At 60.8% G+C, this 57,671-nt stretch carries 44 protein-coding genes (1 of these 44 only partly in view); 22 read left to right on the top strand and 22 right to left on the bottom strand.

What is annotated here, in order from left to right:
- The first annotated feature begins 727 nt into the window (after positions 1-727).
- Positions 728-1,600 carry a hypothetical protein gene (locus ACTG2U_RS07545; protein WP_005338512.1) on the top strand — a complete coding sequence of 291 codons (873 nt, stop codon included), beginning with the start codon at positions 728-730 and terminating at the stop codon, positions 1,598-1,600.
- 22 nt (positions 1,601-1,622) lie between these two features.
- Here the strand turns inward: ACTG2U_RS07545 and ACTG2U_RS07540 are convergent, their stop codons facing one another.
- Both ACTG2U_RS07540 and ACTG2U_RS07535 read right to left on the bottom strand, forming a co-directional pair.
- The gene (locus tag ACTG2U_RS07540; RefSeq protein ID WP_439974309.1) at positions 1,623-2,744 is read right to left on the bottom strand and encodes an anhydro-N-acetylmuramic acid kinase; all 1,122 of its coding nucleotides are present in this window, start codon (positions 2,742-2,744) and stop codon (positions 1,623-1,625) included.
- A gap of 313 nt (positions 2,745-3,057) precedes the next feature.
- Positions 3,058-4,383, bottom strand: a complete 1,326-nt coding sequence (locus ACTG2U_RS07535; protein ID WP_013724009.1) for a peptidoglycan DD-metalloendopeptidase family protein — start codon at positions 4,381-4,383, stop codon at positions 3,058-3,060.
- Positions 4,384-4,492: 109 nt separating this feature from the next.
- Here ACTG2U_RS07535 and tyrS point away from each other — a divergent pair, with 109 nt between their 5' ends.
- Positions 4,493-5,692, top strand: a complete 1,200-nt coding sequence (gene tyrS, locus ACTG2U_RS07530) for a tyrosine--tRNA ligase (protein ID WP_019445249.1) — start codon at positions 4,493-4,495, stop codon at positions 5,690-5,692.
- A gap of 42 nt (positions 5,693-5,734) precedes the next feature.
- Here tyrS and ACTG2U_RS07525 read toward each other — a convergent pair whose 3' ends face one another.
- On the bottom strand, positions 5,735-6,670 hold the full coding sequence (locus ACTG2U_RS07525) for a LysR family transcriptional regulator (RefSeq protein ID WP_439974308.1): 936 nt from the start codon (positions 6,668-6,670) through the stop codon (positions 5,735-5,737).
- A 108-nt stretch (positions 6,671-6,778) separates the two neighbouring features.
- On the opposite strand from ACTG2U_RS07525, the gene budA reads away from it, so the two are divergent.
- Together budA and alsS are read left to right on the top strand one after the other, a co-directional pair.
- A complete protein-coding gene (gene budA, locus ACTG2U_RS07520; RefSeq protein WP_005338506.1) occupies positions 6,779-7,573 on the top strand; it encodes an acetolactate decarboxylase in 795 nt (264 codons plus the stop codon).
- An 18-nt stretch (positions 7,574-7,591) separates the two neighbouring features.
- On the top strand, positions 7,592-9,262 hold the full coding sequence (alsS, locus tag ACTG2U_RS07515) for an acetolactate synthase AlsS (protein ID WP_005338504.1): 1,671 nt from the start codon (positions 7,592-7,594) through the stop codon (positions 9,260-9,262).
- Between the two features lie 116 nt (positions 9,263-9,378).
- Here alsS and ACTG2U_RS07510 read toward each other — a convergent pair whose 3' ends face one another.
- Positions 9,379-10,791 carry an MATE family efflux transporter gene (locus tag ACTG2U_RS07510; RefSeq protein WP_157161225.1) on the bottom strand — a complete coding sequence of 471 codons (1,413 nt, stop codon included), beginning with the start codon at positions 10,789-10,791 and terminating at the stop codon, positions 9,379-9,381.
- A gap of 73 nt (positions 10,792-10,864) precedes the next feature.
- The gene (locus ACTG2U_RS07505) at positions 10,865-11,803 is read right to left on the bottom strand and encodes a LysR family transcriptional regulator (RefSeq protein ID WP_042055187.1); all 939 of its coding nucleotides are present in this window, start codon (positions 11,801-11,803) and stop codon (positions 10,865-10,867) included.
- Positions 11,804-12,301: 498 nt separating this feature from the next.
- Here ACTG2U_RS07505 and ACTG2U_RS07500 point away from each other — a divergent pair, with 498 nt between their 5' ends.
- On the top strand, positions 12,302-13,594 hold the full coding sequence (locus ACTG2U_RS07500; protein WP_005338498.1) for an HAAAP family serine/threonine permease: 1,293 nt from the start codon (positions 12,302-12,304) through the stop codon (positions 13,592-13,594).
- A gap of 91 nt (positions 13,595-13,685) precedes the next feature.
- Here the strand turns inward: ACTG2U_RS07500 and ACTG2U_RS07495 are convergent, their stop codons facing one another.
- Both ACTG2U_RS07495 and ACTG2U_RS07490 read right to left on the bottom strand, forming a co-directional pair.
- On the bottom strand, positions 13,686-14,405 hold the full coding sequence (locus tag ACTG2U_RS07495) for a substrate-binding periplasmic protein (RefSeq protein WP_021229181.1): 720 nt from the start codon (positions 14,403-14,405) through the stop codon (positions 13,686-13,688).
- A 91-nt stretch (positions 14,406-14,496) separates the two neighbouring features.
- A complete protein-coding gene (locus ACTG2U_RS07490; RefSeq protein WP_439974307.1) occupies positions 14,497-15,519 on the bottom strand; it encodes an MBL fold metallo-hydrolase in 1,023 nt (340 codons plus the stop codon).
- 155 nt (positions 15,520-15,674) lie between these two features.
- Between ACTG2U_RS07490 and ACTG2U_RS07485 the strand changes: the two genes are divergently transcribed.
- The 6 genes from ACTG2U_RS07485 to pdxY all read left to right on the top strand — a co-directional run bounded on the left by ACTG2U_RS07485 (position 15,675) and on the right by pdxY (position 25,157).
- Entirely contained in the window at positions 15,675-16,574 is a 900-nt protein-coding gene (locus ACTG2U_RS07485; RefSeq protein WP_439974306.1) for a LysR family transcriptional regulator, read from the top strand.
- A gap of 101 nt (positions 16,575-16,675) precedes the next feature.
- Complete coding sequence (gene yjeH / locus ACTG2U_RS07480; RefSeq protein WP_439974305.1) at positions 16,676-17,956, top strand: L-methionine/branched-chain amino acid transporter; 1,281 nt, start codon at positions 16,676-16,678, stop codon at positions 17,954-17,956.
- A 392-nt stretch (positions 17,957-18,348) separates the two neighbouring features.
- Positions 18,349-19,902 (top strand): lysine decarboxylation/transport transcriptional activator CadC, encoded by a 1,554-nt coding sequence (cadC, locus tag ACTG2U_RS07475; RefSeq protein WP_042079863.1) that lies wholly within the window; start codon positions 18,349-18,351, stop codon positions 19,900-19,902.
- Between the two features lie 756 nt (positions 19,903-20,658).
- The gene (cadB, locus tag ACTG2U_RS07470) at positions 20,659-21,993 is read left to right on the top strand and encodes a cadaverine/lysine antiporter (RefSeq protein ID WP_100646560.1); all 1,335 of its coding nucleotides are present in this window, start codon (positions 20,659-20,661) and stop codon (positions 21,991-21,993) included.
- A 77-nt stretch (positions 21,994-22,070) separates the two neighbouring features.
- The gene (locus ACTG2U_RS07465) at positions 22,071-24,203 is read left to right on the top strand and encodes a lysine decarboxylase CadA (RefSeq protein WP_042079860.1); all 2,133 of its coding nucleotides are present in this window, start codon (positions 22,071-22,073) and stop codon (positions 24,201-24,203) included.
- A 93-nt stretch (positions 24,204-24,296) separates the two neighbouring features.
- Positions 24,297-25,157, top strand: a complete 861-nt coding sequence (gene pdxY / locus ACTG2U_RS07460) for a pyridoxal kinase PdxY (RefSeq protein WP_439974304.1) — start codon at positions 24,297-24,299, stop codon at positions 25,155-25,157.
- Between the two features lie 76 nt (positions 25,158-25,233).
- Here the strand turns inward: pdxY and ACTG2U_RS07455 are convergent, their stop codons facing one another.
- Entirely contained in the window at positions 25,234-25,671 is a 438-nt protein-coding gene (locus tag ACTG2U_RS07455; RefSeq protein ID WP_144714705.1) for a PliI family lysozyme inhibitor of I-type lysozyme, read from the bottom strand.
- 58 nt (positions 25,672-25,729) lie between these two features.
- Positions 25,730-27,763, bottom strand: a complete 2,034-nt coding sequence (locus ACTG2U_RS07450) for a M13 family metallopeptidase (RefSeq protein ID WP_439974303.1) — start codon at positions 27,761-27,763, stop codon at positions 25,730-25,732.
- 180 nt (positions 27,764-27,943) lie between these two features.
- Between ACTG2U_RS07450 and tilS the strand changes: the two genes are divergently transcribed.
- Positions 27,944-29,302, top strand: a complete 1,359-nt coding sequence (gene tilS, locus ACTG2U_RS07445) for a tRNA lysidine(34) synthetase TilS (RefSeq protein ID WP_439974302.1) — start codon at positions 27,944-27,946, stop codon at positions 29,300-29,302.
- A gap of 78 nt (positions 29,303-29,380) precedes the next feature.
- On the opposite strand, the gene ACTG2U_RS07440 is transcribed toward tilS, so the two are convergent.
- Entirely contained in the window at positions 29,381-30,283 is a 903-nt protein-coding gene (locus tag ACTG2U_RS07440) for a GGDEF domain-containing protein (RefSeq protein ID WP_005347848.1), read from the bottom strand.
- A 118-nt stretch (positions 30,284-30,401) separates the two neighbouring features.
- Between ACTG2U_RS07440 and ACTG2U_RS07435 the strand changes: the two genes are divergently transcribed.
- Positions 30,402-32,354: a cation:proton antiporter domain-containing protein gene (locus ACTG2U_RS07435; protein WP_439974301.1), complete on the top strand. Its 1,953-nt coding sequence runs from the start codon at positions 30,402-30,404 to the stop codon at positions 32,352-32,354.
- Positions 32,355-32,381: 27 nt separating this feature from the next.
- Here the strand turns inward: ACTG2U_RS07435 and ACTG2U_RS07430 are convergent, their stop codons facing one another.
- From ACTG2U_RS07430 to ACTG2U_RS07415, 4 genes are all read right to left on the bottom strand, one after another.
- The gene (locus tag ACTG2U_RS07430) at positions 32,382-33,530 is read right to left on the bottom strand and encodes a patatin-like phospholipase family protein (protein WP_439974300.1); all 1,149 of its coding nucleotides are present in this window, start codon (positions 33,528-33,530) and stop codon (positions 32,382-32,384) included.
- A gap of 112 nt (positions 33,531-33,642) precedes the next feature.
- Positions 33,643-34,521, bottom strand: coding sequence for an alpha/beta hydrolase (locus ACTG2U_RS07425; RefSeq protein ID WP_439974299.1), 879 nt, complete (start codon positions 34,519-34,521; stop codon positions 33,643-33,645).
- An 82-nt stretch (positions 34,522-34,603) separates the two neighbouring features.
- Positions 34,604-35,200 carry a TetR/AcrR family transcriptional regulator gene (locus ACTG2U_RS07420; RefSeq protein WP_439974298.1) on the bottom strand — a complete coding sequence of 199 codons (597 nt, stop codon included), beginning with the start codon at positions 35,198-35,200 and terminating at the stop codon, positions 34,604-34,606.
- Positions 35,201-35,313: 113 nt separating this feature from the next.
- Positions 35,314-35,958 carry a response regulator gene (locus tag ACTG2U_RS07415; protein WP_076492859.1) on the bottom strand — a complete coding sequence of 215 codons (645 nt, stop codon included), beginning with the start codon at positions 35,956-35,958 and terminating at the stop codon, positions 35,314-35,316.
- Between the two features lie 170 nt (positions 35,959-36,128).
- Between ACTG2U_RS07415 and ACTG2U_RS07410 the strand changes: the two genes are divergently transcribed.
- Positions 36,129-36,728 carry a glutathione S-transferase gene (locus ACTG2U_RS07410; RefSeq protein ID WP_439974297.1) on the top strand — a complete coding sequence of 200 codons (600 nt, stop codon included), beginning with the start codon at positions 36,129-36,131 and terminating at the stop codon, positions 36,726-36,728.
- A 102-nt stretch (positions 36,729-36,830) separates the two neighbouring features.
- On the opposite strand, the gene ACTG2U_RS07405 is transcribed toward ACTG2U_RS07410, so the two are convergent.
- From ACTG2U_RS07405 to ACTG2U_RS07385, 5 genes are all read right to left on the bottom strand, one after another.
- Positions 36,831-38,942, bottom strand: coding sequence for an alpha-amylase (locus ACTG2U_RS07405; protein WP_439974296.1), 2,112 nt, complete (start codon positions 38,940-38,942; stop codon positions 36,831-36,833).
- A gap of 229 nt (positions 38,943-39,171) precedes the next feature.
- On the bottom strand, positions 39,172-40,338 hold the full coding sequence (locus ACTG2U_RS07400; RefSeq protein ID WP_439974295.1) for a hypothetical protein: 1,167 nt from the start codon (positions 40,336-40,338) through the stop codon (positions 39,172-39,174).
- On the bottom strand, positions 40,338-40,709 hold the full coding sequence (locus tag ACTG2U_RS07395) for a GtrA family protein (protein WP_005338463.1): 372 nt from the start codon (positions 40,707-40,709) through the stop codon (positions 40,338-40,340). The genes ACTG2U_RS07400 and ACTG2U_RS07395 overlap by 1 nt, the downstream gene beginning before the upstream one ends.
- Positions 40,706-41,725 carry a glycosyltransferase family 2 protein gene (locus tag ACTG2U_RS07390; protein WP_058056731.1) on the bottom strand — a complete coding sequence of 340 codons (1,020 nt, stop codon included), beginning with the start codon at positions 41,723-41,725 and terminating at the stop codon, positions 40,706-40,708. Before ACTG2U_RS07390 ends, ACTG2U_RS07395 begins: the two co-directional genes overlap by 4 nt.
- A gap of 55 nt (positions 41,726-41,780) precedes the next feature.
- Positions 41,781-42,326 carry a hypothetical protein gene (locus ACTG2U_RS07385; protein WP_041202288.1) on the bottom strand — a complete coding sequence of 182 codons (546 nt, stop codon included), beginning with the start codon at positions 42,324-42,326 and terminating at the stop codon, positions 41,781-41,783.
- A gap of 316 nt (positions 42,327-42,642) precedes the next feature.
- Here ACTG2U_RS07385 and ACTG2U_RS07380 point away from each other — a divergent pair, with 316 nt between their 5' ends.
- The 4 genes from ACTG2U_RS07380 (at position 42,643) to ACTG2U_RS07365 (ending at position 45,993) form a co-directional block, all read left to right on the top strand.
- Positions 42,643-43,407 carry a substrate-binding periplasmic protein gene (locus ACTG2U_RS07380; RefSeq protein ID WP_439974294.1) on the top strand — a complete coding sequence of 255 codons (765 nt, stop codon included), beginning with the start codon at positions 42,643-42,645 and terminating at the stop codon, positions 43,405-43,407.
- A 92-nt stretch (positions 43,408-43,499) separates the two neighbouring features.
- On the top strand, positions 43,500-44,984 hold the full coding sequence (locus tag ACTG2U_RS07375; protein WP_042079849.1) for a L,D-transpeptidase family protein: 1,485 nt from the start codon (positions 43,500-43,502) through the stop codon (positions 44,982-44,984).
- Between the two features lie 164 nt (positions 44,985-45,148).
- Positions 45,149-45,694 (top strand): DUF882 domain-containing protein, encoded by a 546-nt coding sequence (locus ACTG2U_RS07370; RefSeq protein WP_005338458.1) that lies wholly within the window; start codon positions 45,149-45,151, stop codon positions 45,692-45,694.
- Positions 45,695-45,741: 47 nt separating this feature from the next.
- Positions 45,742-45,993, top strand: coding sequence for a lipoprotein (locus ACTG2U_RS07365; protein ID WP_005338457.1), 252 nt, complete (start codon positions 45,742-45,744; stop codon positions 45,991-45,993).
- 85 nt (positions 45,994-46,078) lie between these two features.
- Here ACTG2U_RS07365 and ACTG2U_RS07360 read toward each other — a convergent pair whose 3' ends face one another.
- Positions 46,079-46,693 carry a trimeric intracellular cation channel family protein gene (locus tag ACTG2U_RS07360; protein ID WP_005338456.1) on the bottom strand — a complete coding sequence of 205 codons (615 nt, stop codon included), beginning with the start codon at positions 46,691-46,693 and terminating at the stop codon, positions 46,079-46,081.
- Between the two features lie 146 nt (positions 46,694-46,839).
- The gene (gene cysZ, locus ACTG2U_RS07355; protein WP_005338455.1) at positions 46,840-47,604 is read right to left on the bottom strand and encodes a sulfate transporter CysZ; all 765 of its coding nucleotides are present in this window, start codon (positions 47,602-47,604) and stop codon (positions 46,840-46,842) included.
- A gap of 213 nt (positions 47,605-47,817) precedes the next feature.
- Between cysZ and ACTG2U_RS07350 the strand changes: the two genes are divergently transcribed.
- From ACTG2U_RS07350 to ligA, 3 genes are all read left to right on the top strand, one after another.
- Positions 47,818-51,192, top strand: coding sequence for an AAA family ATPase (locus ACTG2U_RS07350; protein WP_439974293.1), 3,375 nt, complete (start codon positions 47,818-47,820; stop codon positions 51,190-51,192).
- A 15-nt stretch (positions 51,193-51,207) separates the two neighbouring features.
- On the top strand, positions 51,208-52,377 hold the full coding sequence (gene zipA / locus ACTG2U_RS07345) for a cell division protein ZipA (protein ID WP_236272511.1): 1,170 nt from the start codon (positions 51,208-51,210) through the stop codon (positions 52,375-52,377).
- Between the two features lie 99 nt (positions 52,378-52,476).
- Positions 52,477-54,483 carry an NAD-dependent DNA ligase LigA gene (gene ligA, locus ACTG2U_RS07340; protein ID WP_279485943.1) on the top strand — a complete coding sequence of 669 codons (2,007 nt, stop codon included), beginning with the start codon at positions 52,477-52,479 and terminating at the stop codon, positions 54,481-54,483.
- 81 nt (positions 54,484-54,564) lie between these two features.
- Here ligA and ACTG2U_RS07335 read toward each other — a convergent pair whose 3' ends face one another.
- Positions 54,565-55,539 carry an ABC transporter substrate-binding protein gene (locus ACTG2U_RS07335; protein WP_021229152.1) on the bottom strand — a complete coding sequence of 325 codons (975 nt, stop codon included), beginning with the start codon at positions 55,537-55,539 and terminating at the stop codon, positions 54,565-54,567.
- A gap of 444 nt (positions 55,540-55,983) precedes the next feature.
- Between ACTG2U_RS07335 and nrdD the strand changes: the two genes are divergently transcribed.
- Positions 55,984-57,671, top strand: partial view of an anaerobic ribonucleoside-triphosphate reductase gene (nrdD, locus tag ACTG2U_RS07330; RefSeq protein WP_439974292.1) — the 5' portion only. Its footprint extends 430 nt past the window's final position; only the first 1,688 of its 2,118 coding nucleotides appear in the window; its start codon is at positions 55,984-55,986; the stop codon falls past the right edge of the window.

The raw sequence follows: 57,671 nt of genomic DNA, 5'->3' as shown, positions 1-57,671 counted from the left end.
TTTTAAGGGGCTATGAAAATTCCCGTGAATATGCATGTCCACCTTATTAAAGATACCTCTGGAATATAATTCACGGCTTTTGCATTCCTCTCTGTTAATGCTGATTCCGGCATACTCGATGACACCTTGCTGGCAGCCGGGATCTGTTATTAACGCCATAAAATGCTATGCCATGAATTTGCACGGCGGATCTGCCCCTGCTGCACAGGAGTGGGGAGCATGGCGTTGGCGTGACGGTGTGCGGGAGCTGTGGTGCTGGATGAGAGGTGGCGCTGGATGAGGAAGGGGAGGTGCTGGCAATTCGCTTATCTTCACGCCGGTTGCATCCCTAGATGGGTGGTGTTGCCCCGCCTCATCGTTTTTTCCACTTTTTTTGCGGCTTTGTCTGATCTCCCCCTTATCTGTGGCTGGTTGTGATGATTGGGATGGTTTTCAGAGCTCGGGAACAGCTCAGGTGATTTCGCAGGCACAAAGTTCAATATATTGTTTTTAAAGGTAAATCCGTCAATAAATGGATTTATCGACCGCTTTTTATGGTTTCTTGATGAAACTGTTAATTAGTGGCGTGATTGCGAGTCAGGTCGCTTTTTTCACTCACTATTAATCGTATGATTAATAAGGTGATCAAGGAGTCCTGACGGAGAGCATCGAAGCACCGGCAGGCCATTGCCCAGGATTGGCAAGCGAGATCGCATCGCGATCATCATTACCTGACAGTGGAGGATTTATGCTGGGTTTCGTTCTGGGCGATATGTATTGTCAAACATCTGGGCAGCGGTTACCTCCTCGCCTGGGAAAGAGTTTTCCCATTCCTGCCGATTACCGACTGCGCGGCCGGGTATCCGCCGCCATCATGACCATCGAGAGCCTGCTCGATACCCCTTATCCGCAAAAGCAGTTTCGTGATCTGGTCTTTGGCGCCTTTATCGAGCGCCAGCGTCGGCTGTTTGGCGAGCATGTGATTGTGGCCCGCATGGAAGGGGAGGAGGGGCTGGAGCTGTCGATTGACCTCTCGTTTGTCAGCACCGCCGTACCTGTGGGCCTCTTGGCCATCTCTGAAGAGCTGGCCCTCGCCACGGCGCCGCGTCCCAAGAAGAGCCATCCCCACTACGAGGCGCTGTGCAAGGCGATCGACTGCATGGTGATGCTGATGTTTTATGGCAAGGTGATCCGCCAGCGGAATACGGTGTTGGAAAATATCGGCCATCAGTTTGGTTATCAGCCTGCGGCGACCCTGACGGCGCGCGTTGGCAAGGGTGGGGAGGATGATTACGACGCCTTCATGGTCAATATCATGACCTGTATTGCTCACTCCAACTCGCTCAAGGAGGCGCTGGAGAACGCCAGCCGGATGGGAATTCAGGAGCCCGCTTTCTTCTGCATCGTCGGGGCTATTGCCAGCACCCTGTGGGGCGTGCCCAGACAGTGGGCGTATCAGGCCTCACAGCTGATCCATCGTTCCCACCATCACTACATCCAGAATCTGCTTCGCTGTGAAACCCGTGCCGGGCGGCGCCATATCAATCTGGAGCCGCCAAAGCCCCCGCTGTTTGCACCGATCCGGCAACAGGTTGTGCGTCTGTTCAAGGGGGCACACTGATCCGCAGCCCCCTTGTCATCACTCAGGCGGGATAAAGCGCCCCCAGCACAGCCGGACGGCTGGCGCCGGTGACGGCGGGCAGGTTACCCGGCTTGCGGTGAACAAAACACATGGCCAGCCAGGCAAAGGCAGCGCCTTCCACCCAGTCGGGGGCAAGGCCCAGCTCGGCAGTGCTGGCGATGCGCCATGCAGGCAGCAGGCTGGCCAGCTCCTTCAGCAAGGGTGCGTTATGGGCGCCGCCACCGCAGACAAACAGCTCGGCTTTCGGCTGGCTAGCACCGACTGATTCGGGCCGGGCGGGCAGTTGGCGGGCGATGCTGTGGCAGGTGAGCGCATGCAGGGTGCGCTGCACATCCACGGGGGCGTATGAAGTGCCTGCCAGCTCCCCATCGAGCCAATCGAGGGTGAACATCTCCCGTCCGGTGCTCTTGGGGGAGGGGGCGGCGAAGTAGGGGTGAGCCAGCAGCTTCTCCAGCAGGGCCGGGATGGGCTTGCCACTAGCGGCCCATTTGCCACCGGCGTCATAGCTGCCGCCGTGGGGCTGATGGCGGCGATACCAGCCATCGAGCAGGGTGTTGGCCGGGCCGGTATCAAAACCATATACCCCGCCCGGATTGCCCGGCAGCACCGAGATATTGGCGATGCCGCCGAGGTTCAGTACCACCCGCAGGGCGCCGGGCTTGGCAAACAGTGCCTGATGGAAGGCGGGCACCAGCGGCGCCCCCTGACCGCCGAGGGCCATATCCATGGTGCGAAAATCGGCGATAACGTCGATGCCGGTCAGGGCGGCCAGCAGGGCGGCGTTGCCGATCTGCAGGGTAAAGCCGAGCTGGGGGCGATGGCGGATGGTCTGGCCGTGGCTGCCGATGGCGCGAATATCTTTGGGCTCAAGCTTCGCCTTGGCCAGCAGCGCGTGGGTGGCGGCGGCAAACTCTCGCGCCACCAGATTATCGGCCACCCCCATGCGGTCGATTTCATTGTCGCCCGGGGTGCAGAGGGCATGCAGCGTGCGGGCGGTCTCTTGCGGCCAGGGGTGACAAAGCGCCGCTTCGACCCGCAGTTCATCCCCGGCGATCATCACCAGCACGGCATCAATGCCGTCCATGCTGGTTCCCGACATCAGACCGATATAGCGCTCAGCCATGGTGTCTCCTTACATTGCTGTTCGAAAATACGGTGTGCAGAGAGGGTGAAGAGGGGAACGGCTTTCATCCCATGCCACATGGCGTGATCTTTGACATCAGACCGATATAACGCTCAACCATGTTGCATCCTCAATGCGGACCGGAAAAAGAGTGAGAGAGACAGGATAGATAAGCCTTTGCTTCCGTGCCACATGCCGCTCCCGGTGTTCCATCTCATCTTATGTCCGAAAGCGGACTCATTTCAATCTGATTGCCTGGCGCGGGTTCAATAAAAGGGGCTGGCAGGGCCTTCACCCTGCCAGCCCTGATGACTTAGTTGCCGCGACTATCCCGCTTGTTCTGGGCCAGCTGCAGCTCGGGGTTGTCGAGCTTGGCCAGTTGCGGCATCGCCAGCTTTTTGAAGTTGGCCAGCTCGCGTCCGCTCAGGGTCTCTGCCTGCGGCAGGGTGAGGGTGCGCGGGTTCTTGTGAATGCCGCCCACCACGAATTCGTAGTGCAGGTGCGGGCCGGTGACGCGACCTGTGCCACCCAGAGTGCCGATGGTCTGCCCCTGCTTCACCCGCTGTCCCTTGTTGACGGTGCGCTTGGAGAGGTGCAGGTACTTGGTCACATAGTTGCCGGCATGCTTGATAAAGACGTAGTTGCCGTTGAACTGGTTGTAACCGGCGGCCACCACGCTGCCGGAGCCCGCTGCCATGATGGGGGTGCCCACCGGCGCCACATAGTCGATGCCGTTGTGGGGGCGGATCTTGCCGGTCACCGGATGGAGGCGGCGCGGGTTGAAGTTGGAGCTGATGTATTTGAAGTTGACCGGCGCGCGCAGGAAGCTCTTGCGCATCGCCTTCCCTTCCGGGGTGTAGTAGTTGCCATCTTCATTGAGCACGGCGCGGTAGGCGGTGCCCTGGTTGACGAACTCGGCCGCCAGAATATCGCCGGAGGCGACCCGCTCGTCGTCGCGGAACTTGTCTTCATAGACCACCCGGAAGCTGTCTCCCGGCTGCAAATCCTGGGCAAAGTCGATATCCCAGCCGAAGATGGCGGCCAAGTCCATGATCTGATCTTCGGTCATTCCCGCATCCACCGCGGCGCCCCAGAAGCTGGAGCGGATCTCGCCTTTGCTCACCTGTTCGCGGGTGTCGAGGGCGATCTTGACGTTGCGGGCGACAAAGGTCTCCTCCTTGCGGCTCACCTTGAGCGCCTGCTCCAGACTGTGGGGGTAATAGAGGCTGTGCAGCTCGCCGTTCTCGGTGAGCTTGAAGGTGAGCTCCTGCCCCGGTTGCAGCATCCGCAGGGGATCGCTGCCCTCGAGCTGATCGATCAGGTGCAGATCCGTGGTGCTCAGGCCAATGCGCTGGAAGATGACTCCCATGTTGTCGCCACGGCGTACCTTCACCTGCTTGGTGATATAGCGTGGCTTGGGCGGGGTAACGGGCTGGGCGGCCTCGGCCGGCAGCTCGTCGTTCAGCGCGTTATCGTTAGCCGGTTCCCGCAGGGCAATTTCGTTGCCGTTTTCATCGACCCGTGTTGCTACTGCCTGTTCGCTTGGCCAGGCAGCCAGCATCATGATCATGATGCTCAAGATCAGCACCATCTTGCGGTGCCAGTGGGGGAGTGCGTTGAAGGCGTGCCAAATAACCATGAGAAGCAGATGAAGTCGGGCAGAATGGACGGATTTTACAGCCTTTCCAATTGGCCCGCCATTCCAGTAATATGTTTGGCCCTGTGGAATCGTGATGGAGAGTCAAAAAATGTCCCAGCTCGAGGTGGCGCTAGCCGAGATCAAGCGCGGAGCGGAAGAAATTCTGGTTGAAGAAGAACTTGTCGCCAAGTTGAAGGAAGGGCGCCCGCTGCGCATCAAGTTGGGCATGGACCCGACCGCCCCTGACATTCACCTGGGTCATACCGTGATCCTCAACAAGCTGAAGACCTTCCAGGATCTGGGCCATGAAGTGATCCTGCTGATCGGTGACTTCACTGCCATGGTGGGAGATCCCTCCGGCAAGAACGCCACCCGTCCGCCGCTCTCCGAAGAGGCCATCAAGCACAACGCCCTCACCTATGCCGAGCAAGCGTTCAAGATCCTCGACCCGGCCAAGACCCGCATCGAGTACAACTCGACCTGGCTGAGCGAGCTGGGTGCGACCGGCATGATCAAGCTGGCGGCCAAGCAGACCGTGGCCCGCATGATGGAGCGCGACGACTTCAAAAAGCGCTACACCGGCGGCCAATCCATCGCGATTCACGAATTCCTCTATCCGCTGCTGCAAGGCTATGACTCGGTCGCGCTGAAGGCGGACGTTGAGCTCGGCGGTACCGACCAGAAGTTCAACCTGCTGATGGGCCGCGAGCTGCAAAAAGATGCCGGCATGGCGACCCAGTGCGTGCTGATGATGCCGCTGCTGGTGGGTCTGGATGGCGTCAAGAAGATGTCCAAATCCGCAGGCAACTACATCGGCGTCCACGACGCTCCGGGCGAGATGTTCGGCAAGATCATGTCCATCACCGACGATCTGATGTGGAACTACTACGAGCTGCTCTCCTTCCGTCCGCTGGCTGAAATCGAAGAGTTCAAGGCAGGCATCGCTGCCGGTACCCTCAACCCGCGCGACGTGAAGATCTGGCTGGCCAAAGAGATCATCGCCCGTTATCACGACGAAGCGGCGGCCGAAGCGGCCCACGAAGATTTCACCCAGCGCTTCTCCAAGAACGCCATTCCGGACGAAATGCCGGAAGTCGAGCTGGCACTGGAAGGCGAAGGGCTGGCCATTGCCAATCTGCTGAAAGAGGCCGATCTGGTGGCCACCACCTCCGAAGCGCTGCGGATGATCAAGCAGGGCGCGGTCAAGGTGGATGGCGAGAAGCTGGAAGATGGCAAGGCACTCATCGGTGCCGGTACCGCCGTCTATCAGGTCGGCAAGCGCAAGTTTGCCCGAGTGACTGTCAAATAAGCAGCACCGTCAAATAAGCCGTCGCATCAGGCAAGCTGGCCATCAAACCGGTTCAAGCTTGTTCAACAGGGCCTCCTTCGGGAGGCCCTGTCGTATCTGGGCGGCACGGATCTGGGCGATAAAGTGCCGCAGCACGGCACTGCTTGGGTGTGGCCGTGTCGCCAGACTGATACTGGTCATCATGCCATTGCCCTCAATGGGGTGATAACTGACCCCTAGCGGGCGCAGCGCCGCCACCGAGCTTGGCACTAGAGTCACGCCAAAGCCCGCCTGCACCATGCCGACGGTGGAGATCACCTGCGGGCATTCGGGCCCCAATATCGGCTCGAACCCCGCCTCCCGACAGAGGCCCACGATGCCGTCATAGAGCCCGGGCCCGATGGCGTGGGGAAACAGAATAAAACTCTCGTCCTTCAGGCTGGCCAGTGGCAAGGGGCCCGGCTTGGCCTTGGGATGGCTGGTCGGCAGGGCGATCAGCAGCGGCTCCTGCTCGATAAGGTGATGGGCAAAGCCCTCGCTACCCCGGCATGGCAGCCGCAAGATGGCGGCATCCAGCCGATCGTTGCGCAGCGCCTCCACCAGTGCCGGCATGGTGCCCTCCTGCGGGCTGAGGGCCACCTCGGGGTAGCGCTCCCGATAGTCGTGCAGCAGGGTCAGCACCGTGGGGTGGAGCACGGTGGAACCGGCAAAGCCGATCCGCAGTGCCCCCTGCTCGCCCCGGGCAATCCGCTTTACCTTCAGTTTTGCCGCATCGGCCAGCGCCAGGATCTGCGCCGCATCCCGATAGAGGCTCTCGCCCGCCTCGGTCAGCTCGACACTGCGGGTCAAACGGCGCAGCAGCGGGGTGCCCAGGGTCTCTTCCAGCTTGCGGATCTGCTGGCTCAGCGGCGGCTGGGCCATGTTGAGTGATTCGGCTGCGCGGGTGAAATTCTGCTTTTCAACAACGGCCATGAAGTAGCGGAGCGTACGAAGTTCCATATCGATTGAGTCTCAAAGTCATGGGATCAGCGTATTGGTGTTGAAATGTGAACCAAGTCACCATTGGATCCGAACGCTAACAGGATTCACGGTGGAGGTGAAACCCGAATGGAACATATTGCAACATCTGACAGTGCCGGGTGCAGCTGTGCCCTTGAAGTGAGCCAGCAGTTTTCCCGCTGGCGCAGGCAGCATGACGGTGGCGAGATCTACCAGAGTTCCCTGATGAGCGCCCTGCTGGCGGGGGTCTACGAAGGGGAGACCACCATGAGCGAGCTGCTGCGCCACGGCGACTTTGGCCTCGGCACCTTCAACCACCTCGATGGTGAGCTGATCGCCTTCGAGCGCCAGATCCACCAGTTGCGCTCCGATGGCTCGGCCCGGCCCGCCCGCGCCGATCAGAAGACCCCCTTTGCGGTGATGACCCATTTTCGCCCCTGTCTGGAGCGTCGCTTCGATCACCCCTTGAGCCGTGACGAGATCCACCAGTGGGTGGATCGGCTGGTGGGCTCCGACAACGTCTTTGTCGCCCTGCGTCTCGACGGCCAGTTTGAAACGGCCAAGGTACGAACCGTGCCGCGTCAGGAGCCCCCCTATCGCCCCATGCTGGAAGCCATCGAACAGCAGCCGCTGTTCCGCTTTGCCGCGGTGGCGGGAACCCTGGTGGGCTTTCGCTGCCCGCCGTTCGTGCAGGGGGTCAATGTGGCGGGTTTTCACGAACACATGATCACCGCCGATCGCAAGGGGGGCGGCCATCTGCTCGACTACACCATGGCTCACGGCACCCTGCGGCTTTCTGTGGTGCGTCACCTCAATCTGGCCCTGCCATCGGATCCCGCTTTCCGGCAGGCCGACCTCAACCCCGCCGATCTCGATCGCGCCATTCAGGCCGCCGAAGGCTGATAGACAAGGAGCAATATCATGGAAAACAGACAGTGGAAGTGCGGTGCCGAGCTGGTGGTTCGTCATCTGGAGGCACAAGGGGTCAAGCAGGTGTTCGGGATCCCGGGGGCCAAGATTGACCGGGTGTTCGATGCGCTGGAAGACTCCCCCATCGAGACTATAGTGGTGCGCCACGAGGCGAACGCCGCCTTTATGGCTGCCGCCGTGGGGCGTCTCACCGGCAAGGCGGGGGTGGCGCTGGTCACTTCGGGCCCCGGCTGCTCCAACCTTATTACCGGGTTGGCGACTGCCACCTCGGAAGGGGACCCCATGGTGGCGCTGGGCGGTGCGGTGCGCCGTGCCGATGGTCTCAAGCTCACCCACCAGAGCATGGATACGGTCAATCTCTGCCGTCCGGTCACCAAGTTCAGTGCTCAGGTCAACAGCGGGGCGGCAATTTCGGAAGTGATGGCCAACGCCTTTCGCGCTGCCGAGCTGGGACGGCCGGGGGCGGCGTTTGTCAGCCTGCCGATGGACATCATCAACAAGCCGGTGCAGGGCAATGTGCTGGTGCCCCGTGAAGTGCCGGAGCCGGGCTGCGCCGATGAACAGAATATGGAGCAGGCATTGACCCTGCTGCGCAACGCCCAGAATCCGGTGGTGCTGCTCGGCCTGATGGCGAGCCGGCCGGAAAATGCCGAGGCAGTGCGCGCCTTCCTCGACAAGGCGCGGCTGCCGGTGACCGGTACCTATCAGGCCGCCGGGGTGGTGGACAGCTGTCACTTCGATGACTTTGCAGGACGGGTCGGGCTCTTTAACAACCAGCCGGGGGATCAGCTGCTGGCTGGGGCTGATCTGGTGATCTGCATCGGCTACAGCCCCATCGAGTACGACCCCGTGTTGTGGAATGGCGACAGGGAGCGGCGCATCCTCCATATCGACGTGCTGCCTGCCGATATCGACAGCAGCTACTGCCCGACCGCCGAGCTGGTGGGGTCGATCCGCGCCAACCTATTGCAGCTGACCCGCATCATGGGCAATCCGAAAATCCGTCCTCCCGAGGTGGATCGGCTGCTGCAAGGGGTTCGCCAGCAGCGGTTGCGACTGGCGATGCGGGCCGACGATCTGCACGGCAATCCGGTTCACCCCTTGCGTATCGTGCGCGAGCTGCAGGATCTGGTGCGCGACGACATGACCCTCTGCGTCGACATGGGCAGCTTCCATATCTGGATTGCCCGCTACCTCTACAGCTTCCGTGCCCGTCAGGTGTTGATCTCCAACGGCCAGCAGACCATGGGGGTCGCCCTGCCGTGGGCCATCGGCGCGGCGCTGGTGCGGCCGGGAGAGAAGGTGATCTCGGTATCGGGGGATGGCAGCTTCATGCAGTCGAGCATGGAGCTGGAGACGGCGGTGCGGCTCAAGAGCAATATCGTTCACATCATCTGGGTCGATAACGGCTACAACATGGTCGCGATGCAGGAGCAGCAGAAATATTGCCGCACCTCCGGCGTCTCTTTTGGCCCCATCGACTTCAAACGCTATGCCGAATCGTTCGGGGCGGCAGGTTTTGCGGTGCGTTCGGCCGACGAGCTGCGTGCCACCCTGCGGGCCGCGCTGGCGGTGGAGGGGCCTGCGGTGGTGGCGATCCCGGTGGATTACTCCGACAACCCGGGGCTGATGGCCCAGCTCAGGCCAGAAGTATTGGCATAAGTGTGGGCAGCAGTGCTGGCCTGAATCCCTGTGTAAGGGCAGGCAGACCCGCTCATATAGCAAAAACCGGCATCAATGGATGCCGGTTTTTTTATTGTTTTGCGGGACTGGTGGCCTTAACGGGCCAGCTGGACGGCGGCGCGTGCGCGGGCCGGTTGTGGGCGCTGTTTGGCTTTTGGCGCGCAGGCCATCTTCAGGCGCAGCCACTCGCGCCACAGCAGCCAGCAGAGCGGCAGGGTGAGCAGCAGCACGGTGGCGGGCTGGGCCATCAGCACCCCATCACGCCCCCACAGTTGCGGCAGCAGGAAGATGAGCGGCAGTAGCAACACGGTTTTGGCGATGGAGATGACCAGCGCCTGACGGGTACGCGCCATGGATTGCAGCAGCACTATGCCGAACATGATGATCCCCTCCAGCGGAATGGCGCCGAGGTTGAGGGTCAGGCTGCTGATGGCAGCGGCCAGCAGTTCGGGATCCTTGTCGCCGGTATAGAGCATGGCGACCTGTCCCGGCAGCAGCTGGATGGTGAGCCACACCAGCATGCCGTAGATAAAGGTGAACTTGAGCCCCATCTCCATTAGGTACTTGAGGTTGCGGTGGCGCTTGGCCCCCGCCGCTTTGCTGATGAGCGGCTGAATGCCGAAGGCGAGCCCCTGCAGAATGACGATAAAGACAGCTTCGGTGTAACCGGCCACGGTAAAGCCCGCCAGATCCTTCACATTGCCGTACACCATCAGCTGGCTGTTGTGCAGCATCAGCAGCAGCCCGAGGTTGAACTGGGCAATCAGGCTCGGCAGGCCGGTAAAGAGCAGGTGCGGCATGGCGGGGAGGTTGGGCACCAGATCCCGCCAGCTGAGGCGCAGCCGCGCCCAGGGGGTAAAGAAGTAGCCAAGGCCGATCAGGCTCACCGCACCCTCTGCCATCAGGGTGGCCTGCGCGGTCCCGATCAATCCCAGCCCCAGCCGACCCACCATGATGTAGTTGAGGATGATATTGAGCACGGCGCCGCTGCTCACCAGCACCATGGCCAGTTTCGGGCGACCATCGTTGCGCAGCAGATAGGGCACCGCCAGATTGCTGGCCAGCAGCAGGGTACCGCCGCCAATCCAGGTGAGGTAGTCGCTTGCCTGTTTCCAGGTCTCGGTGCCCTGTTCAATTCCCAGCCCCAGCAGGATATCGGTGTGGGTGTAATAGAGCAGAACCGGCGCAACGCCCCCGAGTCCGGCCAGCAGCCAGAGGGCGTTGACCAGCGCCTGACGGGCCAGCTTGTCGTTTTTCGCCCCTTGCTGGAAGGAGATGGCGGTGGCCGCCCCCATGCTGATCATGGCGGCCAGACCGATCAGCACCATGATGACCGGATAGACCAGGTTGATCCCGGCGAGGCCAGCGGCGCCGACATAGTGGCCGACGAAGATGCCGTCGATGAGGTAGTAGGCCCCCGAGACCAGCATGGCAAGAATGGAGGGGAGGGCGTAAGCCCAGAAGCGACGGGTCATGGCCCGTTGCCGCAGTGTTAAATAGGCAGACATATCTGTTCTCTCGGGGAGTTCGATTATCGAACAGCTAGTCTAGATTAATACTTATTTGGTGATAATCAGGGTTTCACTTGATGAATTGCTGAGTATTACTCACTAATCCGGGGTTTTGGTAGTGCGCCTTGAGCATGTCGATCAGGATGCGCAGGCCGCTGCCCAGCTGATGCCGACTGGGATAGAAGAGGTAGAAGCCGGCAAAGGTGGGGCACCAGGGCTCCAGCACGGTGAGCAGTTTCCCCTCCGCGACCTTCTGGCTCACCTCCTCTTCCAGACAGTAGGCGAGTCCCAACCCCGCCTCGGCGGCGCCCAGATAGAGGGCCGGGGTGCTGGTGGTGAGCGGCCCGGTCACTTCGATCTCCAGCATGGTGCCATCGGCGGCAAAGGCCCAGCGATAGTGGTGGTGCGGGGTGAGGCGATAGCCGATACAGGCGTGGCGGCTCAGCTCGCTCGGGTGTTCCGGTGTACCGTGCTCCGCCAGATAGGCCGGGGAGCCCACCACCAGATAACGCTGGGGCGGGCCGAGGGGGATGCCGATCATCTCCTTGGGCAGCAGATCGCCATAAAAGAGCGCGGCATCGTAACCATCTTCAATCAGCCGGGGCATCAGCTCCTGTTCCACTACCTCCACCTGCATCCGCGGATAACGGGCCAGATAGTCGATCAGCACAGGTGCCAGCAGGCTGTCGATGGCGCCGCGGGGGGCGCAGAGCTTGAGTCGCCCCACCGGCTCGTCGCTGTTGCGGGCCAGCTCGCAAAGCGCCTCTTCCAAGGTATTGAGGGTGGGGAGCAGCTGCTTGAGCAGCCGCTGGCCCGCTTCGGTCGGCACCACGGCGCGGGTGCTGCGGTTGAGCAGCCGCACCCCCAGCCTTGCTTCCAGCCCCTTCAGGCTGTGGCTGAGGGCGGAGGCGGAGACCCCGAGTTCGAGGGCGGCCTTGCTGAAACTGCGGTGACGGGCGACGGCGGCAAACACCGCCAGTTCGGCGAGATCGGTACGGGTAATGGTCATCATCAATCAACAAAAAGGCGTAAGTCACAAGGGTACGCCAAGGCCGTGCTGCACACAATCCGCGCTAAACGGGTGGTTTGTTGCAAATATGTAGCTGCTCGCAGGCCATTGATTCCAGTGAAACTAAGTTGAATTGTTAAAAAAAACTCACAATAAGGCGCTTTGAGTGTGATCTTAGTCATCCGAAAGGCGACCAAAATCAAACTTTGGTTGATTAATTCAAAAAAACGCTGTGATTAATAAGGGCATTTAATTAAAGTCAGCCCATCAAGAGTGGTGCACGTTAATCGGTTGTTAAGTGAGACGGGCTCCGACCCTCAGGGTCAAAATCTCGCACTGTTGTTTGTTGCAATCCTGTTGTCACAAGGAGTGATGGCCAGGTTGCCGGGGGGCGAGAGGTTAATATCAAGGACGGACAGCAGGCGTTCCAGGGAGATGGAACCGGGCCAAGGCCCGACCAAACAAGAATCCCATTTTCCTAGATGACAGGAACAACGTATGTCTGACATGAATATTGCAGCTGATGGTCGTTTAGCCAGCAACACCTCCCGCGGCGTCAACAAGGCCGATGTGGTCTGGATGCTGGGTCTGTACGGTACCGCGATCGGTGCCGGTGTGCTCTTCCTGCCAATCAACGCCGGTGTAGGTGGCCTGTGGCCGCTGGTTGCCATGTTGATCCTGGCGCTGCCGCTGACTTTCTTTGCTCACCGTGGTCTGACCCGCTTCGTGCTGTCCGGCTCTACCCGTGATGGCGACATCACTGAAGTAGTAGAAGAGCACTTCGGCAAGACCGCAGGCAAATTCATCACCCTGCTCTACTTCTTTGCCATCTACCCGATCGTGCTGATGTATTCAGTCGCCATCACCAACACCGTCGAGAGCGTGATTGTTCACCAGCTGGGCATGTCTGCACCTCCCCGTGCCGTTCTGTCACTGGCTCTGATCCTCGGTCTGATGGCGGTTGTTCGTCTGGGCGGCCAGGTTATCGTCAAAGCGATGAGCGTGCTGGTATTCCCGTTCGTGCTCACCCTGATGGGTCTGGCGTTCTACCTGATCCCGCACTGGAACGGTGCCATCATCACTGAAGCTCCGGCCCTGTCCGACGCCTTCAACGGTGACTTCATCAAGACCCTGTGGCTGGCTATCCCGGTAATGGTATTCTCCTTCAACCACTCCCCGATCATCTCCTCCTTCGCGGTGGACAACAAAGGTCGTTACGGTGAAGGTGCCGAGAAGAAGTGCAGCAACATCCTGCTGGGCGCCCACGTCATGATGGTGATGACCGTTATGTTCTTCGTATTCAGCTGCGTACTGAGCCTCTCCCCGGCTGACCTGGCTGCTGCCAAAGAACAGAACATCTCCATCCTGTCCTACCTGGCCAACCACTTCGATAACCCGGTTATCGGTACTGTGGCTCCGCTGATCGCCATGGTTGCCATCAGCAAATCCTTCCTGGGTCACTACCTGGGGGCGCAAGAAGGCATGAACGGCCTGATGGCCAAGGCGCTGCGCGAGAAGGGCAAGAACGTTGACACCAAGCAACTGAACAAAGTCACTGCCGTGTTCATGATCCTGACCACCTGGGCCATCGCTACCATCAACCCGAGCATCCTCGGCATGATTGAAGACCTGGGCGGCCCGATCATCGCAATGCTGCTGTTCCTGATGCCGATGTACGCCATCACCAAGGTTCCGGCCATGCGCAAATACGCTGGCAACATCAGCAACGGCTTCGTGACCATCATCGGCCTGATCGCCATGTCCGGTATCATCTACAAGCTGATTGCCTGATAACTCCGGTTACCAAGTTGAATGAAGAAGCCGCCTCGCAAGAGGCGGCTTTTTTTATGGCTGTTTGGGGCGCCGAGCGGATGCGGTATCGCTACTTCATCAACTTCTTCACCTCGTCGCTGGCCAGCGCCTTGTTGAATTTGTCCCGTGCCTCTTTCCCCTTGGCAGAGTTGGTAAAGCAGACGTGGAGAGACTTGTCCTCGAGGATCTTGCCGTTGAAGCCGAGGTTGGCGGCAACGTCCTTGAGCTGGGGATCGCTCTCCAGCAGATAGGTCATCACATTCTGGTCGATAACCGCCAGATCGAGCCGACCGTTGCCGAGCTTGAGCAGGTTCTGGCTGTCCGAGCTGGTGGCGTCAGCCGAGAGCGCCTTGCTGGCCACTTTTTCGTCGAACTCGGTGGTATTCACATAGCCGGTGACGACACCAATTTTCTTGCCCTTGAGGTCATCAAGGCTCTGCCAGGTGACCGGCTGATCGGCTCGCTGGGCAAACCCGAGAGGGCCGTTACCTATGGGGTCGGAGAAGAGGCAGCTGCTCTTGGGGTCGAGATACTCGGGGAAATAACCCAGTACCTCGGGGTTGTTGGTCGCCTCGTCCACGGCCCGTTGCCAGGGATAGAACTTGATAGTCAGCGGGTCGCCAGCCAGGGCAAAGGCTGCGGTCACCACCTGACTGCTCTTGCCCTGTTCAGGGAGGCTGGCGCTGGTGTAAGGGGGCCATTCAAGGCTGGTCAACACCGCCGCCTGCGCGGCCGTCATGCCGAACAAGGGAAGAGTGGCCAGGGCGAGGTGCTTCCATTTCAGGCTCATAGAGATAACTCCTTGTGGTCAAACACCCCTTAAAGATAGCCCCCGGTGTCGATTGCGGATGCCGGCCATGGCTGACCGGCATCCGTGCCAGCTATTTATTGTCGATATTCTCCGACTGCCAGAGGGCATAGCCCTTGCCGGAGGCCGTGGTGGGCAGATCAATCTGCATCAGGTCGTTGCCGATGACGAATGGGCCGGTGTAGCGGGCACGCAGATCCTGCGCCAGATCTTTGACCCTGATCTTGCCGTTGAGGCCGATATGGCTGAACACGGTCAGCGCCGGTTTGGCTTCGTTCATTACCCGGGCCGCCTGCTCAGGGGAGGCGAGGTGACCGGCGATCGCCTTGTAGCCGGGGTTGGCCTTCATCTGCTCGGCAGAGGTCATGGAGACGCAGTGCACCAGCAGATCGGCCCCTTTGGCCTGCTTCACTACTTCGGGGCTGTAGCGGGTATCGCCGGAGAGCACCACGCTGTGGCCGTGGTAGTCGATGCGATAGCCGAATGACGGCTTGATGTTGACCCCGTGGTCGTTGTCAAAGGCAGTCACCTTGACCCCGTCCTGGTCGTAGACCACCCCGGCGGTGACCTCGTGGTTGTTGATCTCCACCCCATCCAGCGGCGTTCCCTCATCCTTGACCCGGGTGGCGATGTCAGTGGCGTAGGCCTGCTGCAAGCCACGGGCGAGAGCTGTGGTGCCTTTGGGGCCGTAGAGTTCCATCGGCGCGTGGCGCTGGCCATAGGCCGGTTGCAGCCAGCCGGTCAGCCAGAGATCCGCCAGCCCGTTGGTGTGGTCGGAGTGAAAGTGGGTGAGGAAGAAGGCGTTGACCCGGCCGATGGGGATATGCAGCTGCCACAGGCGAGTGGCGGAGTTGCGGCCAAAATCGAACAGCAGCTTCTGGTTGCCTGCCTCGACCAGGGTGCTGTAGCCGCCTCGACTGATCTGGGGCACCGGAGTGCCGGTGCCGAGCAGGCTGACCCGAAAGATATCGGGCCGGGCTTGAGTTGCTGAGGCAGGGGCTTGATCGTGGTTGCTGATAAAGCTGCTCTCGGCAGCCTGACTGACACCGGTAGCCAGCAGACCGACCAGCAGGGCGGCCAGATAGGTGCTTTTCATGGGAATTTATCCTGTGGGGGAGGGATGGCATCACTGTATTGGCAACTAAAAGTTAAATAAATTGGCTAAAATCCAATTCTTACTAAACTTTTGGTTGTGAATCAGGGCCCTTGTCGCGGGCCAAACGGCCTTGAAACGGGCAAAAAGGAGGGGTTGTGGACCGATTGACCAGCATGCGAATCTTCACCCGGGTGGTGGATCTCGGCTCCTACAGCGCCGTGGCGAGCGAAGAGGGGATCAGCGCCCAGATGGTGGGCAAGCATGTGCTGGGACTGGAGCTGTGGCTGGGGGGCAAGCTGTTTCACAAGACCACCCGCCAGCAGACCCTCACCGAACTGGGCCAGCTGTTTTTGGCTCGCTGCCAGCGGGTACTGGAGGAGCTGGCACTGACCGAGTCGCTCACCCAGAATCTGCTGGCCGAGCCGGCCGGACGGCTGCGCATCGCCGCCCCCCTCAGCTTTGGCCACCACCGGCTGGTGCCGCTGCTGCCCGCTTTTCTCGACCGCTACCCCAAGCTGGATCTGGATCTGCAGCTCACCCCGCGCTGGGTCGATCTGGTGGAGGAGGGGTTCGATGCCGCCATCCGTACCCTGCGCCCGCAGGATGAGGCGCTGATCGCCCGTCCGTTGCTGACCCAGCACTACCGCCTCTGCGCGGCCCCCGACTACCTCAATCGCCACGGCGTGCCCCGTCATCCGGCCGATCTCGCCCTCCACCAGTGTCTGCACGGCAACTGGGGCGAGCATGAGCGCTGGCAGTTTGTCGGTGAGGATGGCCAGAGCGAGGAGGTGCGGGTCGCCTCGCGCCTGCGCATCAATCACTGGCCGGCGCTGCTGACGGCGGCGCTCTCGGGGGCTGGCATCACCTTGCAGCCCGCCGAACAGGTGAGTGATCATATCGCTGCGGGGCGTTTGCTGCCGCTGCTTGGTCGCTATCAGAGCCCAGCCAAGACCCTCTACTTCATCTATCCGGCGGCGCGGCGGCAGGTGCTCAAGATCACCCTGCTGGGGGATTTTCTGGCCGAATCCCTGCAAGCTGGGCCCGAGCCCGAATAAAAGGCTGCATATTCTCGCCGCCGCGCTTAACCATCGTGCTTAACAAAGGGGCGGAGCAGGCCTAACATGGCGGGATGTTTTTCTAGTCGGGACAAAAGGATATGTCTGGGTTGAAAAAGGATCTCGGGCTCTGGCAGGGAATGGGGCTGCTCGCCACCTCGCTGCTTGGCACCGGGATCTTCGTGGTACCGGCGACCGCCGCCTCGCTAGCGGGTGGGGCCTCGCTCTGGGCCTGGTTGCTGCTGATTGCGCTGGTGCTGCCCATCGCCTTTACCTTCGCTCGCCTCGGCCGTCGCTATCCCCATGCGGGCGGCGCGCCGCACCTGATTGGCCTCGCCTTTGGCAACGGCGCCGAGCGCTTCTCCGCCTTCCTGTTTCTGGCTGTGCTGCCGGTGGGGCTGCCTGCCGCCCTGATGATTGCCGCCGGTTTCTGGCACGCCCTGTTTGATATGGGGGAGTGGACCCTCTGGGCCATCCAGCTGCTCACCCTGCTCGGGGTCTTTCTGCTGGGGCTGCGCGGGGCGCGATCTTCCGGCAACCTGCAACTGTTGATTGCGCTCGCCATTCTGGGGCTCACCCTGCTTATCTGGTTCAAGGGGGAGGTGAGCTGGCGCGATGCGGCCCGGCCGCTGCCGAGCGCGGACGAGTGGCCCCCTATGGCCACCGCGCTGGCGGTGATGTTCTGGTGTTTCGTCGGGCTGGAAGCGTTCGCCCATATGGGGGAGGAGTTCAAGCGGCCGGAGCGGGATTACCCCATCGCCCTGCTCGGCGGTGTGCTGCTGGCAGGGCTTATCTACTGGGTACACTCGCTGGTGGTGCTCAAATATGGCCTCTACGGCGATGAGGCGAAAAACGCCACCGCCATTCCCTCCCTGCTGGCGCTGCTGTTCGGCCCCACCGCCAAGTGGCTGGTGGCGGTGCTCGGTTACCTCTCCTGCTTTGCCAGCATCAACATCTACATTCAGGGCTTTGCCCGGCTGATCTGGAGCATGGCGCGGGAAGGCAAGTTGCCCCCCTCGCTGGCCGTGCTCACCGCGCGCGGCGCGCCGCTGCGGGCGCTCACTCTGGTGCTCGCCATCTGTCTGATCTGCATCACCCTTATCATCTGGCTGCGACTGCCGCTCGATGAGCTGATCCGCTACGCCAACGGCAACTTCGTGCTGGTCTATTTGCTCTGCATGGCGGCGGGCTGGCGTCTGCTCGGCGGGGTAGGCAAGGGGCTGGCGGGGATAAGCGTGCTGCTCTGCGCTCTGGTGCTGGTGGCGCTCGCCACTCAGGTGCTCTATGCGGTGGTGCTCAGTCTTGGCTACGGCGGCTTCTCGTTGTGGCGGCGTCATCTGCGCCGCAGTCGTCAGCAGGATGCGCTCCCGGTAGCGAAGTAACGCCTCCCCGATGGTCGAAGAAATGAGAAAGCCCTGATGTTCAGGGCTTTTTGATTACGGCATATGGGATGTTCATATGAATACTAGTTGGCACGCTATTTGCCGAAAAGTGCGGTGTCGGATCAACTCAACGGCGATTTATAGCCAAAAAAAGTGGGATCCAGCTCCCGTTTTGCTTAAAGTGATCCCTTCCGATCCCGGTGGTCGGAATGCCCGCAAGGATGCCCTTCAGACGTAAACAGGATGGCCTGGCCAGACTGACTCTCAGAGATGTGATTGCTTCGGTTCTCTTTTTATCTGTCACCTGTGGTGATAGCGCCTTGTTCCGTTCAGTCAGCCCGGGTTTTGCGTCTCTCTCATCGTGCATTGTCACCATCTGCAGCGAGTGAATCATGAGCGAATCGGTTTTTGAGATCCACGACTGGACCCTGAGCGTTGACGACAACATGTTGTGTCGCCCCGACCGCGAGGTCTACCTCGAACCCAGGCTGGTCAACCTGTTGCGGTTTCTTGCCCATAATGCCGGCACTGTGTTTGGCCGCGATGCCCTGATCAACGAGGTGTGGGATGGCGCCGAGGTGACCGATCAGGTGGTGACCCAGTCCATCTTCGAACTGCGCAAGATCCTCAAAGATGGTCGCACCGATGCGACCGACTATATCGTCACCGTACCCAAGCGCGGCTACAAGCTGGTGGCACCGGTGCGGCCGCTGCAGGTGGTTTCCGTGGTGATGGCGGACGAGCAGCCTGCTCCTGCGGTCAATACCGCTCTCTCCGACAACCCGACTCTCTCCGATCTGAGCCCGCCCGCGGCTGAGCAGGATGATGATGCACAGCCCAATGTCGCCCCTTTTCCCGCCGGGCCCCTGACTCGCGCCATCTCCACCCATGCCAAGGATGCCCGCAGCCGCTGGAAGATGGTGAGTTTCGATATCTTCGTTGCCATCGTGCTGATCGCCATTGTCAGCATGCTCAGCTACCAGCACACCAGCCCCCAAGTGCATGCCATGCTGGATCCCAATCTGCTGGTGTTCCGCTTCCACTCCGGCATGGATGACAACAACGAGAACGTGCGCCTCGCCGATGGCATTACCCGCGCCCTGATGGGGGAGGTGGCCGTGGCTACGCCGCTGCGGGTGCAGTACGGCGCCACCACTCTGATGGGGGGCATCATGCCCGGCAAGGAGCTGAGTGTGCGGGTCACCCGCCAGCCGCGCGGCACCTATCTCGATCTGGAGTATCGCAATATCAACACCAACCGGGTGCTGTTCAGCCATCAGTACCAGCTCAGTCGCCACAGTGTGCACGGCGTGTTGCAGGCGAGCAGCCAGGATCTGCTGCGCGCCCTCGACCAACCCGATGCCGAGCCGGGGATGGGCTGGCCGACCGATGATGCCTCCCTGATGGCGATGATGGAGGCGCAGTACTACATCAACAGCCGGGATCCGGTCGCCCTCAAGCGGGGTATCGATCTGCTGGAGCAGGCGCTGATTGCCCATCCGGATCAGCCGCTGCTGCTGGCGGAGCGCTATCTGGCTGGCGAGGCGCTGGCCACCTTGGCGGGCAAATCCGAGAGCGAGCGGTTGCAGGGGATTGGCACCCATCTCGCCAGCGTGGTGCAAAACAGCGGCGCCCTACCAGCCCGGGTGTGGGAGGCGTTGACCCTGCAGGCGATCCTCAACGGCCAGCAACAGCAGGCCAACTATCTGCTGGAGAAGGCGGCGAGTCGCGGCCGCTCGGTGCTCTACTACATACTGCAGGGCAAGCTGGCGGAGCTGGATGGTCGCCCCGAGGCGGCGGGGGATGCCTACAGTCAGGCCTTCCTGATGGAGGCGACCGAGCAGACCTATCTGCTCTGCCAGCAGCTCGGTTTCTACAGCAATATGGAGAGCCTCACTCCGGCTCTGTTCAATGCGCTGGGCCAGAGCAAGGTGAAGCTCTTTTAACACCGCAGTTTGGTTTTCCCCCGGTCGGTGCGGTTGCCGACCTCATCCACAGGCTGCCTTCGGGCGGCCTGTGCGGTTTCTGCTTGTTTCAATCCTGCTTGTTTGCTACCGGGGATAGTCGCTCTGGTGAGTCATGATTTATCCCCCGCAGCTCCCCACTATCCCCATTTGCCTTTGCCTTGCACGCGGCATTCGCTGCACTCGCGTTTGTTCGGCTTCACGCCGTGCACGCAGCTTGTGACATCTGCTCATTGTTGGCGGCGGGATAAGCTGTCTGTCTCGACCCATTTCTCATTGCTTACCGGTTATCGCCGTTGCGCTTTACCTCTGAGTTTGGATTGTGATGAGCCGAGCGAAGGGGAAAGCAGGAGGTGAGCGGCCACTTAGGGTGATGATCAGCAGGGCTTCCAAATGGCCGCAAGGGCAGGGGGGCGCAATGGGAGCTGCTTTATCCCGGGTTTATCTGGCCAAAAATATCAAGACGGCGAGATAAGAGGGTTATCAAGGGGCAGAAACGGGGCGGTCGGATATCAAGGTTTTATCAAGATGGCGGTGCGCCATGATGTCAAGGTGCTGTTTTTAAATGATTTTTATCAAAAATAATGAGGCGGCGAAAAAAGTTGCCTCATATTTTTATCCGTTAGCTGGTCTTTATGTTTTCCGGGGATGAGAGGCCTAGTCTGTGCCCATTCTTTGGCGGGGCGTTCCGCCAAATGTGTATGTGACGACCCGACCTTTTATAGAACCGGAGATCTTATGTCCCTAGATACGAGCAAGAAGATTGGCCTTATCGCCTGTACAGGTGTGGTGGCCGGCAACATGATGGGGAGTGGTATTGCGCTGCTGCCTTCGGCACTGGCCACCATCGGCTCCATCTCTGTCTTTAGCTGGGCAATCTGTCTGGTAGGCGCCATGGGCCTCGCCTTTGTCTTCGCCCGCCTTGCTACCAAGAACCCGCAAGAGGGTGGCCCCATTGCTTACGCTGGCGAGATCTCTCCGGTGTTCGGTTTCCAGACCGGTGTGCTTTATTACCACGCCAACTGGATCGGTAACCTGGCCATCGCCATTACCGGCGTCTCCTACCTCTCGGTCTTCTTCCCCATTCTCAACAGCCCAATTCCGGCCGCCGCAGCCACCATCGCTGCCGTCTGGATCTTCACCTTCGTCAACCTGCTTGGCGGTAGCTGGGTGAGCCGACTCTGTACCCTGGGTCTGGTGCTGATCCTGCTGCCGGTTGTCGGTACTGCGGTGATGGGCTGGGGTCATTTTGATGCCACCGTCTACAGCCAGAACTGGAACACCACCAGCGGCAGCGACCTGCATGCGGTCATCAGCGCCGTGCTGATCTGCCTCTGGTCCTTCGTCGGTGTTGAATCTGCCGCCGTCTCTTCCGGCATGGTGAAGAACCCCAAGCGCACCGTACCGCTCGCTACCATGCTGGGTACCGGTATCGCGGGTGTTATCTACATCCTCTCTACCCAGGTGATCAGCGGCATGTTCCCGGCCGGTGAAGTGGCTGCCTCCGGTGCCCCGTTTGCCATGGCCTCTTCCGCCATCTTCGGTAGCTGGTCTGCACCCTTCGTCTCTGCCTTCACCGCCCTGGCCTGCTTCACCTCGCTCGGTTCCTGGATGATGCTGGTGGGCGAGGCGGGCAAGCGTGCCGCCAACGACGGCAACTTCCCGAAAATCTACGGCGAAGTGGACAAGAACGGCGTAGCCAAGAAGGGTCTGATCCTGGGCTCCCTCAAGATGACTGCCCTGATGGTTGGCCTGACCGCCTTCACTTCCCAGTCCGCTCACGCTGCCGATCTCTTCAACGTGCTGACTACCGATGCGGTGCTGCTGACCATGCTGCCCTACTTCTACTCCAGCATTAACCTGATCCGCTTCGAGGGCATGACCTCCCGCAGCATCGGCGCGATGATCTTCTCCGGTGTGGCCTGCGTCTTCTGTCTGGTAGCCCTGATGGGGGCCAAGGGTTCCAACCTCACAGCTACCTTCGTGGTGTCGCTCATCATCCTGATGTTCTACGCCAAAAAACTGGGTCTGCGTCAGCACGATGCCCTGCTGAACGAACAACCCAGCAACTGATTTCCCCTTTTATCTTCCGAGCGCTCTTCACTCACCATCCCTGATGGAGAGTGCCCCTTTACGTGTGGAGCATTACGATGAATATCATTGCCATCCTCAACCACCTCGGCGTTTTCTTTAAAGAAGAACCCATTCGCCAGCTGCAAGCCTCCCTCGAGCGCAAGGGTTTCGAGGTTGTTTATCCGGTCGACGTCGCCGACCTGCTGAAACTGATTGAGAAGAATCCCCGCGTTTGCGGCGCCATCTTCGACTGGGACAAATACTCCCTGGGTCTGTGCAAGGAGATCCACGATCGCAACGAGAAGCTGCCGATCTTCGCCTTCGCCAACGACCAGTCCACTCTGGATATTCACCTGACCGACCTGCGTCTGAACGTGCACTTCTTCGAGTACCGTCTCGGCATGGCTGACGACATTGCCCTCAAGATGGGTCAGGCCACTCAGGAGTATCAAGACGCCATCCTGCCGCCGTTCACCAAGGCGCTGTTCAAGTACGTGGAAGAGGGTAAATACACCTTCTGTACTCCGGGTCACATGGGCGGTACCGCCTTCCAGATGAGCCCGGCCGGCAGCATCTTCTATGACTTCTATGGCCCGAACGCGTTCAAGGCTGACGTTTCCATCTCCATGCCGGAGCTGGGCTCCCTGCTGGATCACTCCGGTCCGCACAAGGAAGCCGAAGAGTACATCGCCCGTACCTTCAACGCCGATCGCTCCTATATCGTTACCAACGGCACCTCCACTGCCAACAAGATCGTCGGCATGTTCTCCGCACCGGCCGGCAGCACTGTGCTGGTTGACCGCAACTGCCACAAGTCGCTCACTCACCTGATGATGATGAACGACGTGACGCCGATCTACTTCCGTCCGACCCGCAACGCCTACGGCATTCTGGGCGGTATCCCGCAGAGCGAATTCAGCCGCGACACCATCGCTGCCAAGGTGGCCGCGACACCGGGTGCCCAGGCTCCCCGTTACGCCGTCGTCACCAACTCCACCTATGATGGCCTGCTCTACAACACCGGCTTTATCAAGGAGAGTCTGGATACCCCTTACATCCACTTCGACAGTGCCTGGGTGCCTTACACCAACTTCAGCCCGATCTATGAAGGCAAGTGCGGCATGAGCGGCGAAGCGATGCCGGGCAAGGTGTTCTATGAAACCCAGTCCACCCACAAGCTGCTGGCGGCCTTCTCCCAGGCCTCGATGATCCACATCAAGGGTGACGTGGAGGAAGAGACCTTCAACGAAGCCTTCATGATGCACACCTCCACCTCGCCGCAGTACGGCATCGTGGCATCGACCGAGATCTCCGCTGCCATGATGCGTGGCAACACCGGCAAGCGTCTGATCAAGGACTCCATCGATCGCGCCATCTCCTTCCGCAAAGAGATCAAGCGTCTGCGTGATCAGAGCGAAGGCTGGTTCTTCGACGTATGGCAGCCGGACAACATCGACACCGTCGAGTGCTGGAAGCTGGATCCGAAAGATGACTGGCACGGCTTCAAGGACATCGATGACAACCACATGTACCTGGATCCGATCAAGGTCACCCTGCTGACCCCGGGTATGGGTCGTGACGGCCAGCTGCTGGAGAAGGGCATCCCTGCCTCTCTGGTCTCCAAGTTCCTGGACGAGCGCGGCATCGTGGTCGAGAAGACCGGCCCTTACAACATGCTGTTCCTGTTCTCCATCGGTATCGATCAGTCCAAGGCGATGCAGCTGCTGCGCGCCCTGACCGAGTTCAAGCGTGGTTATGACCTGAACCTGACCATCAAGAACATCCTGCCGAGCCTCTATCGTGAAGACCCGAGCTTCTACGAAGGGATGCGCATTCAGGAGCTGGCCCAGAGCATCCATGATCTGACCTGCAAATACCGTTTGCCGGAGCTGATGTTCAAGGCGTTCGACGTACTGCCGGAGATGAAGATGACCCCGCATGCTGCATGGCAGCAAGAGCTGGCGGGCAATCTGGAAGAGGTGCCGTTGCGTGACATGGTTGACCGCATCAGCGCCAACATGATCCTGCCGTACCCGCCGGGAGTACCGCTGGTTCTGCCGGGCGAGATGGTGACCCAGGATTCTCTGCCGGTGCTCGAGTTCCTCGAGATGCTGTGCGAGATCGGTGCCCACTACCCGGGTTTCGAGACCGACATCCACGGCCTCTATCGTCAGGCCGATGGCAGCTACACCGTCAAGGTGCTGCGTTAATCGACAGTGACAACAGTCGAAAGTGACAACAACGGGCCGCAAGGCCCGTTTTTCCCTCCGGAATTCCTGTTCTTATTGCGTGAGTCGCCAACCATGAAGCGAGTGCTCTCCATTCAATCCCACGTAGTCTTTGGCTGTGCCGGCAACAGCGCCGCCGTTTTTCCCATGCGTCGCCTCGGGATCGAGGTGTGGCCGATGAACACGGTGCAGTTCTCCAACCACACCCAATACCGCGAAGGCTGGCAGGGGATGGTGATGCCCGGCGGCCATATCCGTCAGCTGGTAAACGGCCTGGCGGAGATCGGCGTGCTGGCCGAGTGCGATGCGCTGCTGAGCGGCTACCTCGGCTCAGCCGAACAGGGGGAGGAGATCCTGGCGGCGGTTGCTCGGCTCAAGGCGATCAATCCGGCCGCCCTCTACTTTTGTGACCCTGTGATGGGTCACCCCGACAAGGGGTGCATAGTGGCACCCGGCGTCGACGATTTTCTGAAAACCAGGGCACTGGCCTGCGCCGATATGCTGGCCCCCAATCTGCTGGAGCTGGAACAGCTCACCGGCCGCGATATCCGCAATGTGCCGGAGGCCATCGAGGCGTGCCAGCAGCTGCGCGCGCAAGGGGTCAAGCTGGTGATGGTCAAGCATCTGGGCAAGGCCGGTTTTGCCATGGACCGTTTCGAAATGCTGTTGGTGTGCGAGGAGGGGACCTTTCACCTCTCCCGCCCGCTCTACCCTTTTGCCCGCCACCCCATCGGGGTGGGGGATCTGCTGAGCGCCACCATGCTGGCCAATCTGCTGGCGGGTTGTACCCCGGTAGCGGCGTTCGAACTTACCAACGCCAGCGTTGATGCAGTGCTGTCCCGGACCTGGCTGGCGGGGGCTTACGAGCTGCAACTGGTGGCGGCCCAGCACGAGATGGCGCTGCCGCAGGTCTCCATCCGGGCGACCCGCCTCTGAGCTGTTTGTACCAACAGCAGAAACAACAAAGCCCTGATCATCAGGGCTTTTTATATTTCAGATGTCGGGAGAGGGCTTAGTCCTGCGGGCTTTTGAGCGCCTTGACCACATCCTCTTTGGGCTCCAGCTCCTTGACCTGGTTGAAGATCTCCAGCTCCCCTTGCGGGCTGACGGTGTAGGCATCGGCATCCTGATAGCTGCCGCTGCCGGCGCTCTCGATGATGACCACCAGCTCGGGCTGTTTGTCGCCATTCAAATCGACCAGTTTCAGCTCCCGGATAAAGCCGTTGCGAGCCATCACCTTGCCATCCTGAAACTCATCCAGTGGAAATTGGGCGTTCTGGCCCGAGTAGAGCCGCACGTCATAGCTGCCGATGGAGGCGGGTTCACCTGTCCCCTGCGCTACCCGGATCACCTGACCGGAGGGCAGCGTCAGCTGCTTGCTAAATCCCTCTTCGGCTTGTGCCGCCAGCGGCAGGGTCAGCAGCCCTGCCATCATCAATGCTCTGTTCATCTTGCAACCTCTTGCTGTCTCTTGAGTGCGGGCTCCCGGGGAGCCCGCCGTGATGTTGCTACCAGATCTTCACCCGTTTCTGGGGTGGCAGATAGAGCTTGTCCCCCGGCTGGATGTTGAATGCCTCGTAGAAGGCGGGAATGTTCGGCACCACGCCGTTGACCCGGTACTCGGGGGGCGAGTGGGGGTCGGAGCGCAGCAGCATCTGCATCAGCTCGGGGCGATACATCCCTTTCCACACCTGCGCCCAGCCGAGGAAGAAGCGCTGTTCGCCGGTGAAGCCATCCAGCACCGGCGCCTCTTTGCCATCGAGCGACAGTTCGTAGGCCTTGTGGGCGATGGTGAGGCCACCGAGATCACCTATGTTTTCCCCCAGGGTGAACTGACCGTTGACGAACTGGCCGTTGATGGGCTCGAAGCGGTTGTACTGGGCCACCAGACGGCTGGTGCGGAAGCGGAACTCCTTGAGATCTTGCGGCGTCCACCAGTCGCGCATCATGCCGTCACCATCGGATTTGGCCCCCTGATCATCAAAACCGTGGCCCATCTCGTGACCGATCACCCCGCCGATGGCGCCGTAGTTGACAGCGTCATCCGCTGTCATGTCGAAGAAGGGGGGCTGCAAAATGGCCGCAGGGAAGACGATCTCGTTGTTGCTCGGGTTGTAGTAGGCGTTCACCGTCTGCGGCGACATGTGCCACTCGTCCCGGTCGACCGGCTTGCCGAGGCGCGCCAGACTGTCTGCATATTCAAAGGCTTGCGAGCGTTGCAGGTTGCCCACCAGATCATCCGGTTTGATGGTGATGGCGCTGTAATCCTTCCACTTGTCGGGGTAGCCGATCTTGGGGCGGAACTTGGCCAGCTTCTCGAGTGCCTGCGCCTTGGTCTCGGGCGACATCCAGTCGAGTTCCTTGATGCTCTGGCCGTAGGCGGTGCGCAGGTTCTCCACCAGCTGCTCCATCCGCTCCTTGGCCGCTGGCGGGAAGTAGCGGGCCACATAGAGCTGGCCGACCGCTTCACCCAGATGATCGTTCAGCACCCCGAGCGCCCGCTCCCAGCTGGCGCGCTGCTTGGGCGTGCCGCTCAGTGTGGTGCCGTAGAAGGCAAAGTTGGCGCGGTCGGTCTCGCTGTCGAGATAGGGGGCGTAGTCGGTCAGCAGTTGCCACTTGAGGTAGGCCTGCCAATCGGCGATGGGGGTCTGGGCCATCACCTGATCCAGCGCGCTCAGATAGGTCGGCTGACCAATGATGAGCTCCGGCTGGGCCGCAATGCCCGCGGCGTTCAGATAGGCCTGCCAGTCGAGATGAGGGGCGAGCCGTGCCAGTTCGCTGGCGGGGCGCTTGTTGTAGTTCTTCTCCCGATCCCGCAGGGCGACGTTGTCCCACTGGATGGTGGCGAGCCGGGTTTCGAGGGCCAGAATCCGCTTGGCCTTGCCGCTCGGGTCAGACTCACCGAGGCGGCTCAGCATGGCGGCGATATGCTGCTGGTACTTCTGGCGCAGGGCCTGGCTGTCGGGATCCTGCTTGAGGTAGTAGTCCCGATCCGGCAGCCCCAGTCCACCTTGATAGAGGTAGACCGCATAGCGGTCGGGAGACTTGGCATCGGCGTCGATCCAGATGCCGAACGGCGCGCCGCCGCCCATGCGGCCCGACTGGGCAAAGGCACGGGCCAGCGCGGCCTGATCACCGATCCGATCGATGTCGGCCAGCGCCGGTGCCAGCGGGGTGAGCCCCTTGGCGTCACGGCCTGCCTGATCCAGATAGCTGGCGTAGAGATCGCGGATCTGCTGGGTCGGCGTGCCGGTGGCGGCCTCCTGCTTGGCCAGCCCCTCGACCAGCACCCGCACATCGGCGAGGGATTTGTCCCGCAGCATGTAGAAGGCGCCATCGGCGGGGCGATCGTCGGGGATCTTGGCGGTGGCGAGCCACTTGCCATTGACGTAGCGGAAGAAGTCATCGCCGGGTTTGACCTGGGTGTCCATATTGGCCAGCGCCAGCCCGGAGTGTTTGGGGGAGTCTTGCGGTACCTGACTGCAGCCAGCCAGCAGTGCCAGTCCAATCAGGCCGGCCAGTAAGCTTTTCTTATTGTTCATCTTGTTTGATTCCAATTCGGATTGTTTGCTTCCCTGCCCATCTTCCTTGCTCCAACCGGTTGTGCGACCGCCTTGCGGCCAGCCTGGTGGAGAGGGCGGGCGAGCCTCACTCTAGCAGCAGGGTTGCAGCTTGATAAGCCCGACTCTGCTAAGATCGGCCGGTCCGTTTTGGGGAAGCCTATGATTTCTCATCTTTATTCTCGCTTTTGTCTGACTATGCCAGCACCAGAAGGTTCCACCGGTCTGCTGGTGGCCTTCAGTGGCGGCCTCGACTCCACCCTGCTGCTGGTGCTGGCGGCGCAGTATGCCCGCGAGCACAGCCTGCCACTTCGCGCCCTGCACGTGCATCACGGCCTCAGTCCCCATGCCGATGAGTGGGTCGCTCATTGTGAAGCCGTGTGTCAGCAATTGGCGGTGGAGCTGCTGGTCGAGCGAGTGACTCTGGCCCGCGGCAATGGCGAGAGTCTGGAGGCGCAGGCCCGCACCGCCCGTTACCAGCGGCTGACCGCCCGGATGCGGGAGGGGGAGTGGCTGCTCACCGCCCACCATCAGGACGATCAGCTGGAGACCCTGCTGCTGGCCCTCAAGCGCGGCGCCGGTCTGCGTGGACTGGCGGGGATCCTGCCAAGCCAGCCCTTTGCTGGCGGCCTGTTGCTGCGGCCGCTGCTCGATATGAGTCGCGCCGAGCTGGCCGATGCGGCGGCTAGCCTCCCCTTTGGCTGGGTGGAGGATGAGAGCAATCAGGATGTGAGCTATGACCGCAACTTTTTGCGCCAGACGCTTATCCCCCAGCTCAAGGCGCGCTGGCCAGCCATGGCCCAGACCGCTGCACGCAGCATGGCCCTGTGCGCCGAGCAGGAGGCGCTGCTGGATGAGCTGGCCGAGAGCGACTGGCTGCTGGCGGGCGAGGGGGAGGCGCTCCATATCGGCCCGCTGCACGCCCTTTCACCCACCCGGCGCAACAACCTGCTGCGCTACTGGATCCGCCGTCAGGGGGGGGAGATGCCATCCCGCGAGCAGCTTGCCCGGCTGTGGCAGGAGGTGGCGTTGGCGCGCGGTGATGCCAATCCCCAGCTCAACTGGGGGCGCCAGAGCTGTCGCCGTTTTCAGGAGCGACTCTATCTGGTGAGCCCTGACCTGCAACCTTGCCATCAGGTATTGCCGCTGACCGTGGGTGAGCCGCTGACCCTGCCGGACGGTTTGGGCGAGCTGGTGGTGAGTATGGCGGAGAGCGGCGAGGGGCTGCTGCGTGCCCCCCGAGCGGATGAGCCCCTCTCGGTGCGTTTTCAGGTAGCGCCCGGGATCCCCCTCAAACCGGTGGGGCGAAGCGGCAGTCGGCGGATGAAGAAGCTGCTGCAGGAGTATGGCGTGCCTTCGTGGCAGCGGGGGCGCATCCCCATCCTCTACTATGGCGAGCAGGCGGCGGCGGCGGTGGGGCTCTTTATCTGCGACGGTTTTATGGCGCAGGGGGCCGGGCTGGTGTGCCACTGGCAGGGTGGCGGTGCCGCCCCCATCATGCCCGAGCAGGATCTTGCCTGAGGTGATCTCGGCGTAACCCCAAAAAAAGAAGCTCCGGTCACATGGCGCGCATGTGCCGGAGCAAAGAAGAGTTCGGGATTATTCGTTAGGGCTGGCCTTGCCGGCTTTTTTGCGGGCGTAGAGGTGACTGTCGGCCGCCTCGTAGAGGCTCGGCACATCGACCCCGGATTGCCAGCTGGCGGCGCCAAGGCTGCATCCGACCGAGAAGGTGCTGAGCTCCTTGTTGGTCATCAACATATGCTGCAGTCGCAGCCAGACCGGGCGCCACGCCTCGGGTTCGGCCGGTTGCAGCAGCAGGGCAAATTCATCTCCCCCGAGCCGGAAGGCTTGATCCGTGCTGCGGATACACCCCTTGAGCAGCTGGGCGAAGCGACTCAGCACCAGATCCCCCACCGGATGGCCCCAGGTGTCATTGATCTGCTTGAAGCGATCGAGATCCAGCAGCACCAGCACCAGACCGTGGGGCTCTCGGCTGTGCTGCTCGATGGCGCGGCCGATGGCCTCGTCAAAGTAGGAGCGGTTGCCAAGGCCGGTCAGGTGATCGAGCCGGACCAGCTGATCCAGTTTTTCCAGCCGCAGATAGAGGGGCAGCAGCAGGCAGAGCAGCTGATGGTATTGCATCAGTACCCGTTGCTGACTGCCGCTCAGCGGATGTTCCAGCTCGTAGTGAAGCTGGCCGAGCAGCTGGCCGTGCTGGCCGCGCAGCTCGAACGGATAGTTGTGCAGGTTGAGGGTGGCCAGCGGCGGGTGCTGGATCAGCACATGGGGCTGGCCACAATCGAGGTAGAGACCGTGGATCCTGACAATTCTTGCCGCACGATCGGCAAAAGTTGTCAGCAGACCGCCGAGATCGCTCTGCCCCAACAACTGCTCGAGCAACTGGTTGCGTTCAACGCTGGGCAACGGCGTGAGCCGCTCCATCTGGCGAACCCACTGCTCGATGCCATGGCTAAAGCCATTAAGTGACGACGTATTTTCCATGGTCTTCCACCTGTAACACCTGACTACTGTCTCCTCTCTGCAATTGGCATGCCCAATATATCTTTCCTGCCCGCCAGATCGGCTGACTAAGCTTAAGTCGATAAAAGGAGAGGAAAATTTGTACACCGACCTGTTGATCCTGCTGTTCGCCGCCGTCCTGCTGGTGGCAACTTTCCGGCGCCTCGGCTTGCCGGTCATTCTCGCCTACCTGATTGCCGGCGTCTTGCTCGGCCCCCACGGGCTGGCGGTGATCACCGGCCAGTCGATCATGCAGACCATTGCCGAGCTCGGGATCGTCTTTCTGATGTTCTCGCTGGGGCTGGAGTTCTCCCTGCCGAAATTGCTGGCGATGCGCCGGTTGGTGCTGGGGGTCGGGATGTTGCAGGTGCTGCTCACGTCACTGCTCTTTTTCGCCATCGGCTGGTGGTGGGGGCTGGGTCTGGCCCAGTCGCTGGTGGTGGCGGGAACGTTGGCTCTCTCCTCCACGGCTGTGGTGATCAAGCAGCTCGGCGAGCAGAAGCAGCTCCATACCCGCCGGGCCCAGCTGGGGGTGAGCGTGCTGCTGTTTCAGGATCTGGCGGTGGTGCCCCTGCTGGTGATGATTCCGATCCTCGCCCAGCCGGAAGTGCAGGGGAGCGCCCTTGCCGCCGAGATCGCCTGGGCCACCCTCAAGGGGCTGTTTGCTCTCTTCACTCTGCTGGCGGTGGGCAAGTGGTTGCTGCCGCTGCTGTTTCACGAGGTGGCGCGGGCCCGCTCCGACGAGTTGTTCGTGCTGAGCGCCCTGCTGGTGGCGCTGCTGGCCGCCTACATGACCCATTCGCTCGGGCTGTCGATGGCGCTGGGGGCATTTCTGGCGGGGATGATGCTGGGGGAGTCTCACTACCGTCATCAGCTTGAGGTAGACATCAAGCCCTTTCGCGATGTGCTGATGGGGCTCTTCTTTATCACCATCGGCATGGCCATGGAGTGGGAGCTGGTGGCGCGGGCTTGGTGGCAGGTGCTGATCTGCGTGGTGCTGCTGGTGCTGTGCAAATCCCTGCTGGTACTGCTGGCCGGGCGGCTGATGGGGGAGCGCAAGCGCGACAGCATGGCCGCCGGCATCATGCTCAGTCAGGTGGGGGAGTTTGGCTTCGTGCTGCTGGCGCTGGCACTGCACCACGGCTTGCTGGATCAACAACTGGTCTCCCTGCTGATCGGCATCGGCATCATCTCCATCGCCATGACCCCCTGGCTGGTGACTCAGGCCCATTCGCTGGCCCGCAGCCTGACCGACCCGGCGCTGCTGACCCGCTCCGAAGTCGCCCAGTCGGGCCTGAGCAAAAACCAGCATGTCATCATCGCCGGGTTTGGCCGGGCCGGGCAGACCTGTGCCCGCTTTCTCAAGATCGAGGAGATCCCCTTTCTGGCCCTCGATCTTGACCCGGAGCGGGTGAGCGAGGCCAAGCTGGCGGGGGAGCAGGTGGCCTTCGGCGATGCCAGCCGCCGCGATATTCTGCTGGCAGCCGGTCTGCTGCGAGCACGGCTGGTGATCATCACCTTCGATGACCGCAAGCGGGTGGAGGCGATGCTGGCACTGATCCGCGAATTGGCGGGGGATCTCAAGGTGCTGGTGCGCACCCGGGATGACAGCTTTCTGGAGCAGTACAAGCAGGCGGGGGCCTTCGAGGTGATCCCTGAATCCCAGGAGGGGGCCCTGATGCTGGTCTCCCACCTGCTGCTCAATTGCGATATCCCCATCGGTCGGGTGATCCGCCGGATGGAGCTGGAGCGCAGCAGTCAGTATCGCTTCCTGCACGGCTTCTACTGGGGGGATCAGAGTGCCAGCAATCTGGAGGCAGATCAGCTGCTTGAACGCCTCCATCCGCTGTTGCTGCACGATCAGGCGTGGGCGGTAGGCCGTGAAGTGCGCGAGCTGCCGCTCGATGAGGTGCGGATCAAGGAGGTGCAGCGTGGCGATCAAAGTCTGGAACCCAGACCCGAGCTGTTGCTGGCGGCCGGTGATCGGCTGATCCTGTTTGGTACCGTGGTGGCAATGGAGCAGGCGGAGCAGCGTTTGCTGGAGGGACGCTGAGTTCCCTCGGACTCATCGGCGCGCCCTTTATTCCCGCTCTTTTGGTAGCCCATCGATATCGAGGAAGGCGACGACCCGCTCCCGCTCCCTCAGGGTGTCCTGATAGCCCAGCTTGATCAGCTGCTGACAATAACCCGGATAGAACATCAAAAAGCTGGCCACTAGACTGCTGGTCTCATCCCCCTTCACGCCCAGCACCCGCAACAGGCGGCGCAACTTTAGCGGTAGTTTGCGCAGGTAGGCCAGTGCGATGGTGTCGAGATCATGACTCGGTTTCAGCACGCAGGTCTCCACCCGTTTCAGCTTGAGGCGATTGCGCTCCCGCTCAGGGATAAGATCCAGAGTCTGGTTGATGCGCCACAGCCGCTCCAGATCGGAGTTGAGGGTGTCGGTAAAGACCGTATCGAGCAGATGGCTGGCGATATTGGAGCTGGTGAGATGGCCGTGATGATGGGTCGGCGCCGAGTGCGCCGGCGGATCCAGGGTGATCAGCAGGATCCGCTCCGCCCCCAGATGGATGGCGGGGCTGAGCGGGCTCAGCTGGTGGATGGAACCGTCGCCGTAGAACTTCTCGCCGATCCGGGTGGCCGGAAAGACAAAGGGGAGCGCCGAGGAGGCGAGCAGGTGCTCCGATGTAAGCACGGTGCGTACCCCGCGCCGTCTGGCTCGCTCCCAAGGATGGTGGTCGGCCCGCCCCTGAAAGAAGGTGGTGGAGAGGCCGTCATCATAATCCGATGCCGTGATGGCCAGCGCCTCCAGACTGCCGTAGAGGATGTTGTCATCGATGCGGTGATAGTCGATGAGTTGATCCAGCAGGCGGTGCAGCGGCGCGTTGTCAAAGAGGTGAAAGGCGTGGTTGGTGTGGGGATTGATCAGCCCCGCTGACCCCTCGTACATCAGCCGCCACAGCAGGCGACCGGGATGAAAATCGAAGATGTGGTGGGTCTCGAAACGGCGCCAGACCCACTCCAGCTTGCGCACCCCCAGATGGAAGCAGGAGGCGTAGCAGGCGAGCGCGGTGACATTGATGGCCCCCGCAGAGGTGCCACACAGGATGGGAAAAGGGATGCCGAGATTGCGCGGGTAGAGCTCCGCAATTGCCTTGAGAGCGCCGACCTGATAGGCGGCGCGAGCACCGCCACCGGTGAGCAACAACGCTGTATTGGGTCTGGCCATATGCTGGCGCCTTATTGTGTTCTGACAAGAATGTTCCCACTGACAAGTTAACTATAAGGCGCTGTATCAAATATAAAAACGGGCGCTTGCCCGTTTTTTTCATGGCCCCATGTCAAAGGGCGCGGTGAGGATTTTCCGGCCGAGCCAGCTGATCGAAGGCGGCGAATACCGGGGCGCTGGCGAGGATGCGACCGTGGCCCAGACCCCGGGTGCTCACCAGCCGGGTATGACCATCCTGACTGGCCCGCAAGGAATCGCCGTGCGGGGCAAACCTGTCCTCCTCGTCGTGCACGATCATCGCCTCGCCGCTGCGACTGGCGAGTCGGCCCAGCGGATCAACCGTGCTCAAGGGGTGCTGGTACTCCTGCTCAATCTCCTTGACCACCGCATCGAACAGCCGGATGGAGTAGCCGGAGCGCGCCACCATGCCGTAGAGCTGGGGCACATAGTCGAGCACCGGCGAAATCAACAGCAGCGGCAGGGTATCGATACCCGCCTGACGGCTGGAGAGGGTGACGGCGCCTCCCATGCTGTGGGCGATGACGCCGTGCAGCGGGCCTACTTCACTGGCCAGCTTGGTCGCCAGCTCGTCGAAGGCGCGTACGAAGCGGGGCAGGTGGCCAGTGTTGCCTGCGCTCTGGCCGTGGGCCGGATGATCGTAGGCAATGGCGGTGAAACCCTGCGCGGCGATATGGCTCATCAGCGGATAGAACTGGCTGGCGCTGCCGGACCAGCCATGCATCAGCAGCCACAGCGGCCCCTGACCGAGCCGATAGCTCATCAATACCCCTTCGCTGGTATGGACGGCCTGCTTCACCAGGCCCGCTGGCTCGTGGGCATTCCGCTGGTTGCGCTGGGGGGTGAGCAGCAACTTGCTGGCGGTGCGCTTGGCATGGGTGGGGGCGAGTCTGTGGTGCAACCGGGTGCCGATCCCCAGCAGCCATTTGCTCGGGCTGAAGCGGCGGGTGTTGAAGTAGATCTTGCTGCTCATGGTCATCCTGTGGTTTTTATGTGCGAACGGTCGTGCTTTTTTGTCGGTTTTTAAAAATTAGTGTTGAACGGATGCCAAAACATCAGCGCCAGCTGGCGAGCAGAGCGTCCACCTCGGGCCAGAAGTGGCGGGTCGGATCCTGACACAGTTCGAGATCGTTGAACACCTGATCCGCCAGATAGAGGCCATAGAGACGGTAAACGGCGCGCCAGGGATCCATCTCCTGTCGCCACTCGCCTGCGGCCTGACCCTGCACTACCTGACGGGCCAGATAGTCGAGCCAGAAGCGCACCAGTTGCCGGGCAGCTTGCTGCACCAGGCTCTTTTGCTCATGGCCATCCTGCGCCGAGGTCCAGGCGTCGAGGAACATGCAGCGTCCGGCGAAGCAGTGGTTCCACGCCTGCCAGGCCCGCAGCAGGGCGATCAGCTTGTCATGCTGGCTTTGGTGCTCCTGCTGGCGTACCGGCTGGATCACCCGCAGCCGGAACACCTCGGCGGCGAACTCCAGCACGGCGATCTGCAGATTGTCGCGGGATTGAAAGTGGGCAAACAGGCCGCTTTTCGACATCTCGCAGGCGCTGGCCAGCGAGCCGATGGTCAGGCTCTCCAGCCCTTGCTGGCTCGCCTGCTCAAAGGCGGTCTGCAAAATGGTTTCCCGGGTCAGGCGCCCCTTGCTCATCACTCTCTCCTCGTTGGCGCTGGCAGCATAAAGTACGATCGTGCTAATTGTCGAGCAACAAATAGCCAGCATGGCTGGCTATGTCGTCTCCCGCGTGTCACTGCGCGCGGGGTTCAGCTCTCCTTGATATCGAGCTGTTGCAGAGCGATAACCGCCTGAGTGCGGTTCTTGACCCCCAGTTTTCTGAAGATGGCGGTGATATGGGCCTTGATGGTGGCCTCGGAGACGTTGAGCTCCCAGGCGATCTGTTTGTTGAGGCTGCCGTCGCGCAGCATGATCAGCACCTTGTACTGCTGGGGGGTGAGGCTGGCCAGCTTGCTGGCGAAATCAGGGCCATCTTCCGATTCAGGATGGAGCGAGATGCCTTCCGGCACCCAGTTATCCCCCCCGATCACCGTATTGAGGGCGTTGACCAGCTCCTTCATCGGTACCGATTTGGGAATGAAGCCGAGCGCCCCGAGCCGCAGCACCTGCTGGATGATGGCCGCATCTTCCGAGGCGGAGACCACCACGATGGGAAGGTCGGGATACTGGCCGCGCAGGTGGGCCAGCCCCTCGAAGCCGTTGGCCCCCGGCATCTTGAGATCGAGCAGCAACAGGTCAACTTCGGGGTGCTCGCCGAGCAGGTTGGTCAGGCTGTCGATGGAGTCCGCTTCCAGCAATTGAGCGTCGTTGATGGCCATGTGCACCGCTTGGTAAAGGGCGCCCCGAAACAGGGGGTGGTCATCTGCGATGACGATGGTAAATTGGCTGTCCATATTTCGGTTAATGGCTCACATTGTTGCTAACTGATTGTTTTGAAAAATCAAACTAGCATCGCTCACCAAGAGGGTCAAACCCGCCGGTGCGCAAATGTGAAGCGACCATCGGATGTTTTGCCATCAGGGCAGACTGGCCGGTCGCAGGCAACGAATGCAGGAGGCAACAGATGGGATCCTTGGTATTGGCGGTGGGCACCGGCTCCACCTGGGCGATGCGGGCGGCACTGGTGCTCGCCATGAGCGGGCTGACGTGGCAGGAGCAGGTGTTCGATCTGGAGGATGCCAAGTCGCTGGCGCGGCTCAAGCGGCTGGCACCGGCCGGTCTGGTGCCCTGGCTCGAACACGACGGCGTGCGGGTTCACGACTCGCTGGCCATCGCCGAATATGTTCACGAGCTCTGTCCCGACCGCCAGCTCTATCCGGTTTTGCTGGCCGAGCGGGCACTGGCTCGCAGCCTCTGCGCCGAGTTGCACGCGGGATTTCGGCAGATCCGTTCTCTGCTCCCCTTCTTTCTTGGGGCGCCAACCCGTATCGATCCGCCGGTGGAGGCGGTCGGTGAGCTGGCCCGTTTGCAGGAGATCTGGTCGCAGGCGCGGGGCCCCTTCTACTTTGGCGAGGCGGGCATTGTCGATTCCTTCTATGCAGTGATGGCCTATCGACTGGCCAGCTACGGCATCCTGTTGCCCGGTCAGGCCGGAGCCTATCAGCAGGCGCTGCTGGCCTGGCCCCTGTGGCAAGAGATGTTGGTCAAGGCGCGGTTGCAGTGACCGGTGGCGGCGCGCCTGTCACAGTGAGCCTTGGTAGATAGATAAACGAAAGAGGGGAGCCAGTGGCTCCCCTCTCTGCTGCTGGTCAATGTGGCTTAAGGGTTACTTCTGCCGACCGGCAAAGACCACCACCACCTTGTCATCCCCCTTCTCCCGCACGAAGGCGTAGGGGGCATCCGAGAGTTTCTGGTGACTGCCTGCCGCAATGGCCGGATGGGCGGCGCGGAACTGGCCCAGTTGCTGCCAGTGCTTGACCAACTCAGCCTTGTCTCCGCTGGCCAGCTCCTGCCAGTTCATGTCCGAGCGCAGCGCCTGATCGAACACCCCGCCATCCTTGGCCAGCCCGCGGCCGGACTCGTCGCCGTAGTAGAGCTGGATACCGCCCGGCAGCAGCATAAAGCTGTTGGCGACCCGGCGCTGTAGCGGCACATCCTGATAGTCGCCAAAGAACAGCTTGGTGTCGTGGGAGCTGATGTAGCTCAACACGTTGAACTCGGGATCCTGATTGATGCGGCTGGCGTAGCTGGCATAGGTGGGCTCGGCGCTGGCCATGCACTGAGCCTGTGACAGTGCGAACTCGCGCTGATAGTCGAAGTTGATCAGGGAATCGAAACCGTTCTGATACCAGAAATCCTTGGCCACCCCGTGATCCCATACCTCACCCACCATGTAGAAGGGCAGATCGTCGAGGGCCTTGTCCGGGTTGTTGGTCTTCCACTCCTTGAGCGCAGCGGTGCCCGCCTGCTTGAGCTTGGCCCACACTTCGGGCTCCAGATGCTTGACGGTGTCGGCGCGGAAGCCGTCGATGCCAAAGCGGCGCACCCAGTCGGTGTGCCAGGCGATGAGATAGTCACTCACGGTAGCGTCGGGCTGCGCCTTGGCGAGGGTATCTTTTTTCGCCGCCAGCAACGGCGGCAGCCCTACCGGTTTGGCCGATTCGGTCAGAAAGTCCGGCAGCCCCGCCACCGAGCCGGTGACATCGTCGGTGCCGGGCTGCGGGTAGCCGGGCAGACCGGCGCGCACCCAGTCACCACTCCACCACTTGTTCCACGCGGGTGATTGATAGTCGATGAACTGGTTGTAGCCATGCCAGTTAAGGCCGCCGCTCGGGCGCCACTGGTTCCAGACGGTCGGCAGTTTGCCGCTGTTCTGGGTCAGTTCGGTGAGCCCCAAATCCTGCAAGTCGGCGAGGGTGGCGTAACCGGCGTGGTTCATCACCACGTCGAGGATGATCCGCATGCCGCGCTTGTGGGCCTCGTCCACCAGGGTTTTCAGGCTCTCTTCATCGCCGTAGTTGGGGTCAATCTTGGTGAAGTCGAGCGCCCAGTAGCCGTGGTAGGCGTAGAAGGGGAAGTTGCCCTGCTCACCACCGCCGATAAAGCCGTGCACCTGCTCCACCATGGGGGTGATCCAGATTGCGTTCATGCCGAGGCTCTTGATGTAGTCGAGCTTCTCGGTCAGCCCCTTGAAGTCGCCGCCGTGCCAGGTGGCCACCTCATCCTGTCCATCCTTCTGGCGGCCGAAGCTGTGGTCGTTGGCGGGGTCGCCGTTGTGGAAGCGATCGGTCAGCAGGAAATAGACGCTCGCCTGATCCCAGCTGAACGGTGCTGGCTTGGCTGCCTTGACCGGTTCGAGCAGCAGCAGGCCGCCGCTCTCTTTACTCGGGGTCAGGGTCAGTTTGCCCTGTTTGACCACCGCCTCCTGTTTCGAGTAAGCATCCCTCAGTCGGGTACCGTCGGGCCAGACCCCTTTCAGGGATACAGTGACCGGGCCACCATCCCAGCTGATGCAGGGCTCTTGTGGTGGCTGGCGCTTGAACTCGCTCTTCTTGGTCGCCCGTAGCACCTTGAGGCTGGGGGTATCCGGGTTGAAGGTGAACTGATACTCCCCGGCCAGCATCACCCGCAGGGTAAAGCTCTGATCCTTGCTGCATTTGTCCATGGGCTGGGCGGTGCCGAAGGGGAGCGGCTTGCTCTCGCTCGGGCCAAAGCTGGTGCCGCAACTGTTTCCTGCGTCGCTTATGCGGATCTGGTGGCTCCCCTTGGCAAGGGGATGGGTCAGCTCCACCGTGCCCTTGTCCAGCACGATCGGGGTCGCCACCGGTTGACCATCCACATAGAGGCGAACCTCGGGGGCGGCCATCGCCTGTTGGGTGAACAGAGGGGCGGCCAGCAGGGCAAGCCAGAGGGGGGATAAGTGATGAGCACGACGCATAAGCCATTCCTTGAGCAGGGCAGTTCGGACAAGGGCCCATTCTAGGAGCAGCAAAGCGCGCCTTGGATCGGCAAAATGCCGATTTGTGACTTCAGTTCAAATGGTTACGTTTTCAAGCCGAGGAAAGTGTGACGGAGAGGAGATGGGAGGCTCTGTCGATAAAAATAGCGGCCATAAAAAAATGCCGGTCAGGTGACCGGCATTTGGTGTATCAGGCATCGTCGTCACATCAGACGGTGAAGAACTTGAAGTTGACGAAGGCCACCGCGATGAAGGAGGCAACCATGCCGCTGATGCAGAGCACAGCAGGGCGGATGGCGGGCCAGCGATGGGTCAGCAGAATGATGGCCAGCAGGGTCGGGTAGAGCCCGAACATGTAGCGTGGCATGGCGTTGAGGCCGGTCATCAGCGGGATGGTGCAGCAGATGAACATCAGGGTCGCTTCCGCCCAGCGCTTCTGGCTGAACAGGTAACCGTTCAGGCACCAGCCGAAGATCACCATGATGGAGAGGTAAGCCTTGCGGCCGCCCAGCTCGAAACCGCTCAGCCACCAGTCCAGCGGGCTGTCCATGTAGCGACCCCAGGCCACCTGAATGTGCTTGAAGGCAAAGGCATCGCCGGTCAGATGATAGAGGTAGACCATGTAGGCGAACAGGCCAAACGGGATCATCCAGAGGGTGAACACCACCTTGAAGGCGCGCTCAGTAAAGCGGAAAAATTCCCGCCAGCCGTAAGCTTGCAGCGCCAGGATCAGCACCGGGAAGACCATCATCACCCCCAGGTTGCGGGTGGCGGAGATACAGACCCCCAGCACGGCCACCATCAGCCACTGCTCCCGATAGGCGAACAGGAACATCCCCAGCATCAGCGCCATAAAGGTCGACTCGGTATAACCGGAGACGAAGTAGGCGGAGAAGGGGGAGAAGGCGAGCAGCCAGACGCCGAAGCGGGCGGTATCATCCCCCATCTTGAGCTGCCGCAACACCAGCAGCATCAGCGGCAGGCTGGCGAAGAAGGAGATATTGGTAACAATGATGAGGCCGATCAGGCTCTCGACATTGAACAGGTTGGAGATGGCACCGGAGACCATCGGATAGAGCGGCATAAAGGCCCAGTTGGCCGCATTGCCCTTGCTCAGCCAGCGCGGGTAGAGGTCGTAGCCGTTCTCGATAATGCGCTGGAACCAGACGCAGTCAAACTGACAATAGGCCTGCAGCGGGCCAATGTCGGGGGAGCCATAGAGCTGGACCCCGAAGTAGCCCATGCCATACAGCGCCACCCGGCTCAGCATGAAGGCGGCGATGATCATCAGCCAGTCACGGCCGCTGATGCGCAGTGACGGGCGATAGGGGAGTGCAGCCCCGGTTAGCGGGGCAGTATTGGTCATATCATTCATCAGGCAAAAACCCAGACGCGAGAAAGAACGTAAGTGAGGACGGTAACGGTCAGGGTGGCGATGACCACCGGCAGCAGACCGGAGAGCCCCGCAAACAGCAGGCCGCTCAGGATCAGGTTACGCACCGCCAGCGAGAAGAGGGCGACCAGCAGAAACTTGCTGGCGGCTCCCTGCTTCTGGAAGGTGATGTAGCGGTGACCAAAGAAGGAGAACCAGAACGCGATGGCAAAAGCCAACGTGGTAACCAGGTGCTCCGAGATGGTGGGCCAGGTATGAAACAGTGCGATGGAGGTGCCAAGGTCGACGAGGGTAGCCCCCCCGCCGACAAAACCGAAACGTACCAGCCGCCAGAATTCCTCGCGGGAGATCATTGAGGCGCCTGCTCCTGCTGCTCTTGCGGGTTGCTGTCAGCGCTCTGCGGTTTGGCCGCATCCTGCTTGGCATACTGGCCATAGACCCCTTCAATGAGGTAGACCGGGCGCTGTTTCACTTCCACGAACATGCGGCCGATGTACTCGCCGATGATGCCGAGGGACAGCAGCTGGATACCGCCGAGGAACAGCACTACGGACATCAGGGAGGCGTAACCGGGCACGTCGATGCCGAAGAAGATCACCTGGGTGATGATTTTCAGGATATAGAGGAAGGCCACCAGCGAGACGCTGACACCCACATAGCTCCAGACCCGCAGCGGCCAGCTGGAGAAGCTGAGCAGGCCGTCGAGGGCGAAGTTCCACAGTTTCCAGTAGTTGAATTTGGTTTCACCGGCGTGACGGGCCGGGCGCTCGTAGGGGACGCCAACGGCACGGAAACCGGCCCAGGCAAACAGCCCCTTCATAAAGCGGTTGCGCTCGGGCAGCAGCTTGATCGCCTCGACCACGCGACGGTCGATCAGGCGGAAGTCACCGGCGTTCTCCGGCAGCTTGGTGCTGGTGGAGAGGGCGTTGAAGAAGCGGTAGAAGCCACCGGCAGTCAGGCGCTTCATCGGGGTATCGGCGCTGCGATCGACGCGGATGCCGTAGACGGTGTCATAGTCACCGGTCTGCCACAGTTTGACGAACTCCAGGATCAGGGCGGGCGGGTCTTGCAGATCCACGTCCATCGGCACGATGGCATCCCCTTTGGCCTGATGCAGACCGGCGGTCAAGGCCGCTTCTTTACCGAAGTTGCGTGCCAGGTTGACCAGGGTCACGCGCGGATCGCGGGCGATGGCCTGCTCGACCACTTCACGGGTGCGGTCACGGCTGCCATCGTTGACGAATACAATTTCAAGCTGGTCTTTCAGCGGGGCCAGTTCGTTGTCTATCGCGTTGATGAAGGCATCGATGCTCTCTTCCTCGTTGTAAACGGGAACGACCAGAGAGAGTCGAAAATCTGGATGCGACATAAGAACGTCCTTATTTGGGATAGTTGTTTTTATAAAATGGTATTCGGGGCAAGGATCACTGGGCTACGGTCAAACGTACCGACTGCACATTGATGGGAGTAGGTGCCGAGAGCGCCAAAAAATTGGGGCGCTTGGGATCTGCCGTGAGCGAGTCGCCGGGCAGACTGAGGCGGATTTCGTTGATACCCGCTTTGGCCAGTTTCACCGTGGTGGTGAAGTCGTGACCCAGCGCCACTTTCAACAGGGCACCGGCTTCCGGACTATTGATGCGGGCCTGTACGGTAAGCTGATCCGGATTGGCTGCCTGCTTGGGCAGCACAAAGTAGAGACCGCCCTGACCGCTGAGCAGTGTACCTTCGTCGCTCGGCTTCTTGGCCCAGCCTTCGCTGGAGAGAAAGCGGCTCGGCTTGGTCAGATTGAGCTCGTTACCCGGCTGATAGGTCATGCTGGAGTTGTGTTCCCAGAAGCGGGTCTTGCCTTCCAGATAATAGAGTTTGTAGGCCAGGCTCACGTTGGGGTGAGCAGCCAGATAGAGGGTGTAAAGATAAAAACCGCTTAACGCCAGAATGGCAGTCAAAAAACCGAACTTTTTGTACGTCATATCACTCTCTATGCCTGACAGAATGGGTAGGCCGATGTCGCGCATATGCTAATCCAATTGCAAAAAAAGCATAGTGGATCACAAAAAAAAATTTGGTCACATATTAACCCCTTTTTACCCCTGTTCCAAACGTTGCTGTTTCCCGGTTAAACAGGTCTGGCGGGGCGCCGGTTGCCAGTGGCGCTCCGGCAAGGTATTTGGCAAATAGAAGCGCTTTGCTGCGTCATTTTCTAGCGGATGCGATAGTCATCTGGCCTCTATCGCCATTTTGCAGGGGGCGATTTATGATGACTCACTTATTCGTCAAGGATGACATATGAAGTGGATCTCTTGCTGTCTGTTGCTTGGATTATGGGCGCCAATGGCATTGGCCAGGGCCTTGTGTCCCGAGCCTATTCAGGTCGGTTACGATAACTGGCCCCCTTACCATTATTACGAAGCCGATTCACCGCAAGAGGTGCGCGGTTATGCCGCAGAGGTGCTGACGGCTGTGCTCACTTCCATGCACTGCAAGGTCCACTATGTGGAGCTGCCCTGGAAGCGGGTACTGCACGAGATGGAGTATGGCGAGATAGACATGGCGATGGAGGCGAATATCAATGATGAGCGCGCCCGTTATGCCTGGTTTTCCGACTCCTACAATCCGGGTCGCACCTTGCTGTGGATCCGCAAGGGCAGCCACTACCCCGAGCAGGATCTGGCGAGCTGGCTGGCCAGTGGTTACTCCCTCGGCGTTACCAAAGAGTACTTCTATGGTGAGGAAGTGATGTCGCTGCTCGCTCGCTATGCCAAACAGGTGAGTGCGGTGAGCGACCAGCAAAATTTTGAGAAGCTGGCCCGCGGGCGGATCGACGGTTTCCTTGGTGACATGCTGGCTACCCCCAGCGCCCTTAACAAGGAGGGGATGAGCGGTCTGTTCACCAGTCACCCCATGGTGGTATCTGAATCGCCAAGCTTCTTTATGTTGGGCAAGCGCAGCGTTTCGCCGCAGTTCTTGCAACAATTCAATCAGGCGTTGGCGCGGTTCAAGGAGACAGATGCGTATGACATTATCTGGCAGCGTTATGCCCCCGGGCGCTAGCAAAGTATTGGCCGTTCACGCATCATGAGCGGCCTGAGCATCGGGTCTGCTTGTCAGGCCTGACAGAGTGAACAAACCGTTTTGAGGTACCCATGGGGATGAAGTATTGGCTGGCCCTTGCCAATCTGGTGTGGCTGGGATGTTTGCCCGCTGGCGCGGTACATGCAACCGAAGCACAAGTTGTGGTGGCGGCCAGTAAAACCGGACACGACTGGTATCAGGGCAGTCAGGCCGAACAGGCCCGTGTCGAGCTGGAGCAGCAGTTGCAAGAGGCTGTGCTAGCCCAGCTGCACCCCGATTTTTTCACGCAGTGGAAGCGTCTGCAGGCCACCCCTGCAGACAAGCGTGGTGCCATCTATGACGACATTTTTACCAAGCTGAGCCGTTTCCAGCACGCCTGGCGGGGGATGGATCTGGTCTCGCGCGAGCAGATGAAGACCCTCAAGCTCGATTTGAACCGCCCTGTAGTGACCCAACCCAGCGATGATGACCTGCTCACCCAGGTGAAATCCCTACGCCCCCAGGTGGCGGAATACGAGGCGGTGCGGGCCAAAGTGCACAAACTGCTGGCAATGCCGATGGCCAGCAAGTGGCCAACCCTCGATATGCCGACCCTGCGTGCCGGAGAGAGCTCAGCCGAGCTTGGCCAAATCCGCGCCATGCTCAACGAGCTGGGCGACAGCGCCCCGAGCCATGGTGATCAGATTTACGATGGTGATACCGAGCAGGCCATCAAGCAGTTCCAGCGTCGTCACGGTCTCACCGCGGACGGCATTATCGGTCGTCAGACCCGCTCCTGGCTCAATACCGGCCCGCAAGTGCGCGCCAGTCTGTTGTTGCGTAACCTGTGGCGTCGCGATCTGGTGGATCAACTCGCCAGTGGCCGCTACGTGCTGGTCAATATTCCCGACTACCGTCTGAGCGTGGTGGAGTCCGGCAACGAGGTGTTTACCAGCCGGGTCATCGTCGGCAAGGAGCAGCGCGCCACCCCCATTCTGGCCAGCGAAATTCGCTCCATCGTGCTCAACCCCTCCTGGCATGTGCCGCGCTCGATCCTGAGCAAGGACATCCTACCCAAGCTGGGTCGCGATCCCGCCTATCTGAGTCGCGAGCAGTTCGAGGTGATCGACAGCGAGGGCAATCCGGTGCAGTTCACCGAAGAGGGGTGGCATCAGGCGCTGGCCGCCGGTTTCCCCTATCGCCTGCGGCAAAAGCCGGGGGATCATAATGCGCTGGGACGCTACAAGTTCTACCTGCCCAACAATGATGCCATCTATCTGCACTCCACCCCGCGCAAGGCGCTGTTCGAGCAGGGGGCGCGCGCCTTCAGTTCGGGCTGCATCCGGGTGGAACATGCGGACGATCTGGCCGAGCTGTTGTTGGCGGACTCCCGCTATCAGCCGGACAAGGTGGCCAATATCCTCAAGGAGAGCCAGACCAAATGGTTGCCGCTCACCACGCCGATCCCGGTCTTTACCGTCTACTGGAGCAGCTGGATCGACGAAAATGGTCGCCAGCAACTGCGTAACGACATCTACGGATTTGATCGGGTCAGCTTCCAGAGCCGCCTGCTGTGATCCCTGCCACAGAGTGAAAAGCCCGGCCTGTGCCGGGCTTTTCTATGGGCGATTGAGGTTTGACAGGGCCCCCCGCCGGAGGGTAGTTTCAAGCGCCTGTATCACATTCAATCAGTGATCTTATTCAACTATTTTCGCTTGAATCTGCGATGGACGAACCCCTTATGCTGGAACAAGAGATAAGTCGACGTCGCCTGTTGCTGGGAGCCGGTTGCCTGCTGGGCAGCTCGCTGATCTCCTTCCCTGCACTGGCCAGCCGCAGTACCACCGGGCGTGAACTCAGTTTCTTCAATCTCAATACCGGCGAGCGGGTGCGCGCCAGCTATTGGGAAAATGGCCACTATCTGAGTGACGGGTTGGCCGAGCTCAACCACATCTTCCGCGATTACCGGCGCAATGAAGTGTTCAACATCGACAAGAAGCTGTTTGATCAACTGTTTCTGTTGCAGCACAAGCTGGGTCGGCGCAGTGAAATTCAGCTGATCTCCGGCTATCGCGCCCCGGCAACCAATCGTCAGAAGCGCCACAAGAGCCGCGGCGTGGCCAAGCACAGCTACCACACCCTGGGGCAGGCGGTGGATGTGCGGATCCCCGGCGTACAGCTGGCCCATCTGCGCAAGGCGGCGCTCCAGCTCAAGGTGGGTGGGGTCGGTTATTATCCCCGTGATAACTTCGTTCACCTCGATACCGGCCCGGTGCGCAGCTGGTAAAGGGGTTGGCAAGCTGCCAAGCTCTTCCCACCAGAGAGGAGATAGCGATGAAAAAGATAGTGATTGGCGGCCTGATCGCCCTGTTGTTGACCGGTTGCAGCAAGCTCAACCGTGAAAATTACGACCAGTTGAAGATGGGGATGAGTTACGCCGAGGCCAGCACCATTCTGGGCAAGGCGGAGCGTTGTGATGATGCCTTGGGCACCACCAGCTGCCTCTGGGGCGGGGAAGGGAAGAACATCAAGATCCGCTTTATCGCCGACAAGGCGACCTTCTTCAGCTCGGAAGGGATTAACTGAGTCGCAGAACGTCCATGAAAAAAGCGCCACTCGGGCGCTTTTTTGTTGCTCGTAATCCAACCCGCCTCGCCAGAAGCTGGCGTACTCAGTGGGTCGCGTACTGGTAGTTGAAGGTGGGCAGACCCCACTTGAAGCGTACCGCCAGCAGCCGCAGCACAAAGCCGATCCCGATGGAACCGAACGCTGCCCAGTTGGTGGGCAAGCCCTGATCCAGCGCCAGACAGTAGAGGGCTGCGGTGATCAGCGAAATGGCTGCATAGAGCTCGCGACGAAACACCAGCGGAATTCGCTGACAGAGCAGATCCCGCAGCACACCGCCAAAGACTCCGGTCACCACCGCCATGATGCAGGCAATACCGGCGCCGTGGCCCATATCCAGCGCCCGGGCCGCACCGAAGATGGAGAAGACCACCAGTCCCAGGGCATCGAGGGCCATGAACAGCTTGCCGAGGTAGCGCATCAGGGGGGCGGAGACCACACCCGCCATCGCGGCTGCGGCAACCAGCAGCACGTATTCCGGATGCTCAATCCAGAGCAGCGGATAGTGGCCGAGCAGCACATCGCGGATGGTGCCACCACCGATGGCCGTCGCCGAGGCGATGATCACCACACCAAACAGATCCATCCGTCGCCGACCCGCGGCCAGCGCGCCGGTCATCCCTTCGGCCACCAGGCCAACCAAGAAGAGTGCATGTAACATGAGATATCCCAGGGAATGAGAAAGGCCAGAATCCTACCAACTCGTGTCATATGGGACAAGCTATCGAATGCATGCATTAATTTAATTCATGCTAAATACGGAAAAGGCACCGTTTCGGGTGCCTTTTTCTAATCAATGTTCAAGGGTTAGCGCCCCAACTGCTCCTGCCGGTAGTGATCGACCCACATGGCGGTGGCGCCACAGATGGCGACCGGCATCACGAAGAGGTTCACCACCGGAATGGCGGAGAAGAGGGTCACCAAAGCGCCGAAGCTGAGGCACTTGCCGCGGCGCTGCTTCAAGGCATCGCGCATGGTGATGAAGTCGATCTTGTGGTTGTCGAACGGATAATCCACATACTGGATCGCCATCATCCAGGCGCTGAACAGGAACCAGAGCACAGGCGCCAGGGTCTGGCCCACCACCGGGATCAGGAACAGGATCAGGCAGCCGATGGCCTTGGGCAGATAATACTTCAGCTTGGTCCATTCGCGGCCGAAGGTGCGTGGCACATCCTTGACGATATCCAGCATGCCGCTGTCATTGGCGGGCTGACCGGTGAGGATCTGCTCCACCTTCTCCGCCAGCAGGCCGTTGAAGGGGGCGGCTACCCAGTTGGCAACCGAGCTGAAGATAAAGGAGAAGACCACCAGTATGGTGATGAGGGCGATGGGCCAGAGCAGGTAGTCCAGCCAGTCGAGCCAGGCGGGGATCTGCTGGTGGAGCCAGGCGAACAGGCCGTCCAGTTGCAGCAGCAGGGCATAGAAGGCCCCGGCAAACAGCACGAAGTTGACCAGCAGGGGGATCAGCACAAAGGTGCGGATGCCCGGTTGGCGAATGAGGGAAAATCCGCGCAGAAAGTAGTCTGCACCGCTGATTGAATCTTTGACCATATGGGGTGATTGGCTCATGTGAGCTCCATCTATGCATGGGAGAACTGCCAGCATATTACAAACAAGCCTTTGATTTGGTAAAGTCGCCGACTATTCCTTATTTCGTGCCGTGGCGACCAAAAATCGGGCATGAATGGGGATGATGCCTGCATATTACACACAAAGCCGGGTCTGGATTTGGTAAAGTCACCTGCCCGCATCCTCTTTATTTAGCCACTGATACAGGTCGCCATGCGTCTGAAACTGATCAAACTCGCCGGCTTCAAGTCGTTCGTCGAGCCGACCCGCATCGAACTGTCGGCAGACATGACCGCCGTGGTGGGCCCTAACGGTTGTGGCAAATCCAACGTCATCGACGCGGTGCGCTGGGTGCTGGGGGAGAGCTCCGCCCGCCATCTGCGCGGTGAGAACATGACCGATGTCATCTTCAACGGCTCCATCAATCGCAGTGCGCACGGGCGCGCCTCGGTGGAGCTGGTGTTCGACAATCCCCATAACCGGGTGCCCGGCGAGTTCGGCCGCTTTACCGAGATCTCGGTGCGCCGCGAAGTGCTGCGCGATGGCTCCAACCACTATCAGATCAACGGCCAGAAGTGCCGCCGCAAGGATGTGACCGACCTCTTCCTCGGCACCGGTCTTGGCCCCCGCAGCTACGCCATCATTGAGCAGGGCACTGTCAGCCGACTGGTGGAGTCGCGTCCGGCCGATCTCAAGCTCTTTATGGAAGAGGCTGCCGGGGTTTCCCGCTACAAGGAGCGGCGCCGCGAGACCGAGCAGCGCATTCGCCACACTCAGGAGAATCTGGAGCGCCTCGGCGATATTCGCGGCGAGCTGGGTTCGCGCCTTGACCACCTCAAAGCCCAGGCCGAAACGGCCGAGCGCTACAAACAGCTCAAGAGTCGTTCGCGCGCCGCTCGCGCCGAGCTGATTGGCTCCGAGTTGTGGGCGCTGGAGACGCGTCTTGGTGAGGCTAAAACAGAGCTGGCACAGGCCGAGCAGGCGCTGGCGGCGCTCGATGCCAAGCGCACCGCCGATGAGGGGCGCCACGTCACCCTGTCGGTCGCCAGACAAGAGGCGCAAGCCGAGCAGGCGAGCCGTCAGCAACAGATTTTTCTCGGCGGGCAGGCCATCGCCCGTCTCGAACAGCAGCAACTGCACCAGAGTGAACTGGGGCGCGACTGGCAGGTCCGTGCAGAGGCGCTGGGCGAGCGGATTGCCACCCGCAAGGCGCAGCTTGCCAGCCAGCAGGATCAACTGACCGAAGGGGTATTGCGCGCTGAGCAGGAGAGCGCTCGGCTGGAGCAGTGTGAGCAGTTGCTTACCGAGCAGCAGGAGGCTCGCCAGCACGCCAGCGAGCAGCTGGAACAAGCCCGCTTGCGCCAGCAGCAGTGGCAGCAACAGTTGGCCGGGGTGCAGGGGCAGCTCAATCAGACCCGTACCCGGTTGGGTGGTTTGCAGGAGCTGCAAGCCAAGACCCGGCTGGCACGCCTCAAACTGGAAGATGAACGCGCAGGCCCCCTCGGCGCTGAGGCCGATGACCTGCAACCGGCCCTCGATGCCCTGAGTGGTGAGCTGGAGCTGACGCGGGCGGCCAATAGCGAGCTGACCGAGCAGCTGGCGCAGGCGGTCGACGCCCATGAACTACTCAAGCAGCAGCATGGCCAGCAGTTGAGCCTGCAGCGGGAGCTGGAAGCGCGGCTGGCGACTCTGGATCAGATCCTCGGCGAACAGATGGAGGGGGCGACCCTGGCCGACCGGTTGCAGGTTGCCCCCGAGTGGGCACCGGCGCTCGACAAGGTGCTGGGTCGCTGGCTCACCGCAACGCCGGCGGACGAGTGCAATCTGGCGCAAGAGGGGCTCTGGATTGGCCCGGCGCAACCGGCGGTTGCCGGTACGCTGGCGGCGCAACTGGGCGGCGAGCATATTCCCGCCTTCCTCAATGCCATCTGGCTGGTCGAGAGCCGGGAGGTCGCATTGGCCCGCCAGCCAAGCCTTGCGGCCGGTGAGTCGGTACTGACTCCTGCTGGCGACTGGCTGGGGCCAAACTGGGCAGATCTGGGGCAGGGCGCGGCGCTCGGCACCATGGCGCTGCTCGGTGAGCGTGAGCGGTTGCATACCGAGCAGGAGAGGGTTGCCGCAGGGCTGGCACAGCTGAGCGAGCAACTTGTGGCTGCCGATGCCCGGCGTGCCCAGCTTGCCAGTGCGCAGGAGTTGTCGCAGCGAACCTTGCGCGAGCAAGAGCAGAAATGGCAACAACTGCGCGAAGCCTGGAGCCTGCAGCAGGGTCAGCGGCAGGAGCGGTTGCAGCGGCTCGGTCAGCTCGGCGAAGAGCTGGTCCGGCTCGATCAGGAGCAGGCCGAAGAGGCAGAGCGACTGGCCAGCGCCCGTGAACAACTGGAACTCGATGAGGCGCGCCTTGCCGAGTTGCAGGAGCAGGGGGAGCCGCTGACGCAAGGGTTGCAGGTCGCGCAGGAGCAGCTGACCCGCTGCGAGCGGGCGGTCGACGAGGCCCGTGCGCGGCGCGAACAGCAACAAGCGACCTGCCAGCGTCTGCAACTGGAGTTGGGCAATCTGCGCCAACTCATTACCCTGGGTGAAGAGGAGCTGGCGAGGCTCGGGCTGGAGCTGGCCGGGCTGAAAGGGCCGGATAGCGAGGCCGTGCCGGATCTGGCGCCCCTGCTGGCCGAGCAGCGCAATCTGGAGGCGCAGCAGCTCGCCTGCCATCAACGGCTTGCGGAACTGGAGCGCCAGCTCGGTGAGCTGGAGCAGGCCAGAAGTGCCGATCACAAGCAGTTGGTGACTCTGCAAGAGAAGCTGGCAACCCTGCGTCTTGAGCGCGAACGCAACCTCACCCGTCGACAGGGGTTGCACGAGCAGTTCGAAGAGCTGGGTGTTCGACTGGTAGATCTCGATCAGGCGGTGCTGATCGCCGCTGATCGCGGCAAGCTGCGGCAGGAGATCCAGACCCTGGAGGCGCAAGTGGAGGCACTCGGCGCCATCAACCTGGCGGCGCTGGAGGAGTACGAAGAGGCGAAAACCCGGGCAACCTACCTCGAAAATCAGTGCCAGGATCTCGAGCAAGCGCTGGAAACCTTGAGCCAAGCCATTAAAAGAATTGATAAAGAGACACAAATACGGTTCCGGGACACTTTCGATAAGGTCAACGAAGATTTAAAATCCCTGTTTCCAAAAGTGTTCGGTGGGGGCAGTGCCTGGCTTGAGCTTACCTCCGATGATCTTTTGGAGGCCGGAGTGAGCATCATGGCGAGACCTCCGGGTAAGAAGAATGCTACCATTGCCCTGCTTTCCGGGGGGGAGAAGGCGTTAACCGCGCTTGCGCTGGTTTTTGCCATCTTCAGACTCAACCCAGCACCTTTTTGTCTGCTGGATGAGGTGGATGCACCGCTCGATGAAGTGAACGTCGGTCGCTTCTGTTCTCTTGTCAAAGAGATGTCGAGCACAGTACAGTTCGTTTACATCAGTCATAATAAGGTCTCCATGGAGATGGCTGAGCAGCTGGTTGGCGTCACGATGCAAGAGCCCGGGGTTTCTCGCATTGTGTCGGTCGATATCGGTGAAGCCGTCGCTTTGGCTGAGCAAAACTAGAAAGAGAAGCAGCTAATGCAGGAATTGCGTTACATCTTGGTTGCCCTGGGCGGTATTGCTATTGCGGCATTGCTCATTCACGGGTTGTGGAGCAACAAAAAGAATCGTCAGGCACCGATCAAAGAGAAACCGATTGGACGGATGGACTCCAAGTCGCGGGATCGTGATAACGACGCCTTCGACAGCGATGGCATCGGCCAGGTACGTGTGGTCAGTGGTGGCCGTCGTGCCGAGCCCAAGCTGCGCAGTGAAGAGAGCCGCCAGCCGGAACTCGGTCGTCGCCCTGCCGTCCCCGCCTTTGATGATGAAGATGACGAGGACGATCTGCCGCCGCCCGTAGTGCGCAAGCCTGCTGCCCGCCCGGTTCCGCCGCCTCCTGTCTATGAAGAGGAGGAAGCGTTCGACGAACCGCTGCCCGAGGAGATCGACGAGGCGCCCGCCGCGCCGGTGCGCAAACCTGCTCAGGTCAATCGTCGTACCCCGGTCTACCGTTCCCGTCCCCTGCGCGAGCCCATGATGCAGTCGCTGGACGACGAGCCGCTGGTCGAGCCCGCTTACGCGACCGCCCCGACTTTTGGTGCCCGTGCAGAGACAGTCCGTACCGCTGACACCGTTCGTGCCGAACCGGTGCGTGCTCCCGAGCCGGAATATCAGCCGCAGCCCCGTCATGTGGCTCCCGAGCCTGTTTATGAAGAGCCAGCCTATGTGGCGCCTGCACCTGTGGTGGAAGAGCCGCGCATGGCGCCCCAGCCGGTCGAGAAGATCTGGCAGGATGTCTATGTCATCAACCTGATGGGCCGTCCGGGTCACGACTTGCAAGGTGCGACCCTGCTCTCATCCCTGATGGCGCTGGGCTTCAAGTTTGGCGAGATGGATATTTTCCACCGTCACGAAGATCCCAACGGCAAGGGTGAAGTGCTCTTCTCCATGATCAATATGGTCAAGCCGGGTACCTTCAACCCGTACCGGATGGAACAGTTCACTACGCCGGGTGTCTCCCTGTTCATGCAACTGCCGCTGCGCAGCAATGCCGCGTTTGCCTTCGAGGACATGCTGCAGGCTGCCGATCAGCTGGCCAGCGATCTCGATGCCATGCTGACAGATATGGATCGCAGCCCGCTGAGCGACGAGACCATTGCCCGTTACCGTCACGAGCTGGCTGCCTACGAGGCCAGTCGCGACTAATACGCCATGCGGGTCGAGTGAAGAAAAAGTGCGGTACCCTGGTACCGCATTTTTGTTTCTACCCCGGCCGTATGTTCAATCACACTTCGAGACTTTTTCATGAGCGACACCCTCTCCCGCCACCGTCAATTGTGTGAACTGCTTACCGAATACGGTCACCAGTACTATGTGCTGGATAACCCCACAGTGCCGGATGCCGAATACGACCGTCTGATGCGCGAGCTGATCGCGCTGGAGGCCGAGCATCCCGAGCTGAAAACCCCGGCCTCCCCGAGCGTGCGGGTCGGCGGTCAGCCGCTGACCGCCTTCAAACAGGTGCGCCACGAGATCCCCATGCTCAGTCTGGACAACGTCTTTAGCAGCGAAGAGTTGCAGGCGTTCGAACAACGGATGAGCGATCGCCTCAAGCGTGACGTGCGTTTCACCTTCTGCTGCGAGCCCAAGCTCGATGGTCTGGCGGTGAGCCTGCTCTATGTAAATGGTCAGCTGGTGCAGGCGGCCACCCGGGGCGATGGCGCTACCGGTGAGGAGATCACCGAGAACGTGCGTACCATCAAGGCCATTCCGCTCGCATTGCGGGGCTCTGGCTGGCCCGAGCGGCTGGAGGTGCGTGGCGAAGTCTTTATGCCCAAGGCCGGTTTCGAGGCGATGAACGCCAAGGCGCTGGCCGCAGGCGAGAAGGTATTCGTCAACCCGCGCAATGCCGCTGCTGGCAGCCTGCGTCAGCTCGATTCACGCATCACCGCCAGCCGTCCCCTGAGCTTTTACGCTTACGGTGTCGGTGTTGGCGGCGAGCTGCTCGGTGACTCTCACTTTGGTCGCCTCAATCAGCTCAAAGAGTGGGGGCTGCCGCTCAGTCCCGAGGTGAAACTCAAAGAGGGGGCTGACGGTTGTCAGGCGTTCCACGACGACATTCTGGCCCGCCGTGGCGAGCTCCCTTACGAGATCGACGGCGTGGTCTACAAGGTGGATGCTATCGCTCTGCAAGAGGAGCTCGGCTTTGTGGCCCGCGCCCCGCGCTGGGCGACCGCCCACAAGTTCCCGGCGCAGGAGGAGATGACCCTGCTTGAGAACGTCGAGTTTCAGGTTGGCCGTACCGGTGCCGTGACCCCGGTGGCCAAGCTAAAACCTGTGTTTGTCGGCGGCGTGACCGTTTCCAACGCCACTTTGCACAACGCCGACGAGATCGAGCGTCTTGGCGTCATGGTCGGCGATACCGTGATCGTGCGCCGGGCAGGGGACGTGATCCCGCAGATCGTCGCCGTGGTGGAGGCGCAGCGCCCAAGCGACGCCCGCGCGATCCTCTTCCCGACCGAGTGTCCGGTCTGTGGCTCTGCGGTCGAGCGGTTGGAAGGAGAAGCGGTTGCCCGCTGCTCCGGTGGCCTGTTCTGCGAGGCGCAGCGTAAGGAGGCGATCAAGCACTTCGCCGCCCGTCGCGCCATGGATGTGGACGGCCTTGGCGACAAGATTGTCGAGCAGCTGGTAGACAAGGGACTGGTGAAGACTTCCGCCGATCTGTTTAGCCTCAATGCCATCCAGCTGGCCGGTCTTGAGCGGATGGGGCAAAAATCGGCCCTCAATCTGGTAGCCGCCATCGATGCTGCGCGCAGTACCACTTTGCCGCGTTTCCTGTTTGCCCTGGGGATCCGCGAAGTGGGGGAGGCGACTGCGCTCAACCTTGCCAACCACTTCCTCACCTTGGATGCACTGCGCGCAGCCTCGGTGGAGCAGCTGCTCGAAGTGGCCGATGTGGGCGATGTGGTGGCCAAGCATGTCTACTACTTCCTGCGTCAGCCCCACAACGTGGAGGTGTTGGAGGCTCTGCTGGCTGCCGGCATCCACTGGCCGGCTATCGAGAAGAAAGAGGCCGCGGAGCAACCCTTTGCCGGCAAGACCTTCGTGCTGACCGGCACCCTGACCACCTTGTCGCGCAACGACGCCAAGGCGGCATTGCAGGCGCTGGGGGCCAAGGTGGCGGGTTCGGTATCTGCCAAGACCGATGTGCTGGTGGCGGGGGAAGCGGCCGGTTCCAAGCTGACCAAGGCGCAGGAGCTCGGCATTACCATCTGGACCGAAGAGGAGCTGCAACAGGCGTTGCAGGGCTGATAGCCCTCACCAAGCTTGCTAACCGCAGCTCCTGATAAAAGAGAACCCGGCATGGCCGGGTTCTCTTTTTTGTTTGGGTGGTCACTCACGCCAGAGGATCTTGTGGCGCCATTTGTCGGGCACGGTGAGCTGCCAGCGGGCCAGCTCGCTCTTGCTGAAGACATATTCGCCGCGTAAGGCCGCGCGCGGGGAGATGGTACGGGGCAGGGTGCCCGCCAGTATGGTGTTGATGAGGCTGGCTGCCTGTATCCCCTGATCGTGTCCGTCCAGCACCAGCCCGCCGATGGCCATCCCCTTGCCGACGGTAAACTCCCAGAAACAGAAGAGCGGCACCGGCGTGTTGGCGCTGGTCCACTCCAGCACAGTCTTTTCGCTCACATGCTTGCCATTGTCATCGACCAGCGTGTGGTAGAGGCCGAGGAAGATTGCCTGATAGCCGTTCTTCTTGGCGTTGAGCACCGCCTCCTGCCAGAGGCTGTAATCCCCCATCAGCTGGCTGTTGATCCTGGTCTGGCCGACTCGCAGCTCGGTCTGGGTCTTGAATTCATCCTCGATGGCGGTGAGGGCCACATTGCTGGAATCAAACAGCACCAGTGCCTTGTCGAGCCCTCCCATCATCTGGCTTATTTCGCTGATGTTGCGCTTGAGCAGGGGGCGCTCCAGCACGCCGGTGATCTTGGGGTGGCCGACAAAGCCCTTGAGGCGCGGATTCTCGTTCATGCCAAGAAAGACCACTGGAGTGCCCAGCGAGGCTATCTCGTTGGCCAGATAGTTGATGGCGTTGTCATCCCCCAGTACTACCAGATCCGGTTTGTTCTTCAGATAAAAGGCGATGGCTTGCTGGGCGATCTCGTCAAACTTCTCCCGTGGATGGCGTTTGGTATCCATATAGAAGTGGGTGATCTTGTGCTCCCCCTGCAAGCCATCGAGCAGCCCTTTGTTGTAGCTTTGGTCCCACAGGTATTCGGGATGGTAGCTGCTGATCACCAGAATGTTGGCGGCCCAGAGCGGCAGAGAGAGGGTGGATAGCAGTAGCAATAGCAGGGAGGTGCGCATGGGTTGTCCCTTGTCGAGGGGGAGAGAGTTCTTGTTCAGTATGGGCGGTTTTCGTTGGCGCTGTCATCTCGAAACCGGTGCGGCGGGGGGCGATTTTTTTCGGGTTGATGGATCGGACGCCAGCCCGCACCCCGCTTGAGGTTGGACTTGAGTGGGTCTCTTTTGGGTTGGTCGTGAACTGTCCCGCTCGCTGAAAAACCTGTTCTGGATCAAGAAATGAGGCTGCACTTTGGTGCCTAATAGACACCACATATAGGGACGCATTCGTTTTTAATCCCTATATGTTGTGTTATTAAGCTGTGTATAAGCTGTTCCCCTCCTATCTTCAGCCCAGGCTTGTCAAGCCTCGGCTGAATTTATTTGCGTCCAGGATGAGATGCCGGGAGGGGGGCCCAACAAGGGTGAGCCAGAGGCAAATGCCTGGCCTTTTAACGGGGAAAATTCATGAAACCGGTTGTGATCAAACGTGACGGATGTCGCGCACCATTCAATGCCCAGCTGATTGCAGAGGCGGTCAGCCGAGCGGCGGAAGCGGTCAATCAGGCCAATCCGGCACTCGCCTCCCGCATTGCCAATGCGGTGAGTCAGGAGCTGGAAGGGCGTGGTGAAGTTGATATCCACGAGATCCAGAACCGGGTCGAAAACCACCTGATGGCTTCCGACGACAAGGCCATCGCCCGTGCCTATATCGAATATCGTCACGACAGGGATCAGGCCCGCGAGGCGCGCGGCCGTCTGGCGCAGGAGATCCGCGGTCTGGTCGAGCAGACCAACGCCGCCCTGCTCAACGAGAATGCCAACAAAGACTCCAAAGTGATCCCGACCCAGCGCGACCTGCTGGCCGGTATCGTCGCCAAGCACTATGCCACCAGCCACATGCTGCCCCGTGATGTGGTTCAGGCCCACGAGAGCGGTGATCTGCACTTCCACGATCTCGATTACTCACCTTTCTTCCCGATGTTCAACTGCATGTTGATCGATCTGAAAGGGATGCTGACCCACGGCTTCAAGATGGGCAATGCGGAGATCGATACCCCGAAATCCATCAGCACCGCCACGGCCGTGACCGCCCAGATCATCGCCCAGGTGGCGAGCCACATCTATGGCGGCACCACCATCAACCGCATCGACGAGGTGCTGGCACCCTATGTGACCATCAGCTGGCACAAGCATCGGGAGGTGGCCGAGGAGTGGGGGATCCAGGACGTGGATGCCTATGCCATGGCCCGCACCGAGAAGGAGTGCCACGACGCCTTCCAGTCCCTCGAATACGAGGTCAATACCCTGCACACCGCCAACGGTCAGACGCCGTTCGTCACCTTCGGCTTTGGCCTGGGTGACAGCTGGGAATCGCGCCTCATCCAGCGCGCCATCCTTGGCAACCGCATCGCCGGCCTTGGCAAGAACAGGAAGACCGCCGTCTTCCCGAAACTGGTGTTCGCCATCAAGGATGGCCTGAACCACAAGCAGGGCGATCCCAACTACGACATCAAGCAGCTGGCGCTGGAGTGCGCCTCCAAGCGGATGTACCCGGACATCCTCAACCACGACCAGGTGGTCAAGGTGACCGGCTCCTTCAAGACCCCCATGGGGTGCCGCTCCTTCCTCGGTGCCTACGAGGAGAATGGCGAGCTGGTCCACGAAGGGCGCAACAACTTGGGGGTCGTGAGCCTCAACTTGCCGCGCATTGCCCTGAAATCCCGCGATGAAGCGGATTTCTGGGACAAACTGGATGCCGCCCTGCGGGTGGCCAAGACAGCGCTCATGTACCGCATCAAGCGCCTGGACGGGGTCAAGGCCCGGGTCGCTCCCATCCTCTACATGGAGGGGGCCTGCGGGGTGCGCCTCAAGGCGGACGACAACATCAGCGAGATCTTCAAACATGGCCGCGCCTCCATTTCGCTGGGTTACATCGGGGTACACGAGACCATCAACGCCCTCTATGGCACCGACGTCCACCTGTTCGACAGCGAGACCCTGCGCCAGAAGGCCATCGCCATCATCGCGCGGCTCAAGGCGGCCACCGACGAGTGGAAGGAGGAGACCGGCTACGGCTTCAGCCTCTACTCCACCCCGAGCGAGAACCTCTGCACCCGTTTCTGCCGCATCGACGCCAAGGAGTTTGGCGTGGT

It is taken from the genome of Aeromonas sp. 95A, assembly GCF_051919235.1.
Taxonomy (GTDB): Bacteria; Pseudomonadota; Gammaproteobacteria; order Enterobacterales; family Aeromonadaceae; genus Aeromonas; species Aeromonas veronii.
This window is presented reverse-complemented; position numbering and strand designations above follow the sequence as displayed.

Excerpts from the sequence above, each read along its gene's own strand:
- ACTG2U_RS07420 (WP_439974298.1), bottom strand. The coding sequence starts at position 35,200 with ATGAGCAAGGGGCGCCTGACCCGGGAAACCATTTTGCAGACCGCCTTT.
- ACTG2U_RS07510 (WP_157161225.1), bottom strand. The coding sequence starts at position 10,791 with ATGTCTGCCTATTTAACACTGCGGCAACGGGCCATGACCCGTCGCTTC.
- cadC (WP_042079863.1), top strand. The coding sequence starts at position 18,349 with ATGAGCGAATCGGTTTTTGAGATCCACGACTGGACCCTGAGCGTTGAC.
- ACTG2U_RS07350 (WP_439974293.1), top strand. The coding sequence starts at position 47,818 with ATGCGTCTGAAACTGATCAAACTCGCCGGCTTCAAGTCGTTCGTCGAG.
- cadB (WP_100646560.1), top strand. The coding sequence starts at position 20,659 with ATGTCCCTAGATACGAGCAAGAAGATTGGCCTTATCGCCTGTACAGGT.
- ACTG2U_RS07545 (WP_005338512.1), top strand. The coding sequence starts at position 728 with ATGCTGGGTTTCGTTCTGGGCGATATGTATTGTCAAACATCTGGGCAG.
- zipA (WP_236272511.1), top strand. The coding sequence starts at position 51,208 with ATGCAGGAATTGCGTTACATCTTGGTTGCCCTGGGCGGTATTGCTATT.
- yjeH (WP_439974305.1), top strand. The coding sequence starts at position 16,676 with ATGTCTGGGTTGAAAAAGGATCTCGGGCTCTGGCAGGGAATGGGGCTG.
- ACTG2U_RS07490 (WP_439974307.1), bottom strand. The coding sequence starts at position 15,519 with ATGAAAAGCACCTATCTGGCCGCCCTGCTGGTCGGTCTGCTGGCTACC.
- ACTG2U_RS07495 (WP_021229181.1), bottom strand. The coding sequence starts at position 14,405 with ATGAGCCTGAAATGGAAGCACCTCGCCCTGGCCACTCTTCCCTTGTTC.
- ACTG2U_RS07390 (WP_058056731.1), bottom strand. The coding sequence starts at position 41,725 with ATGTCGCATCCAGATTTTCGACTCTCTCTGGTCGTTCCCGTTTACAAC.
- ACTG2U_RS07465 (WP_042079860.1), top strand. The coding sequence starts at position 22,071 with ATGAATATCATTGCCATCCTCAACCACCTCGGCGTTTTCTTTAAAGAA.
- ACTG2U_RS07395 (WP_005338463.1), bottom strand. The coding sequence starts at position 40,709 with ATGATCTCCCGCGAGGAATTCTGGCGGCTGGTACGTTTCGGTTTTGTC.
- ACTG2U_RS07400 (WP_439974295.1), bottom strand. The coding sequence starts at position 40,338 with ATGAATGATATGACCAATACTGCCCCGCTAACCGGGGCTGCACTCCCC.
- tyrS (WP_019445249.1), top strand. The coding sequence starts at position 4,493 with ATGTCCCAGCTCGAGGTGGCGCTAGCCGAGATCAAGCGCGGAGCGGAA.
- tilS (WP_439974302.1), top strand. The coding sequence starts at position 27,944 with ATGATTTCTCATCTTTATTCTCGCTTTTGTCTGACTATGCCAGCACCA.
- ACTG2U_RS07450 (WP_439974303.1), bottom strand. The coding sequence starts at position 27,763 with ATGAACAATAAGAAAAGCTTACTGGCCGGCCTGATTGGACTGGCACTG.
- cysZ (WP_005338455.1), bottom strand. The coding sequence starts at position 47,604 with ATGAGCCAATCACCCCATATGGTCAAAGATTCAATCAGCGGTGCAGAC.
- ACTG2U_RS07430 (WP_439974300.1), bottom strand. The coding sequence starts at position 33,530 with ATGGCCAGACCCAATACAGCGTTGTTGCTCACCGGTGGCGGTGCTCGC.
- ligA (WP_279485943.1), top strand. The coding sequence starts at position 52,477 with ATGAGCGACACCCTCTCCCGCCACCGTCAATTGTGTGAACTGCTTACC.
- budA (WP_005338506.1), top strand. The coding sequence starts at position 6,779 with ATGGAACATATTGCAACATCTGACAGTGCCGGGTGCAGCTGTGCCCTT.
- ACTG2U_RS07380 (WP_439974294.1), top strand. The coding sequence starts at position 42,643 with ATGAAGTGGATCTCTTGCTGTCTGTTGCTTGGATTATGGGCGCCAATG.
- ACTG2U_RS07370 (WP_005338458.1), top strand. The coding sequence starts at position 45,149 with ATGCTGGAACAAGAGATAAGTCGACGTCGCCTGTTGCTGGGAGCCGGT.
- ACTG2U_RS07505 (WP_042055187.1), bottom strand. The coding sequence starts at position 11,803 with ATGACCATTACCCGTACCGATCTCGCCGAACTGGCGGTGTTTGCCGCC.
- ACTG2U_RS07455 (WP_144714705.1), bottom strand. The coding sequence starts at position 25,671 with ATGAACAGAGCATTGATGATGGCAGGGCTGCTGACCCTGCCGCTGGCG.
- ACTG2U_RS07540 (WP_439974309.1), bottom strand. The coding sequence starts at position 2,744 with ATGGCTGAGCGCTATATCGGTCTGATGTCGGGAACCAGCATGGACGGC.
- ACTG2U_RS07365 (WP_005338457.1), top strand. The coding sequence starts at position 45,742 with ATGAAAAAGATAGTGATTGGCGGCCTGATCGCCCTGTTGTTGACCGGT.
- ACTG2U_RS07385 (WP_041202288.1), bottom strand. The coding sequence starts at position 42,326 with ATGACGTACAAAAAGTTCGGTTTTTTGACTGCCATTCTGGCGTTAAGC.
- ACTG2U_RS07410 (WP_439974297.1), top strand. The coding sequence starts at position 36,129 with ATGGGATCCTTGGTATTGGCGGTGGGCACCGGCTCCACCTGGGCGATG.
- ACTG2U_RS07415 (WP_076492859.1), bottom strand. The coding sequence starts at position 35,958 with ATGGACAGCCAATTTACCATCGTCATCGCAGATGACCACCCCCTGTTT.
- ACTG2U_RS07405 (WP_439974296.1), bottom strand. The coding sequence starts at position 38,942 with ATGCGTCGTGCTCATCACTTATCCCCCCTCTGGCTTGCCCTGCTGGCC.
- ACTG2U_RS07360 (WP_005338456.1), bottom strand. The coding sequence starts at position 46,693 with ATGTTACATGCACTCTTCTTGGTTGGCCTGGTGGCCGAAGGGATGACC.
- ACTG2U_RS07440 (WP_005347848.1), bottom strand. The coding sequence starts at position 30,283 with ATGGAAAATACGTCGTCACTTAATGGCTTTAGCCATGGCATCGAGCAG.
- alsS (WP_005338504.1), top strand. The coding sequence starts at position 7,592 with ATGGAAAACAGACAGTGGAAGTGCGGTGCCGAGCTGGTGGTTCGTCAT.
- pdxY (WP_439974304.1), top strand. The coding sequence starts at position 24,297 with ATGAAGCGAGTGCTCTCCATTCAATCCCACGTAGTCTTTGGCTGTGCC.
- ACTG2U_RS07335 (WP_021229152.1), bottom strand. The coding sequence starts at position 55,539 with ATGCGCACCTCCCTGCTATTGCTACTGCTATCCACCCTCTCTCTGCCG.
- ACTG2U_RS07500 (WP_005338498.1), top strand. The coding sequence starts at position 12,302 with ATGTCTGACATGAATATTGCAGCTGATGGTCGTTTAGCCAGCAACACC.
- ACTG2U_RS07535 (WP_013724009.1), bottom strand. The coding sequence starts at position 4,383 with ATGGTTATTTGGCACGCCTTCAACGCACTCCCCCACTGGCACCGCAAG.
- ACTG2U_RS07375 (WP_042079849.1), top strand. The coding sequence starts at position 43,500 with ATGGGGATGAAGTATTGGCTGGCCCTTGCCAATCTGGTGTGGCTGGGA.
- ACTG2U_RS07425 (WP_439974299.1), bottom strand. The coding sequence starts at position 34,521 with ATGAGCAGCAAGATCTACTTCAACACCCGCCGCTTCAGCCCGAGCAAA.
- ACTG2U_RS07525 (WP_439974308.1), bottom strand. The coding sequence starts at position 6,670 with ATGGAACTTCGTACGCTCCGCTACTTCATGGCCGTTGTTGAAAAGCAG.